At 38.1% G+C, this 56,324-nt stretch carries 59 protein-coding genes (1 of these 59 only partly in view); 23 read left to right on the top strand and 36 right to left on the bottom strand.

Annotated elements, in window-relative coordinates:
- Positions 1-799 precede the first annotated feature (799 nt).
- Positions 800-1,420, top strand: a complete 621-nt coding sequence (locus G7B18_RS11415; protein ID WP_164110107.1) for a trimeric intracellular cation channel family protein — start codon at positions 800-802, stop codon at positions 1,418-1,420.
- On the opposite strand, the gene G7B18_RS11410 is transcribed toward G7B18_RS11415, so the two are convergent.
- The 5 genes from G7B18_RS11410 to G7B18_RS11390 all read right to left on the bottom strand — a co-directional run bounded on the left by G7B18_RS11410 (position 1,417) and on the right by G7B18_RS11390 (position 8,256).
- Positions 1,417-2,712 (bottom strand): UDP-N-acetylmuramoyl-tripeptide--D-alanyl-D-alanine ligase, encoded by a 1,296-nt coding sequence (locus G7B18_RS11410; protein WP_164122612.1) that lies wholly within the window; start codon positions 2,710-2,712, stop codon positions 1,417-1,419. The genes G7B18_RS11415 and G7B18_RS11410 overlap by 4 nt on opposite strands.
- A gap of 37 nt (positions 2,713-2,749) precedes the next feature.
- Entirely contained in the window at positions 2,750-3,574 is an 825-nt protein-coding gene (locus G7B18_RS11405; protein ID WP_164110103.1) for an ATP-binding protein, read from the bottom strand.
- A gap of 251 nt (positions 3,575-3,825) precedes the next feature.
- Entirely contained in the window at positions 3,826-6,237 is a 2,412-nt protein-coding gene (locus G7B18_RS11400) for an outer membrane beta-barrel protein (RefSeq protein ID WP_164122610.1), read from the bottom strand.
- 62 nt (positions 6,238-6,299) lie between these two features.
- Positions 6,300-7,889 carry a PspC domain-containing protein gene (locus G7B18_RS11395; RefSeq protein ID WP_164110098.1) on the bottom strand — a complete coding sequence of 530 codons (1,590 nt, stop codon included), beginning with the start codon at positions 7,887-7,889 and terminating at the stop codon, positions 6,300-6,302.
- A gap of 34 nt (positions 7,890-7,923) precedes the next feature.
- Positions 7,924-8,256, bottom strand: a complete 333-nt coding sequence (locus G7B18_RS11390; protein ID WP_164110095.1) for a PadR family transcriptional regulator — start codon at positions 8,254-8,256, stop codon at positions 7,924-7,926.
- A gap of 177 nt (positions 8,257-8,433) precedes the next feature.
- Here G7B18_RS11390 and G7B18_RS11385 point away from each other — a divergent pair, with 177 nt between their 5' ends.
- Complete coding sequence (locus G7B18_RS11385; protein ID WP_164110094.1) at positions 8,434-8,817, top strand: VanZ family protein; 384 nt, start codon at positions 8,434-8,436, stop codon at positions 8,815-8,817.
- 125 nt (positions 8,818-8,942) lie between these two features.
- Here G7B18_RS11385 and G7B18_RS11380 read toward each other — a convergent pair whose 3' ends face one another.
- Both G7B18_RS11380 and rlmN read right to left on the bottom strand, forming a co-directional pair.
- Entirely contained in the window at positions 8,943-9,635 is a 693-nt protein-coding gene (locus tag G7B18_RS11380; protein ID WP_164110092.1) for a ComF family protein, read from the bottom strand.
- A 54-nt stretch (positions 9,636-9,689) separates the two neighbouring features.
- Complete coding sequence (rlmN, locus tag G7B18_RS11375; protein WP_164110090.1) at positions 9,690-10,742, bottom strand: 23S rRNA (adenine(2503)-C(2))-methyltransferase RlmN; 1,053 nt, start codon at positions 10,740-10,742, stop codon at positions 9,690-9,692.
- A 117-nt stretch (positions 10,743-10,859) separates the two neighbouring features.
- Here rlmN and G7B18_RS11370 point away from each other — a divergent pair, with 117 nt between their 5' ends.
- Positions 10,860-11,684 (top strand): N-acetylmuramoyl-L-alanine amidase, encoded by an 825-nt coding sequence (locus tag G7B18_RS11370; RefSeq protein ID WP_164110088.1) that lies wholly within the window; start codon positions 10,860-10,862, stop codon positions 11,682-11,684.
- A 34-nt stretch (positions 11,685-11,718) separates the two neighbouring features.
- Here G7B18_RS11370 and rimO read toward each other — a convergent pair whose 3' ends face one another.
- From rimO to rpmB, 5 genes are all read right to left on the bottom strand, one after another.
- Positions 11,719-13,053 carry a 30S ribosomal protein S12 methylthiotransferase RimO gene (gene rimO / locus G7B18_RS11365; protein WP_164110086.1) on the bottom strand — a complete coding sequence of 445 codons (1,335 nt, stop codon included), beginning with the start codon at positions 13,051-13,053 and terminating at the stop codon, positions 11,719-11,721.
- Positions 13,054-13,221: 168 nt separating this feature from the next.
- Complete coding sequence (gene ftsY, locus G7B18_RS11360) at positions 13,222-14,190, bottom strand: signal recognition particle-docking protein FtsY (RefSeq protein ID WP_164110083.1); 969 nt, start codon at positions 14,188-14,190, stop codon at positions 13,222-13,224.
- Positions 14,191-14,401: 211 nt separating this feature from the next.
- The gene (locus G7B18_RS11355) at positions 14,402-14,563 is read right to left on the bottom strand and encodes a DUF4295 domain-containing protein (protein WP_164110082.1); all 162 of its coding nucleotides are present in this window, start codon (positions 14,561-14,563) and stop codon (positions 14,402-14,404) included.
- Positions 14,564-14,612: 49 nt separating this feature from the next.
- Complete coding sequence (gene rpmG, locus G7B18_RS11350; RefSeq protein ID WP_002998409.1) at positions 14,613-14,795, bottom strand: 50S ribosomal protein L33; 183 nt, start codon at positions 14,793-14,795, stop codon at positions 14,613-14,615.
- Positions 14,796-14,868: 73 nt separating this feature from the next.
- Positions 14,869-15,102 carry a 50S ribosomal protein L28 gene (rpmB, locus tag G7B18_RS11345; RefSeq protein WP_021069554.1) on the bottom strand — a complete coding sequence of 78 codons (234 nt, stop codon included), beginning with the start codon at positions 15,100-15,102 and terminating at the stop codon, positions 14,869-14,871.
- A gap of 308 nt (positions 15,103-15,410) precedes the next feature.
- Between rpmB and recO the strand changes: the two genes are divergently transcribed.
- Both recO and G7B18_RS11335 read left to right on the top strand, forming a co-directional pair.
- Positions 15,411-16,133 carry a DNA repair protein RecO gene (gene recO / locus G7B18_RS11340; protein WP_164110080.1) on the top strand — a complete coding sequence of 241 codons (723 nt, stop codon included), beginning with the start codon at positions 15,411-15,413 and terminating at the stop codon, positions 16,131-16,133.
- Positions 16,134-16,216: 83 nt separating this feature from the next.
- Positions 16,217-16,711 carry a DUF805 domain-containing protein gene (locus tag G7B18_RS11335; protein ID WP_164110078.1) on the top strand — a complete coding sequence of 165 codons (495 nt, stop codon included), beginning with the start codon at positions 16,217-16,219 and terminating at the stop codon, positions 16,709-16,711.
- Positions 16,712-16,789: 78 nt separating this feature from the next.
- Here the strand turns inward: G7B18_RS11335 and G7B18_RS11330 are convergent, their stop codons facing one another.
- Positions 16,790-16,981: a cold-shock protein gene (locus G7B18_RS11330; RefSeq protein ID WP_079642953.1), complete on the bottom strand. Its 192-nt coding sequence runs from the start codon at positions 16,979-16,981 to the stop codon at positions 16,790-16,792.
- 132 nt (positions 16,982-17,113) lie between these two features.
- Here G7B18_RS11330 and G7B18_RS11325 point away from each other — a divergent pair, with 132 nt between their 5' ends.
- From G7B18_RS11325 to gcvT, 6 genes are all read left to right on the top strand, one after another.
- Positions 17,114-17,833, top strand: a complete 720-nt coding sequence (locus G7B18_RS11325) for an SIMPL domain-containing protein (RefSeq protein ID WP_164110075.1) — start codon at positions 17,114-17,116, stop codon at positions 17,831-17,833.
- 1 nt (position 17,834) lies between these two features.
- Positions 17,835-18,326 (top strand): DUF4112 domain-containing protein, encoded by a 492-nt coding sequence (locus tag G7B18_RS11320; RefSeq protein WP_164110073.1) that lies wholly within the window; start codon positions 17,835-17,837, stop codon positions 18,324-18,326.
- An 83-nt stretch (positions 18,327-18,409) separates the two neighbouring features.
- Positions 18,410-18,778: a DUF4359 domain-containing protein gene (locus G7B18_RS11315; protein WP_164110071.1), complete on the top strand. Its 369-nt coding sequence runs from the start codon at positions 18,410-18,412 to the stop codon at positions 18,776-18,778.
- Positions 18,778-19,461, top strand: coding sequence for a pseudouridine synthase (locus G7B18_RS11310; RefSeq protein ID WP_164110069.1), 684 nt, complete (start codon positions 18,778-18,780; stop codon positions 19,459-19,461). The genes G7B18_RS11315 and G7B18_RS11310 overlap by 1 nt, the downstream gene beginning before the upstream one ends.
- Before the next feature lies 1 nt (position 19,462).
- Positions 19,463-20,293 carry a DUF6929 family protein gene (locus G7B18_RS11305; RefSeq protein WP_164110067.1) on the top strand — a complete coding sequence of 277 codons (831 nt, stop codon included), beginning with the start codon at positions 19,463-19,465 and terminating at the stop codon, positions 20,291-20,293.
- Positions 20,294-20,476: 183 nt separating this feature from the next.
- A complete protein-coding gene (gene gcvT / locus G7B18_RS11300; protein ID WP_164110065.1) occupies positions 20,477-21,556 on the top strand; it encodes a glycine cleavage system aminomethyltransferase GcvT in 1,080 nt (359 codons plus the stop codon).
- A gap of 51 nt (positions 21,557-21,607) precedes the next feature.
- On the opposite strand, the gene G7B18_RS11295 is transcribed toward gcvT, so the two are convergent.
- The 4 genes from G7B18_RS11295 to G7B18_RS11280 all read right to left on the bottom strand — a co-directional run bounded on the left by G7B18_RS11295 (position 21,608) and on the right by G7B18_RS11280 (position 24,161).
- Positions 21,608-21,838 carry a DUF6358 family protein gene (locus G7B18_RS11295; RefSeq protein ID WP_164110063.1) on the bottom strand — a complete coding sequence of 77 codons (231 nt, stop codon included), beginning with the start codon at positions 21,836-21,838 and terminating at the stop codon, positions 21,608-21,610.
- Positions 21,835-22,137, bottom strand: coding sequence for a hypothetical protein (locus G7B18_RS11290; protein WP_164122608.1), 303 nt, complete (start codon positions 22,135-22,137; stop codon positions 21,835-21,837). Before G7B18_RS11290 ends, G7B18_RS11295 begins: the two co-directional genes overlap by 4 nt.
- 34 nt (positions 22,138-22,171) lie before the next feature.
- Entirely contained in the window at positions 22,172-23,590 is a 1,419-nt protein-coding gene (locus tag G7B18_RS11285) for a Glu/Leu/Phe/Val family dehydrogenase (RefSeq protein ID WP_164110059.1), read from the bottom strand.
- A gap of 256 nt (positions 23,591-23,846) precedes the next feature.
- Positions 23,847-24,161 (bottom strand): rhodanese-like domain-containing protein, encoded by a 315-nt coding sequence (locus G7B18_RS11280; RefSeq protein ID WP_164110056.1) that lies wholly within the window; start codon positions 24,159-24,161, stop codon positions 23,847-23,849.
- A gap of 207 nt (positions 24,162-24,368) precedes the next feature.
- On the opposite strand from G7B18_RS11280, the gene G7B18_RS11275 reads away from it, so the two are divergent.
- Entirely contained in the window at positions 24,369-25,670 is a 1,302-nt protein-coding gene (locus G7B18_RS11275) for a M20/M25/M40 family metallo-hydrolase (protein ID WP_164122606.1), read from the top strand.
- On the opposite strand, the gene G7B18_RS11270 is transcribed toward G7B18_RS11275, so the two are convergent.
- The 7 genes from G7B18_RS11270 to surE all read right to left on the bottom strand — a co-directional run bounded on the left by G7B18_RS11270 (position 25,667) and on the right by surE (position 33,316).
- On the bottom strand, positions 25,667-26,230 hold the full coding sequence (locus G7B18_RS11270) for a thiamine diphosphokinase (RefSeq protein WP_164110053.1): 564 nt from the start codon (positions 26,228-26,230) through the stop codon (positions 25,667-25,669). The genes G7B18_RS11275 and G7B18_RS11270 overlap by 4 nt on opposite strands.
- A gap of 41 nt (positions 26,231-26,271) precedes the next feature.
- Complete coding sequence (locus tag G7B18_RS11265; protein WP_164110051.1) at positions 26,272-27,462, bottom strand: M20 family metallopeptidase; 1,191 nt, start codon at positions 27,460-27,462, stop codon at positions 26,272-26,274.
- A 12-nt stretch (positions 27,463-27,474) separates the two neighbouring features.
- The gene (locus G7B18_RS11260) at positions 27,475-27,930 is read right to left on the bottom strand and encodes an SPOR domain-containing protein (protein WP_164110049.1); all 456 of its coding nucleotides are present in this window, start codon (positions 27,928-27,930) and stop codon (positions 27,475-27,477) included.
- Positions 27,931-27,943: 13 nt separating this feature from the next.
- On the bottom strand, positions 27,944-31,237 hold the full coding sequence (gene secA, locus G7B18_RS11255) for a preprotein translocase subunit SecA (RefSeq protein WP_164110047.1): 3,294 nt from the start codon (positions 31,235-31,237) through the stop codon (positions 27,944-27,946).
- A gap of 144 nt (positions 31,238-31,381) precedes the next feature.
- Positions 31,382-32,257, bottom strand: a complete 876-nt coding sequence (locus G7B18_RS11250) for a 1,4-dihydroxy-6-naphthoate synthase (protein ID WP_164110045.1) — start codon at positions 32,255-32,257, stop codon at positions 31,382-31,384.
- Between the two features lie 14 nt (positions 32,258-32,271).
- Positions 32,272-32,532: a hypothetical protein gene (locus G7B18_RS11245; RefSeq protein WP_164110043.1), complete on the bottom strand. Its 261-nt coding sequence runs from the start codon at positions 32,530-32,532 to the stop codon at positions 32,272-32,274.
- Position 32,533: 1 nt separating this feature from the next.
- A complete protein-coding gene (gene surE, locus G7B18_RS11240; protein WP_164110041.1) occupies positions 32,534-33,316 on the bottom strand; it encodes a 5'/3'-nucleotidase SurE in 783 nt (260 codons plus the stop codon).
- A 191-nt stretch (positions 33,317-33,507) separates the two neighbouring features.
- On the opposite strand from surE, the gene kduI reads away from it, so the two are divergent.
- From kduI to G7B18_RS11225, 3 genes are read left to right on the top strand one after another with little or no spacing between them, the layout of a single operon-like run.
- Complete coding sequence (kduI, locus tag G7B18_RS11235) at positions 33,508-34,353, top strand: 5-dehydro-4-deoxy-D-glucuronate isomerase (protein ID WP_164110038.1); 846 nt, start codon at positions 33,508-33,510, stop codon at positions 34,351-34,353.
- Positions 34,354-34,372: 19 nt separating this feature from the next.
- The gene (locus G7B18_RS11230; protein WP_164110036.1) at positions 34,373-35,494 is read left to right on the top strand and encodes a DUF4861 family protein; all 1,122 of its coding nucleotides are present in this window, start codon (positions 34,373-34,375) and stop codon (positions 35,492-35,494) included.
- 15 nt (positions 35,495-35,509) lie between these two features.
- A complete protein-coding gene (locus G7B18_RS11225; RefSeq protein ID WP_205600194.1) occupies positions 35,510-36,274 on the top strand; it encodes an SDR family NAD(P)-dependent oxidoreductase in 765 nt (254 codons plus the stop codon).
- A 3-nt stretch (positions 36,275-36,277) separates the two neighbouring features.
- On the opposite strand, the gene nadD is transcribed toward G7B18_RS11225, so the two are convergent.
- From nadD to dnaN, 6 genes are all read right to left on the bottom strand, one after another.
- Positions 36,278-36,859, bottom strand: coding sequence for a nicotinate (nicotinamide) nucleotide adenylyltransferase (gene nadD / locus G7B18_RS11220; RefSeq protein WP_164110033.1), 582 nt, complete (start codon positions 36,857-36,859; stop codon positions 36,278-36,280).
- Positions 36,859-37,428 carry a guanylate kinase gene (gene gmk, locus G7B18_RS11215; RefSeq protein WP_164110031.1) on the bottom strand — a complete coding sequence of 190 codons (570 nt, stop codon included), beginning with the start codon at positions 37,426-37,428 and terminating at the stop codon, positions 36,859-36,861. The genes nadD and gmk overlap by 1 nt, the downstream gene beginning before the upstream one ends.
- A 4-nt stretch (positions 37,429-37,432) precedes the next feature.
- A complete protein-coding gene (locus G7B18_RS11210) occupies positions 37,433-38,308 on the bottom strand; it encodes a YicC/YloC family endoribonuclease (protein WP_164110029.1) in 876 nt (291 codons plus the stop codon).
- A 41-nt stretch (positions 38,309-38,349) separates the two neighbouring features.
- Positions 38,350-38,922, bottom strand: a complete 573-nt coding sequence (locus tag G7B18_RS11205) for a CAP domain-containing protein (protein ID WP_164110027.1) — start codon at positions 38,920-38,922, stop codon at positions 38,350-38,352.
- Positions 38,923-39,223: 301 nt separating this feature from the next.
- Complete coding sequence (locus G7B18_RS11200; protein WP_164110025.1) at positions 39,224-39,883, bottom strand: DedA family protein; 660 nt, start codon at positions 39,881-39,883, stop codon at positions 39,224-39,226.
- An 11-nt stretch (positions 39,884-39,894) separates the two neighbouring features.
- A complete protein-coding gene (dnaN, locus tag G7B18_RS11195) occupies positions 39,895-41,019 on the bottom strand; it encodes a DNA polymerase III subunit beta (RefSeq protein ID WP_164110023.1) in 1,125 nt (374 codons plus the stop codon).
- A 165-nt stretch (positions 41,020-41,184) separates the two neighbouring features.
- Between dnaN and G7B18_RS11190 the strand changes: the two genes are divergently transcribed.
- The 6 genes from G7B18_RS11190 (at position 41,185) to G7B18_RS11165 (ending at position 46,281) form a co-directional block, all read left to right on the top strand.
- On the top strand, positions 41,185-42,330 hold the full coding sequence (locus G7B18_RS11190) for an ATP-binding protein (RefSeq protein WP_164110021.1): 1,146 nt from the start codon (positions 41,185-41,187) through the stop codon (positions 42,328-42,330).
- A gap of 8 nt (positions 42,331-42,338) precedes the next feature.
- Entirely contained in the window at positions 42,339-43,760 is a 1,422-nt protein-coding gene (locus tag G7B18_RS11185) for a stage 0 sporulation family protein (RefSeq protein ID WP_205601705.1), read from the top strand.
- 26 nt (positions 43,761-43,786) lie between these two features.
- Entirely contained in the window at positions 43,787-44,248 is a 462-nt protein-coding gene (locus tag G7B18_RS11180; RefSeq protein WP_164122604.1) for a gliding motility lipoprotein GldH, read from the top strand.
- Entirely contained in the window at positions 44,245-45,288 is a 1,044-nt protein-coding gene (gene lpxK, locus G7B18_RS11175; RefSeq protein WP_164110018.1) for a tetraacyldisaccharide 4'-kinase, read from the top strand. Before G7B18_RS11180 ends, lpxK begins: the two co-directional genes overlap by 4 nt.
- Positions 45,289-45,387: 99 nt before the next feature.
- Positions 45,388-45,735, top strand: coding sequence for a hypothetical protein (locus tag G7B18_RS11170; RefSeq protein WP_164122602.1), 348 nt, complete (start codon positions 45,388-45,390; stop codon positions 45,733-45,735).
- Between the two features lie 183 nt (positions 45,736-45,918).
- Positions 45,919-46,281: a hypothetical protein gene (locus tag G7B18_RS11165; protein WP_164110013.1), complete on the top strand. Its 363-nt coding sequence runs from the start codon at positions 45,919-45,921 to the stop codon at positions 46,279-46,281.
- Positions 46,282-46,425: 144 nt separating this feature from the next.
- Here the strand turns inward: G7B18_RS11165 and dnaA are convergent, their stop codons facing one another.
- Positions 46,426-47,853 carry a chromosomal replication initiator protein DnaA gene (gene dnaA / locus G7B18_RS11160; RefSeq protein WP_079642983.1) on the bottom strand — a complete coding sequence of 476 codons (1,428 nt, stop codon included), beginning with the start codon at positions 47,851-47,853 and terminating at the stop codon, positions 46,426-46,428.
- Positions 47,854-48,234: 381 nt separating this feature from the next.
- Positions 48,235-50,163: a 1-deoxy-D-xylulose-5-phosphate synthase gene (dxs, locus tag G7B18_RS11155; RefSeq protein WP_164110012.1), complete on the bottom strand. Its 1,929-nt coding sequence runs from the start codon at positions 50,161-50,163 to the stop codon at positions 48,235-48,237.
- Between the two features lie 202 nt (positions 50,164-50,365).
- Between dxs and G7B18_RS11150 the strand changes: the two genes are divergently transcribed.
- A complete protein-coding gene (locus tag G7B18_RS11150) occupies positions 50,366-51,151 on the top strand; it encodes a segregation and condensation protein A (RefSeq protein ID WP_317164373.1) in 786 nt (261 codons plus the stop codon).
- 2 nt (positions 51,152-51,153) lie between these two features.
- Here G7B18_RS11150 and G7B18_RS11145 read toward each other — a convergent pair whose 3' ends face one another.
- From G7B18_RS11145 to G7B18_RS11135, 3 genes are read right to left on the bottom strand one after another with little or no spacing between them, the layout of a single operon-like run.
- Complete coding sequence (locus tag G7B18_RS11145) at positions 51,154-51,858, bottom strand: enoyl-CoA hydratase/isomerase family protein (RefSeq protein WP_164122600.1); 705 nt, start codon at positions 51,856-51,858, stop codon at positions 51,154-51,156.
- Complete coding sequence (locus G7B18_RS11140; RefSeq protein ID WP_164122598.1) at positions 51,851-52,705, bottom strand: hydroxymethylglutaryl-CoA lyase; 855 nt, start codon at positions 52,703-52,705, stop codon at positions 51,851-51,853. Before G7B18_RS11140 ends, G7B18_RS11145 begins: the two co-directional genes overlap by 8 nt.
- A complete protein-coding gene (locus G7B18_RS11135) occupies positions 52,695-53,846 on the bottom strand; it encodes an acyl-CoA dehydrogenase family protein (RefSeq protein WP_164110003.1) in 1,152 nt (383 codons plus the stop codon). Before G7B18_RS11135 ends, G7B18_RS11140 begins: the two co-directional genes overlap by 11 nt.
- A 137-nt stretch (positions 53,847-53,983) precedes the next feature.
- On the opposite strand from G7B18_RS11135, the gene G7B18_RS11130 reads away from it, so the two are divergent.
- Positions 53,984-55,591 (top strand): acyl-CoA carboxylase subunit beta, encoded by a 1,608-nt coding sequence (locus G7B18_RS11130; protein WP_164122597.1) that lies wholly within the window; start codon positions 53,984-53,986, stop codon positions 55,589-55,591.
- Between the two features lie 34 nt (positions 55,592-55,625).
- On the opposite strand, the gene G7B18_RS11125 is transcribed toward G7B18_RS11130, so the two are convergent.
- A protein-coding gene (locus tag G7B18_RS11125) for an acetoacetate--CoA ligase (protein ID WP_164109999.1) crosses the window boundary here: on the bottom strand, positions 55,626-56,324 show its end. 1,212 nt of this gene lie beyond the right edge of the window; 699 of the gene's 1,911 nt are visible here — the last part of the coding sequence; the start codon falls outside the window, past its right edge; the stop codon is at positions 55,626-55,628.

Genomic DNA, 56,324 nt, shown 5'->3' with positions numbered 1-56,324 from the left:
CTAGCGTTCATCCTGAGCCAGGATCAAACTCTCCATTGTAAAATGAAGTGTAAGACCAAGACTATTTATGAAAATAGAATTGTCTTTATTATAATTTCTGATTCTAGAACCAAATGGCTGATTTTTTTTAACTTTCGTCGTTTCTCAACACTACTCGTTACGTTACATGATCATTTTTTAAAGAACTTTTTTCGCATCCGCTTCGCGCTTCTGCTTTTATGATGCCGGAACAAAATCCGTTATCCTGCTTTTTCTGTTGCCCTTCGTTTCCGTTGGGACTGCAAAGGTAGGAATCTTTTTCAAACCTCCAAAATAAATGTGAAAATTTATTTCAGCGTCTTTTCTTGTATTCCCGCGTTTAAATAACTTTAAACCCCTCTTTTTTCATGGTCCCGTCTTAAGATCCGACCGTTCCTCCCTTGCGGAGTGGTGCAAAGATAGGACAATTAAACCCATAGTTCCAAAGGATATCCCCATCTATTTTTGCAATAAAACCCTAAAACGCTGGAAATGCGGAGAATAAAATTGAAATGGGATAACCGTAGCTAGGAAAATGGGGCAAACGCAACTTGCCGTCTATAATATAATAGCTATAAGAAACCGTGAGCTAAGAAGGTGACGGACTATCTGCCAGCGGTTACCCCCCCTATTAAACCACTTAAAACTATGATAGGTACACGCTCTTTCTTTAGCAAAAAAGATCATAGTAGTGTTAAAACCTATAGGTGTAATTAAGTATCAAATCAAGAATGTCTAATTCTAAATATTTTCTGTATCATTGTTTATCAGTATTTAGATTATGAACATCATATATGGTATAGATCTGCTCGGCACCATGGTTTTTGCCATATCGGGCGCAATGGCGGCCAATAGACGAGGTATCGATGTCTTCGGAGCGACCTTTATGGGGTTCGTAACAGCCATCGGAGGTGGATCTCTACGGGATGTGTTTTTAAACATAAGACCTGTCTGGGTCGAAGACGGAAACTACCTTATCGCGATTTTTATCGGGGTTTTTATCTCTATCGTAGCCAATAGACACCTTTACAACTGGGCAAAAACACTGACATTGTTCGATGCTATCGGAATTGGTTTTTTTACGGTAGTAGGCACACAGAAATCATTGGATTATGGCAGCAGCAATATTGCAGCAATGATGTTTGGTATGTTTTCTGCAGCGATGGGAGGCGTAATACGTGATACTTTAATGAATGAGACTCCACTAATTCTCCGAAAGGAAATATATGCATCGGCATGTCTATCCGGTGCACTCTTATTTGTAATCTTAGAGTATTTTGGATTAGATAGGGGCTGGAATGCATTTATCTCCGCTTCATTCGTAGTAGCTATCCGATTGATATCTGTAAAGTATAATTTATCGCTACCTGCGGTGTCTGACGTAGACGACAAAAAAGACTAAAGAACCTCCAACAATCGCTCGAATGACATTCCACGAGACGCCTTAAGTAAAACAAAGCTGTCGGAAAGATCTTGAATAGCCTTCCGAGCATCTGTAGTACTTTCATAAAACTCGGCCTCGGCGCTGCGATGTTTAAAAAACTCTTCGCCAACAAAAATCAAGCGGTCCAACTTCAATTCCTTAGCCTTTTGGATAACAATGGCATGCTCTGGATAGGAATCGTCGCCTAATTCAAACATATCGCCTAGAATCACAACTTTATGCACTGCTGTCAATACCTTCATATTTTCTAACGCTGCTGCCATACTGCTGGCATTAGCGTTATAAAAGTCTGCAACAACGGTATTACGATCGGTTTTGGTAATCTGAGACCTATTATTGGTCGGTACATACCCCGCTATACCTTGATTGATTAACGTCGCAGGAACTTCAAAATGTAGTCCCACCGCAATAGCAGCTAAAAAATTCTCCGTATTATAGGATCCTGTGAGATTAGTTGATACTTCGTAAATAGCAGACTTGTTCCGTTCTTTCCAACTGATAGCAAGATAAGGATTTGCGATCAGCAATTTGCCAATCACATCATTGTCTGCACCAAAGCCATAACGGATGATTTTATTGATATTTCTAAACGAAACCATATCAATCAGGTGGGTATTATCTCCTTGCAGAAATAATGTCCCATTATGATCCTGCAAATAATCATACAACTCACCTTTGGTTTTCTTTACGCCTTCAAAAGAACCAAATCCTTCTAAGTGCGCTTTGCCAACATTGGTAATCAGCCCATGCGTAGGGCGGGCAATATCGGAGAGAAAGGCAATCTCACCTAAATGATTGGCCCCCATTTCGATGATAGCGATCTCTATAGCGGCATCGATGGAAAGGATGGATAAAGGCACACCAATGTGATTGTTTAGATTACCACGGGTAGCAAATGCATTGTATCGCTGCGATAGCACGGCATGCAATAGTTCTTTGGACGTTGTCTTGCCGTTCGTGCCTGTAATCCCAATAATAGGAATCTGCAACTGGGCACGGTGGTACCTGGCCAAATCCTGAAGACTGGTCAGTACATCTTCAACCAATATATATCTTTCGTCCTTTTGATATGCCGCATCATCAATCACAGCGTAGCGAGCCCCGCTCTCCAAAGCTTGGTCCGCAAAGGCATTGCCGTTAAAATTCGCTCCCTTAAGGGCAAAAAATATACTATCAGCTATGATATTACGGGTATCCGTAGATATCTTCGGATACTGCTTATAGATGCTGTACAACGCTTCAATCTGCATGGTCTGTCTCTTTAATAAGACAAAAGTAATTAAAAATCTATTTCAACTGATAGGCGATCACGCTATTATTGTTAAAAGTGGGAATATATAATATTCGCTCTTTAGCATTGAAACCCAAGTCTGCCGTATTCATTTTACCCTGTACATCCTGTAGTTTTTCGATGCTGCCATCGGCTTTGACATAATAAATCAAACCTGGCCAACAGGTCACGAGAAAATCACCATTTCCGACGGGCTCTAGTCCGTCTCCTCCTTTTTCAAAACCTTTGGCGATGACCTGTACTTTTTTATTCGTATCGATTTTCCAAAGCTCTGCTCCGGCTAATGCATACAGCGAACCATTCAGGTATTTCAACCCATTGACACTCGGTACATTTTCCATATATAAAGAAGCGTTGCCATTGCGAATCTGGTAAATCTTATTATCCCTGGTGTCGGACACATACACCACTCCATTATCATCTACAGTAACATCATTCAGAAAAGTGGAACCTTTAATCTCAACTTCGTCAATGATATTATTTGTAACAACGTCGGCCACTATAACCGAATTAATATCGGCAATATGTAAGAGACCTCTGTACAAAGCCAACCCCTTGGGTGCATTAAGACCTGTAATCCAGTTGGCATTTTTTAGGGAGCCATCAGGATTTAAAAGTGCCACCCCTCCCTTTCCATCTTTTTCGGTGCCAGAGCCATCGATTAGAGACACGTATAATAGTCCCTTTGCGGCATCGTACAATACGGATTCTGGAACAGGCAAGCCTTGATCTGCTTCCCATAGTTTCTCCAATTTATGGGTTTGGGCCTGTGCTGTAAAAATGAAGCCTGCTAACCCCAAGGCTAAAAATATCTTCTTCATAACTTTCCTTTCTATCAGGCTGCCACATCTCTTACAAGTGGCGCCATAGCAACAAAATGTATATTTTATCCTTTCAATATACGAAACATAATTTTATTAATCATAGTCAGGTTTCAATACCGAAACTAGGAGTTAGACTAAACTCTCCCACAAAGTTTAAATCGAAGAGCATTAAAGCATAAAAAAACCGCAGGCACTTTAGGCCTACGGTACAACTAAAACTAAACACAGTCTTTTAAATCATAATATATTTATTGAGCTCTATCTTTTTCGTCACTCGCATTATCACGACGACGAATAGACTGCTTAAGATTCCCGAACTTAAAATTAAATGTGACCCGGACAGATTGTGTATCATTATACTGCCGAATCTCCGAATCATACTCCTGAAACTTGGTGGATAAATTATTGTGATTACTATGAAATACATCGGTAACCGCTAGCTTGAGTGAGCTACGCTGATCCTTAAAATTATAAGTCATCCCAATATCGGTATTGAACCGTCCTTCGATTTTATAGACATTGTACAAGAAAGGTGAATTGTAACGCATAGCGAGCTCGGCAGAAATGGACTTGTTGATTTTGAAATTACTGGTTGAATTCCCTTGAAAAAATACAGATCCTTGATTGACATAATAACCCGCTATCGGCCCGCGGAAATGCATATATATACCAGTTAGATTATTGTACATCGTCCAGAACTTGCCGATACGGACTGGAATAGTAAGATTGAGATATGTAGTACTCTGCTTTCCCAGATTTTCGCGTATTACCCATGTTGTCTTAGCAACAGTATCCTGTCCCATGCTCTCTACCATAGCATCGTTGGTAAAGTCGTGTCCTACTGCTATATTAAACATTTTGAAGAGGCTGTAGTTAAGTGAAAAACCATCGGTATACTGTGCATTGAGATAAGGATTACCCCGCAAGAAAGTACGCTTATCGATATAGTATTCAAAAGGATTGAGATGCCGGTAACTGGGTCTCGATATTTTCCGCGCATAATTCAAAGCGAACACATGGTTTTCGCTGTAATTATAGCTTAACGATGCCGAGGGAAATAGATCAAAATAATCTCGCTTTACTTGCTTGTTTTCAGTCTCTGAAATCCCGTCGGATAAGGTATATTCCCCACGAAGCCCCGCTTTGATGCCCCATTTTTTGATCTGGGTGCTGTAATCAAAATACCCGGCAACGATCTGCTCTACATAGTTGAACGTATTGGAACGTCCCGTATTATTTTGCCATTGATCAGCGATCTTTTGATCGAACACAATTCTATTGTCTGATTCCACATTACTGTACTTCAAACCGGTTTCTATATTCCCTTTCCAGAGCTTCTGGGTGTAATCCAACTTTGCAGCAAAAATCTTAATGTCGGTCAGTGCGTCACTCCGTTCATACTCGGGGGGATAGATATAACTCATATCCGGAAAATAAGTTCTATACTCATAATTCAAGACGTTATTGGTCTTGAATAAACTATAATCAAGATCAGCTGTCAGTTTTTTGCCCGATGTATCTATCTTAAACTCGTTGTTCGCATTGAATGAATACTTATTAAACGTCTCCTTGCCCAGCGTGAAAGCCTCCATGATAGAGTCTATCACACCAACTTGACTTCCTATATTTGTTATTCCAGGATTATCTCGGTTTTCTAAATTATTATTTCCACTAAACTGAAACATAAACGTATTCCTACTAGAAGTTTTTTGTTCTATACCCAGTTTATAACTATGAGTTCGGTCTCTTTCCTTCAGATCCGTAGCTTGGTCAAAATAGGTCTTTCCAATACTATCCGGAATGACACGCATAATATCCAACGTTTCTTTAGTTCGATTGTCGGTATAGGAATAATTGCTAAAAAACGTGGTATTGTTCTTTTTATAATTCAAGTTTATGGAAGAGTTTCCACGAAACTTTAGTCCCAAACCTGCGCTTGCGACAAGGGATCCGTTGAATCCCTCTAATTTATTCTTTTTTAATGTAATATTGATCACACCTGCGGCGCCCTCAGCATCATCTTTGGCCGATCGTGTAGTGGACAATTCGATGCTTTTTATCTGACTACCATCTGTGCTTTTTAGAAATGTAGCCAGCTGCTCTCCTGTCATATAGGTGGGCCTACCGTCAATAGTCACATTGACCCCCTGTTGCCCCATTAGACTGATATTATCATCTTTATCTACACTTACTCCCGGAGCTCTTTGCAATACCTCAAAAGCATTATTGCCTGCACTAACGGAAGAATTCTCCACATTCATAACCAGTTTACCATTTGTACTCTGTATCAAAGGTAACTCTCTACGAACTGTAACAGTCTCAATTTCTTTTGTCTGAGGTCCGAGTTTAATTGCAGGTAGACTTAGCCCTGAATCATCAACGCTAAATGTCAGGGTCTCTCCCTTACCAAATCCTATCGCTGTAGCTTCTACGATAAATGTTCCACGGGGATAGTCCAATATCGTATAGACACCATCTACACTCGTTACGGCGGTCTTTAAAATCGCCCGCGCTGTAGTCGTAATCAGGTAAACGGAAGCACCATTGATAGGCTCGTTATCCTGATTGACGACTTTACCTCGTATTGCTGGTTGCTGAGTAGCTATAGCCGATACCGAAAACAAAAACAGACCTAGTATTAAAAATAAAACGCTTTTCATATAGGGTTATAAATCAACTCCATCATTTAATTAGACGGCTCTTCTTCCGATTTAGTTGCATCCTATTCTTTCTTTTTAGGCTTTTCTACATGCGAGGGCGCACACTGTAATCCCGAACGCTTCATAACCCACTCTGTATGTTTTTCCTTTTCTTCGTCGGCATATTCATTCATACAGTCTGAATAAGGGAGATACCACATTTTGTTGTGAATAGACTCATCAATAGTAACTTTGGAGCCAACAGGTAGAAATACGATTACAGATACCGATTGATCACGATAAGGCTCATCTGTCGCTAACGCAAAGTGGCTATCAAATATGATCTTACCTTTATCTTCATGCCCTAGATAGTTAATCCGTGAAGCTCGTTCAGAGGCACTTTGATAGGTACGACCCTTGGCAAAATAGTTGTATTGGATATACGGTGTCTCTAGAGAGTCTAGGTATTCGAAACGGATATTGATATCTCGTCTCAAATATTTAGACAACTCTTCCCGCTTCATTTTAAGTGTATATTTTTTATCTCCATTCTCTAGTGTAGCCCCATCAATTACTCGAATGTCCTTTTCAACAAAATGATACACACTCCTTTTTTCCAAAGATTTTTCTACTTTGATCGTACTGGACTCTTTGTATTCCTGAATTCCTACGAAGACATAAAACAACACCAAAATAATAGATACGATCCAACCTGCCCACAGACTTAAGGAGAGGTAGTTATTCATCGGACTCGTATTCAATAGCATACGAAGGAATATATGTAATAATGCAATAAAAGGAATGGTGATAGCCATCACACCAGCTAATAATGCAATTAATGCTTGTCCCGTAGACAATAACTCCAGTCCTGGAAAAACCATTTCATTTTGATATCCCAGAATACCTGTCGCGAAGCCAACAAGGGTCACCAACATCCCTATAATCACCATACCACAGAAAAACAGCATTAAAAAAGCGAGCCCTTTTCCCAAAAACCGAAAGAAACTCGAAACGCCACTCCCAACAGCTTGAGCGCCTTTACTAAATTGTCCTTTGACTGTTGAAAATTCATCTCTATATCCTCCTAGCTCTTCCTCAAAATTCTTCTTAAAGTTCTGAAGGTTGGGTTCCTCTCCTCGCATAGACATTCGGTCTGCCCTAGTAACAGCCGTAGGCATCACAATCCAAAGGACGACATACAACAGCACTCCCGACCCTCCGAATAAAAAAAGTAATATAAAAAGAATACGAATCCATTTGGCTTGCAACCCAAAATAATAGCCCAAACCACTACACACACCACCGATTACAGTATCATCGGGATTACGCATTAATTTTTTCTCAGAAACAACGCGTCTGTATTCCTCTTTAAAATTCGATTCATAGGATTCTTCCGTCTCTTCATCCGCTTGTTCGAAGTCGCTGACACGCCCCATCTGCGCAATCACTTCATTCACGTCCACCATCGAAATTACTTCTTTACGACCCGCCTGAATCCGTTCGGTAAACATCTCCGCGATTCTATTTTCAATATCCTGTAATATCTCTCCGCTATCATTCGATTGGCTAAAATGCCTTTTTATCTCGATCATATAGCTTCTAAGAACTTCGTAAGCATCTTCTTCGATATGAAAAACAATGCTGTTTATGTTGATGATTATTGTCTTGTTCATGATAATATATTCTAATGGTTAGTTCTTGGTTTCTTTACTTACGTCCGGTCAAAGAGGTTTCGACAGCATACACAAGCTCTTTCCAGGTTACATCCAATCTATAGAGCACCTCTGATCCCTCTGCTGTAATCTGATAATATTTCCGAGGGGGGCCTGAAGTAGACTCTTGCCAACTATAACTCAGCAAACCATTGTTTTTGAGTCTCGTTAATAGTGGATACAAGGTACCTTCTACGATCAGGAGCTCAGCTTTCTTTAGTTCTGCAATTATATCTGATGCGTATATCTCTCCTTTGGAGATAATCGAAAGGATACAGTATTCTAATATCCCTTTTCGCATCTGGGTTTGTGTATTCTCTGCTATCATAACAATACAAAGTTATATCCTTTAGATGGTACTTTGCAATACATAGTACTATATTTTTTTAAAAAATTATCACAACCTACTGAAATACAGTCAAATAATTTTTGATAAACATTTTTTAAGAAAACTTAATTCAACAAAATTCTACTTATTTCATTCCTAAATACGAGATTTGGAGCGATGAAATATCTAAGAAATTATATTTGGGCAATTGTATGGGCTATGTTAATGTTAACAATCCTTCTTCTTCCATCAAGAAGCTTCGAAGTTGATAACGTAACATTCTATGAGGGATTTGATAAAATGGTACATTGCGGAATATTCTTCATTTTATGTATCCTTTTGTACTGGGAATCGATTCTCAAATCAAAAAGGTCTGTAAGTAAATGGTTAAGCATTACCAAAGTTGTTGTTAGTACTGTTATATTTGCCTTTGGAACAGAAGCTGCTCAACAATATTTATCCCCTACCCGAACAGCTGATATTTGGGATATATTTGCAGATATTACAGGCATAGGAATGGCAACGTTTGCCTTTATATTTTTTTATAAAAGAGAGAAATGAAAAAAAAGAGATATTTAACCTGGTTCTTAAGCCTATTGACCATAGGCCTAACTCTACAGTCTTGCGGTATTTTTAATAAAGACTGTGGATGCCCAAAGCCACTCTCTGGAAAAAGGAGGTAAAAACTAGGCTCTGGCAATTGTCAGTATACTGACCTTTGCTCCGGCTGTACAGAGCACCGATCCTGCTTCACAAATTGTCGCTCCAGTAGTCAAAATATCATCAACCAACAGGATGTGCTTATCCTTTAATGAAGGGCTGTTTTTACTAACAACAAATACCCCTTTTACATTATCATACCTTTCCGAACGACTCTTTTTAGTCTGACTTACAGAATGGACTTTTCTTTCTAAAATGTTCTCGTATGCTGGTATGTGGAGTGACTCAGACAAGCCTTTTACAAATTGGTATGCTTGATTATAACCTCTCTGACGAAGCTTCTTCCTGTGAATAGGGACTGGAATAATCATATCAAACGACTGTTGAAAGGCTATATCCTTCAATGTTAAGCCATACATTCGTCCTAAAAAAATCCCTATCTGTGGTTTATTGCCATATTTTAACTGGTGGAGCAAACGCTCCGCCCTAGAGCTTTTAGAAAAATAAAGCATGGACATAGCGATCTGGAAATCTAATTTTCCCAATAGCTGTCTAGCGGTTTCGTTCTCTGCGTCTAAGTGAAAATCGGTCAAAGGCAAATGGTACCTACACATGGTACAGAGAATATCTTCCTGAGCCAGCAAAACGTCGTCACAGGCCATACACAGTTCGGGCAACAGGGTATGTAATAGATCCTTTAAAAAAGCTTTTAAGTTCAAAACTGTTTACTATTGATATACAGTAAACTTAGCTAAATATGATGAAAAACCGAATTAGTCTGCCTTTTCCTTTATTGCCAATTGCCCACAAGCAGCGTCAATATCCTTGCCCCGGCTTCTTCGGACATTAGTTATCACTCCTTGACTACGCAAATAACTGGCAAAAGTCTCAATTTTATCCGCTTCGGCATTTACAAAATCGGCTAGGGATATCGGGTTATACTCAATGATATTGACTTTGCAAGGTACATGCTTACAAAATCTCGCTAACTCTTTCGCATCCTGCAATTCATCGTTAAAATTATGAAATACAATATATTCAAAAGTAACGGGATTCTTCGTCTTCGAATAGTAATACCTTAATGCTTCGGCAAGCGCTGCCAACGAGTTTTGTTCGTTGATGGGCATAATCTCATTTCGCTTGTTATCATTAGCAGCATGTAATGAGAGTGCTAGATTAAACCGAACCTCATCATCACCTAGTTTTTTGATCATTTTGGCAATACCTGCGGTAGATACGGTAATACGCTTAGCAGCCATGTTTAAACCATCTGGCGCAGTAATACGTTCGACAGACTTCATCATGTTAGCATAGTTCAACAGTGGCTCCCCCATACCCATATAGACAATATTACTGAGTGGTATTCCGTAATTATCCTCCGCCTGCTTACTGATCAGTACCACTTGATCGTATATTTCATCGGCATTGAGATTCCGTTTACGGTCCATATAACCGGTAGCACAAAATTTACAGGTCAAACTACAACCGACTTGAGAACTGACACAGGCAGTCATTCGATCGGGTGTAGGAATAAGAACCCCCTCAATAATATTACCGTCGTAAAGGCTAAAACTACTCTTGATCGTCTTGTCACTACTAACCTGAGATTCCTTGACTTTTACGAAATTTATTGTAAAACCAGCTTTAAGCTTCTCCCGCAGTTCCTTGCTCAAATTACTCATCTGATCAAAATCAACAGCAGACTTCTGCCATATCCATTCGTAAATTTGCTTCGCTCGGAACCCTTGCTCGCCCATCTCCACCAGCTTGTCTTTCAATTGTTCTAACGAAAGACTTCGTATATCTATCAATTTTGTAGTACTCAACACGATACAAAGATACGTCAATTTTCCTTTTTTCCACTAGTATTTGTTTCGGCATCAAAGCTATTACGCCAAATTTTGGCTAGTATTGCTATATTGCAGTGAAATCAACTAATAATAATGAAACAGTCTTTATTTATACCCCTCATTGTCGGCGTAGCACTGATTGCCTCGTGTAGCTCCAATAAATATGCTGCAACAGAAAAAGTATACAAAAAAAAAGCCAAAGAATTTGCTATTCAATATAAAGAAGCTCCCTTACGAAGTCAGCTCGAAAAAATCGAAAGCATAGACAAAGAGTGGATTGGGTCCATCAATTTTGGTGTCCGCAAACCAAATTACGTAATGATCCATCATACGGCTCAGGATTCGCTGGCACAAACCGTAAAAACATTCCACAGTGCCAAAGCAGGAGTAAGTTCGCACTATGTCATCGGTAGAAATGGAAAAATAGTACAAATGGTAAATGATTTGTACCGCGGACATCACGCTGGGGCAGGTCGCTGGGGAAATGATACGGACCTAAACTCTTCTTCGATTGGCATTGAGCTTGACAACAATGGCACTACAGACCCTTGGACAGACAAACAGATTCAAGCTCTTATACAACTCTTGACTTACCTTAAGAAAACATATAACATTCCCCAAGCAAATTTCATCGGACATATGGACTACGCTCCTACACGCAAGAACGATCCCTCTAGATTTCCCTGGAAAATCCTTGCAGATAATGGTTTTGGATACTGGTATGATGAATATTTGGAAAACGTTCCAGCGAACTTCGACCCTCGACTCGCTTTACGCGTGATCGGATATGATGTGAAAAATCTTGATGCCTCCATTAAAGCATTTAAACAGCATTACATACAACGCGATACAAACACTGCCCAACTGACGGAAAATGACCTAAAGGTACTCTACTCCATCTTTAAAAAGTTCTTATAAGCAACAAGGGGCATGTTACATGCCCCTTGCTATTTTATTTAACGACTGATCCATAAAGATCGAAATCTTCGGCCCGATCGACAGTGACATTTACAAAATCACCTATCCTAAGATAGTTATCTTTTGCACTTAATATCACTTCGTTATCCACTTCTGGTGAATCGTACTCGGTACGCCCAATATAGTAATCTCCATCTACCCGGTCGATCAATACCTTATAGGTATTTCCTACTTTGGTCTGATTGATATCATAAGATATTCCCTGCTGTACCTCCATAATGGCATCTACGCGCTCTTGTTTGACGTCTTCCGACACATTATCTTCTAGGTTATAAGCATGGGTTTTCTCTTCGTGTGAATAGGTAAAACAGCCCAGACGATCAAAACGAGTCTCTTCTACCCAAGAAAGCATTTCTTCAAAATCTTGCTCCGTCTCCCCAGGATACCCGCAGATTAATGTCGTCCTTAATGCAATATCAGGTACCTTATCCCTTATTTTATTTACTAAGTCTATCTGCTTCTGCTTGGTCGTACCACGACGCATCGAAGTCAACATATTGTCGGTAATATGCTGCAATGGCATATCAAGATAATTACAGATATTACTGCGCTCATTCATCGCATCTAAGATATCCATTGGGAATCCGGATGGATAAGCGTACTGCAATCGTATCCAATCTATACCTTCCACATCAGAAAGATGTCGCAACAGGTCAGAAAGATTTCTTTTGCCATATATATCCAGTCCATAATAAGTCAGGTCCTGAGCAATAAGAATAAGTTCCTTCGTGCCATTTGAAGCAAGAAATTTGGCTTCTTTCACCAGATCTTCTATGGATTTGGACACATGCTTGCCCCGCATTAGTGGAATAGCGCAGAAAGAACAGGGCCTATTGCAACCTTCTGCTATCTTAAAATAAGAAAAATGAGAAGGTGTCGTCAACAAACGCTCGCCCAGTAGTTCATGTCTATAATCTGCACCTATAGAGGACAACAAATCCGGCAAATCATTCGTCCCGAAATAAGCGTCTACGTTCGGTATCTCTGTCTGAAGTTCGGGTTTATAGCGCTCGGAAAGACAGCCTGTAACGATTACTTTATTCACCTTCCCTTGATCCTTCAGCTCGGAAAACTGTAATATTGTATCTATAGACTCTTGCTTCGCATTGTCAATAAATCCACACGTGTTAATAACGACAATGTCATTGGCTTGAATATTATTGGACTCGTGAACGACATCAATCTGATTACCTTTCAATTGTCCCATCAAAACCTCACTATCGTGAATATTTTTTGAACAGCCCAAAGTAACCACGTTAACTCGTGGTCTCGCTGTCGAAATTGCAGCTTTTGTTTGCTTTGTTTTCATTTAATTATTATCTCTTATGGCTGGTCAGAGCCCGCTCGAAATCCAAAGTGTCCTCACTTTATAGTATTGAGCATTGATCACAGACCGATTAAGCCCCCTACAGGCTGCCATCGTATATATATTTCTTGGAGAAATCGATGCCAAGCTTACAACCGGCATCCCGGAAGCTTACTTAAAGAGTGACTCTACAAATTCCTTCTTATTAAACAACTGTAAATCATCAATCTTTTCACCCACACCAATATACTTGACAGGAATTTTGAACTGATCTGATATTCCGATCACAACTCCACCTTTTGCTGTTCCATCCAATTTGGTTAATGCCAAGGCATTAACATCCGTAGCTTGGGTAAATTGAGTACACTGCTCGATCGCATTTTGCCCGGTGGAAGCATCCAAAACCAATAGGATCTCATGAGGCGCACCAGGAATGACTTTTTGCATCACATTCTTAATCTTCCCTAACTCATTCATTAATCCGACTTTGTTATGGAGACGTCCAGCTGTATCTATAATAGCGACATCATCACCATTAGATACCGCAGACTTTATCGTATCAAAAGCAACTGAAGCAGGATCAGAGCCCATCGCTTGCGCTACCACACGCACACCGACACGCTCTCCCCATAATTTTATTTGATCCACTGCTGCAGCTCTAAATGTATCGGCCGCACCTAAAACCACACTGTTTCCAGCGGCCTTCAACTGATGAGCTAACTTCCCTATTGTAGTTGTCTTTCCAACACCATTCACGCCGACAACCATAATAACATAAGGCTTGTGATTGCCATACTCGAAATTCTGGAAATCATCGCTATTGTTTTCTGCTAATAATTCTTGGATCTCTTCTTTTAAAAGTCGGTTTAATTCTTCCGTTCCAACATATTTGTCCCTTGCAACGCGCTGCTGAATACGCTCTACAATCTTTAAAGTAGTAGTCACACCAACATCTGAAGTTACCAATACTTCCTCCAAATTGTCCAAGACATCATCGTCTATCGTAGCTTTACCAACGACAGCCTTCGTGATCTTCGAGAAAAAACCTTCCTTAGTCTTTTCTAACCCTTTGTCCAGGGCCTCTTGTGCCTCAGGTGTAGGTGTCTCTTGCTTCTTCTTAAAAAAATCGAATAACCCCATGTTTACAAATTATCTAAAGATGAGCTCAACTTAAGCTCGGTTAAAGAATTAAAAAGTCAGAAGTAACGTACTTTATAGCATTTTGAGCTTTCAACATTCCGTTTTCTTCATGCTTCGAAAGCAAATATACTAAAAAAGCCCTTTCGGCTTATGCACCAAAACGGCTCTTAAATTTTCTAAAGAAAAACTTTAAAAAAGGAATATCTTCTGCTTATTTATTTGCTGCAGCCACGACATCTTTTACGTTGTCATTGTGCACCATGCTTTCTTTGAAAGTATAAGCCCCTGTTTTAGCAGACTTAGTTGTGATGATTACTTTAGTATACTCTTTACCACCACCTTTTTGTAACGATGCTACCGCTTTCTTTGCCATAGTATGATATTTTTAATATGAGCAAGTATAACACTTGTTCAAATATGAATTATTTAATTTCTTTGTGAACAGTTACTTTTCTCAATACTGGATTGAATTTTTTCAATTCCAAACGCTCAGTAGTGTTCTTTTTGTTCTTCGTAGTGATGTAACGTGACATACCTGGAAGACCACTTTCTTTGTGCTCAGTACATTCTAAGATTACCTGTACTCTATTTCCTTTTTTAGCCATTGTTTTACTTTATTTTAATCCGTCAACGACGGATCGATTTCATGAATATCTTTAATTAACAGGCAGTTATCTACTAAACGTATCCTTTTTTGATAAATTTACTGATAACCGAAGTAATTCCGTTTTTGTTAATTGTCTTAATTGCAGACGTAGATACTTTTAACGTAATCCAACGATCTTCTTCAGGAATGTAGAAACGCTTGGTTTGTAAATTAGGATAAAACTTACGCTTGGTCTTAACGTTCGAGTGAGATACGTTATTTCCTTTTAATGCCGTTTTGCCTGTTAAATCACAAATTCTTGACATGATATTTATTTTTAATGTTGTCTATTTACACAAATCACCTTTGCACTCTCTGCAAAGAGTTTGCAAATATCTAAATTTCTTTTTGGATTTACAACAATTCAGACTAGAATTATTTTTCAAAATAATAGAAAACAGGCTTTACCCACAAAGGTATGTGTTTTGAAATACTATTTTCCTTTTGGATCTACAAAATAGTTTTCAACAATTCACATTTAAAGAAATGTGAAAATAGGAGGGGAGTCGCCAAAAGTTTGACAAGAAGACTAATTTAATTAAGTTTGTTGGCATAATATATCTCGACAAATTTAATGTTACAAAAGACCAAAGGTATCGCACTCAAAGTAACTAATTACTCAGAGAGCAGTATTGTCACCCAAATATTTACAGAAAACCTTGGTTTGCAATCCTATTTAATTAACGGCGCACGAAAGCCTAAGGCAAAAATACATGTCAATATGCTACAACCGCTCCACCTTCTGGATATGGTGGTGTATGTAAAAGAAGACAATTCCTTACAGCGCATCAAAGAAGCTCATCCAGCTCCCGCCTTAATACAGATTCCATTAAATATCAGAAAAAGTGCTGTAGCTTTGTTCTTAAACGAAATTTTGTATAAAGTACTTCGACACCAACAACCCGACCCCCAGTTGTTTCATTTCGTGTTTCAGTCTATCCTTTGGTTAGATCAAACCGACCTGCCCATTCATAATTTTCATTTATGCTTTTTGATGAAACTAAGTCGGTTCCTCGGCTATCTGCCCAGTACAACGGCACAATCAAAACCTTATTTTGATCTTATGGAAGGACGTTTTATCGATAATCTACCTGCACACAGCTTTGTACTACAAGAGCCACATACAAGCTTATTTCGTGCCATCCTCAATAGCAGCTACGAACAGAGTCATATGTTAATAATAAAACACGCAGATCGTATATATATACTCGAACAAATCATCAATTTCTACAGGCTACACTCGGACAACTTTGGAGCAGTAAACTCATTAGAGATTCTAGAAGAAATTTTCCATTAAATTTCCAGTTCTAAAAAATTACTCTATTTTTGAGTAACAATATTTTTGTTACAAAACTTTACTACTAATAAATTATAACAACTATGGAATGGTATTTAAAAGTCGTTAGAGACAATTATGCAAATTTTAATGGACGTGCCAGAAGAAAAGAATACTGGATGTTTACCTTACTCAATTTTATTATCGGTAGTGTCATATTGAGGTCCCTCGATATGATCTTTGGCTTGACATTCGGACCTACAGAAGGTGTGCCTTGGTATAGCCAAAACGGAACATTGAGTTCTATCTATTCACTTGCTGTTTTAATTCCAAGTATAGCCGTATCGATAAGAAGATTACACGACGTTGGCAAATCCGGATGGAATCTACTATGGATATTTACCTGTATAGGTATTTTTTATGTTTTGTATCTACACATCCAAGAAGGCGACCAAGGTCAAAATGAATATGGAGCAGATCCAAAAGGTGGTGAAAACGAAGATCCTTTTGCAGGACAACGCGATGTAAATAACCCATTCTCGGGGCAAAACAATCCGTTCTCTAATCAGAACAATCCGTTCAGAAACGACAATCCATAATCGTTAATTTAAGCGCAAAAAAAGGCCGAAACTTTAAGCGTTTCGGCCTTTTTCACAATAAATATATAATAGAATCTACTAGATAACTTTTACATTTACCGCGTTAAGACCTTTGCGGCCTTGCTCAACTTCGTAAGTGACATCATCACCTTCACGAACTTTGTCAACCAATCCTGAAACGTGAACAAAAATTTCGCTCTCGCCTGATGCAGGGACAATGAAACCGAAACCTTTGGTCTCATTAAAGAACTTTACTTTACCTTCTTGCATTACTTTAATTTATTAATTTCTCTAAAGATAATGGATAAAAAACAAAAACTTACCATTTATTTTAAAACTATATTAAACATTTTGTCATTTTCTTTGTCTATCGATGTATTAAACTTTTAGAAATATAGTCTCATGAAACAAATAATCGCTTTATTCTTTTTAATCAGTTCTGTCGTTATGGTAAACGCGCAAAGTACAAATATAGAAAGTAGCAGAAAAGTAGCTACTAAAGGATATGCCGAAAAAGAGGTCACTCCAGACATTATTTATCTTTCTGTTAGCCTCAAAGAGTTTTATATGGATGGTAATATGAAGAAAAAAGTAACGATAGAAACCATAGAAAAACAACTTTTTGATGCAGCTATGGCAGCAGGTGTAAAAAAAGAAGATTTTACTATTCAAAACATCTATAGCTACAATTACGAAAACAAGAAAAAAAACAATGAGTTAATGCAGTCCCGCCAATACCGTATCAAGGTTACAAATCTAAATGGCCTAAATAGTATGCTAGAAAAAATTGACCCTCAGGGATTGCAAAGCACATCAATTAATGGCTACGATCACTCTCAAAAAAGAGAAATTGAACGTGAGTTAAAAACTCTCGCAGTGAAAGATGCAAGACAAAACGCAGAAATACTTGCGGCGGCCGACGGGCAGTCCGTTGGCAAAGCTCTGGTTATCAACGATAATAGCAGCATCAATTTCAACGATTTGATACCTATGCCACGAGCAATGTATGCTAAATCAGCGAATATGGATATGGCTGGGGGAATGGAGTCCAGTGATTTAAACATTGATATCCGTCCTATTAAATTGACTTGTTATATTGACGGTGTTTTTGAATTAAAATAACGTGAGCACAACACGCAAACCAGATCGTATTCAAAAACTCAAAAAGGACTTTCTTTGGGTTGAGCGTGTATCTTTAATTTTAGATAACAAATTTAATATTGGGGGATTCAGATTTGGTCTGGATCCCTTATTAAACTTAATCCCTTATGCCGGTCAATTTATTGCCTTTGCGACTTCAATTTTACTAGTTCTCGTGATGCTCCGCAATGGAGTCGGTTCCAAAGCGGCAGTAAAGATGTTACTAAATGTCATTTATGACGCATTCTGGGGTTCCATTCCTTTATTTGGTCAGATTTTTGATTTTTTTAATAAAGCCAATCAGAAAAACATTGTTATACTACGTGAGCATTATTTTGAAAATAAACACCAAGGAAGCGCGAAAGGATTATTGATTAGTATCTTCATTGTATTACTACTCGTTTGTATAGTCCTATTCTACTTTATGTGGACAATCACCGCCTGGTTCATCAATTATATCCATAATCTATTCTAGATTATAGTAAAGATCTAGAGCTATTTACCGCCATTTTTCAAACAACAATTCGTGAAAGCAAAGCTTTTTATTTAGGTTTGTATATGTCTAAAACGAGAATTTTTGCACTGGTCATGCTTGCCCTGATTTTGGGTGCTATATTGACAAATCCTCCTAGAGAACAATTTGAAAAGGTTATAAAAACCAAAGCAACAGAGATTCTCAAAAAACAACTAAAATACAAAGACCAAGATGCAGTCCGTCTAGGCATGACATTATTTGGCGATAAAATCACGCAAGATTTTATGGATCGGACTATCTCTATAAAAAACTATTATTTATTCTCTATCGTAAGGCTCAAATGGCAAGACAAAGAGACTCCAATAGGGGTAGGAGCCTTCAAAACTGTATGGTTAAGCTCTAAAATCGATGAAAAGGCAGATGAGATAATTGGCATATTAAAAGATTTATAATGCTGGAGATTCTCTATAAAGATGATTTTTTGGTTGCTGTAAACAAGCCCCATGGTCTACTCGTGCATCGGTCTTCAATAGCCAACGACACCAGTGAATTTGCCCTTCAAAAACTACGAGATCAAATAGGTATGCCGGTTTATCCAGCACATCGTTTGGATAGAAAAACGGGGGGAGTTTTATTATTTTCACTGGACAAAGAAACTGATAGACTGACACAATCTCTCTTTGCAGAAAAAAAAATAGACAAACGTTATCTAGCTATATTACGAGGCTTCTGTCCGGATAGCGGAGTCATTGACTACCCTTTACTTAAAGAAAATGGTAGTTCGCAAAATGCTGTAACCCACTTCCGTCGACTAGTGCAGGCTGAGATAGAAGTTCCACATGGAAAGTTCTCTACATCTAGGTATTCATTGGTAGAAGCTAACCCCGAAACGGGAAGAATGCATCAGTTACGTCGGCATTTTGCACACATACTTTACCCAATAATAGGGGATAGGCCTCACGGCTGTAACAAGCAGAATAAACTGTGGAAAGATCGTTTTGAGATGGACACCATGTTACTCCATGCGACAAGTCTATCTTTTCAACATCCTCATTCTGGACAAATCATTGAAATAAAAGCAGATTTGCAACCTGAATTCCTACGCGTACTTGACATCCTAAATATAAATCTGTAACATGAAAGATCTTATCCTCGAAGTATTATGCTCCATCATGGGCCTGAGTGCAGCTTCAGGGATTTATTACCAAGAAAACACGCTATACATCGTCTGTGATGATAGTAACTATCTTTACACCTACAGTATCCCACAAAACCTAATAGACAAACATCTTTTAATTGATAGGTCAAATCAAAATGAAAGGGTACACAAAAAAAATAAGCTAGATTTTGAATCAATTTTCATGTACAATGATTCGTTACATCTGCTTGGCTCTATGTCCACATCCAGCAGAACAACAAATTTTCAAGTCCCGCTCGCATCACTCAACTTAGCCAAACCTTTCTCGACCGATACATTGTCTGAAAATATACACGCGCAATTGGGTATCAGTAGTGAAAACCTCAATATTGAAGGCTCGTTTTTACATGGAGACACGCTCTATCTCTTTAACAGGGGTAATGGCCCTGAAAAAAAGAACGGTATCATATTAGCAAAGAAAGACTTCTCAACACCTATACGGTATATAGACATACCACTACCTGAACAAGAAGCCGGAAGTCCTGCATTTACAGATGCTATTTTGCTCGAAGAAAAAATATACTTTATTGCGGCCATTGAACAGACAAACTCAACATATGAAGACGGGCAAGTAGGAGGATCCTTCTTTGGAACTATAGACTTTAACACAATGACTTTAACCTCGTTTATCCCAATCTCTGGGATTCATAAATTTGAAGGACTTTCTTGCTATCAAGAAAACATAACAACGTTGACATTTCTACTTTGTGAAGATTCAGACCAGCAAGCCACGTCAACCACGATCTATAAACTCTCGGTTGCAAAATAAACCGACCTATTTTTATCAATATTGCAAAATATAAGGCCATAATCTCAACTTTATAAGTATTTTTGTAATAATACATTTTATATAGCTAAAGAATGAAACTTTCATGGTGTAAATTGTGCAAAATAAGAAAATGCACACCCCATTCATGATAGCTTCATGTCGTTAAAAAACAATTAATTTCTGATGAAAAACACAGCTTTGACAGATTTGCATGTATCATTAGGTGCAAAGATGGTCCCTTTTGCGGGTTTTAATATGCCTGTACAATATTCTGGCATAAATGATGAGCACGAAACAGTACGTAATGCTGTAGGCGTTTTTGACGTGAGTCATATGGGAGAGTTTATCTTGAAAGGAGAAAAAGCTCTGGATTTAATCCAAAAAGTATCTTCTAACGATGCATCTAAGCTATACGACGGTAAAGTACAGTATGCTTACTTGCCAAACGAAAACGGCGGAATCGTTGATGATTTCCTGACTTACAAATTGGATGATCAAACCTATCTTTTGGTTGTTAACGCCTCGAATATTGAGAAAGATTGGAACTGGATAAGCAAGTTCAATACTTTTGGGGTTGATATGAAAAATATCTCCGACAAAACATCTTTATTAGCGATCCAAGGTCCTAAAGCTGCGGAAGCACTACAATCGCTTACCGACATAGAGCTTGCTTCCATGGAATACTATACTTTCCAAAAAGGAACGTTTGCCGGTGTTGAAAATGTTATCGTATCTGCGACAGGCTATACCGGTGCTGGCGGATTCGAGATCTACGTCTCCAATGACGATGTGAGAACTGTATGGGATGCAATTTTCAAAGCAGGAGCGCCGTTCGGCATCAAACCCATCGGACTAGGAGCTCGCGACACCCTTCGTCTAGAAATGGGATTCTGTCTATACGGAAATGACATCGACGATACCACCTCGCCTCTAGAAGCCGGTCTTGGTTGGGTAACAAAATTTACAAAGGAGTTTGTAAATTCTGAAAATTTAAAAGCAGAGAAAGAGGCTGGTACCCCGAAAAAGCTAGTTGGTTTTGAAATGATAGAAAGAGGTATTCCTCGTCATGATTATGAAATCGTAGATATAGAAGGCAATGTAATCGGACGCGTAACCTCAGGAACACAATCTCCTACACTGAAAAAATCTGTAGGTTTGGGCTATGTCAATAATGCCTTTACAAAAGAAGGAACAGATATCTATATCAATATAAGAAATCAGAAAATCAAGGCTATAGTCAAAAAACCTCCCTTTGTAAAATAGGGAATTAAAATATTGTCATATAAAAAACGAAGAAGGGTTAATATTTAGATATTAACCCTTCTTCGTTTTACTACCTTTAGCGGTCTTTTCTTGCTGTCGCTTCACCAAATCTGTCTTCACATATTTAAGAAGAACTACCTTTAAATAGATTAAAACCACCGATATGGCTATAGCAGCTCCTAAGATCAACATATTACCGCTTTGGTAAGCTGCGACACCACTCATAATCAGAAAGATTATACCTAAATTCAGTAGTAAGTTTAAAATAAAATGTTTCTTCATTTTTTTATATTTTCTTTACCAATTACCCGCTCTCTGACGAATGCAAAATACACAACGCCTCCTAAAATATTTGTCAAAATAACAAAAAGTATCAACAGGATACGTTCTACATTGGTCACCCCAGTAGACAGCATTACCTCCCGCAGCACCAATATGACCCATATCATAGATATTAGCAACGACACACTAAGCAACACCAAAGAAAAGGGTGCCTTAAGCATCATCATCGCTACCGTCAATAAATAAAAAGCCAGACTAAAATAGAATGCCTGTTTAGTCTGGTGAAATAAATTTTTCATTCTTCGAAAATACGAAATTTTTTTTGATCAGGGTTTATGGAAAGATCCCCAGCTCTTCATAAGCAACTCCTATTTTATTAATAGCGCAGATAAATGCCGCCGTCCTCAAATCTTCAACGCCAGGCGTATTCATCCACACATCCCGAATCTCCTGGTAGGATCCCATCATCGTATCTTCCAATCCAGAATGAACCAAATCAATTTCATCTGGTCCCTTCAAAATCAGCTTACGTTCCTTCTCTGATATCTTCTTATTCGTGAGATCCTCTACAGAGTTCATAATTTCTGCATAACGATTTTCACTAAATCTCTTCTCTAGACGACCATAACGAACATGACTTAAGTTCTTCAACCATTCGAAATAAGATACTGTAACTCCTCCTGCATTAAGATACATATCGGGGATTACCAATACCCCCTTTTTGTTAAGAATTTCATCTGCCTCTGGTGTCAATGGTCCATTTGCAGCTTCACCAATTATCTTTGCTTGAATACGTTCTGCATTTCCGGCATGGACTACAGCCTCCAAAGCAGCGGGGATCAAAATGTCACAAACTTGCTCTAGCCCCTCTTCTGCGTTTTCGATATTTTTTGCTCCCGGAAAATTTAAAAGCGATCCATTTTTAGATCGATAAGCTTGCGCAGCATCAACATCTATACCTTCTTCATTATAGATTGCCCCATTATATTCTATCAATCCAACAATAATAGCCCCTGCATTTTGACAAAACTTGGCAGCATGATAGCCAACATTTCCCAAACCTTGTACTATAACCCTTTTACCTTTTATTCCCGGAGTCAGCCCAAACTTCTTCATGTCCTCCTCAATAGAACATGCCTCCCGTATACCGAAAAACACACCTAAACCTGTCGCTTCAACCCGACCTCTAACACCTCCTTGTGAGATCGGTTTGCCCGTAACACAAGCCATGGCATTAACGTCATTGGGATTTAGAGAGGAGTAGGTATCAACGATCCAACTCATTTCTCTTCCACTCGTCCCATAGTCTGGAGCGGGAACATCTATTCCCGGTCCAATAAAGTTCTTTTTACACAACTCCGAAGTATATCGCCGTGTTATCCGTTCTAAATCAGAGACACTATACTTAGATGAGTCAATCTTAATACCTCCTTTACCGCCACCAAACGGTACGTTCACTATCGCACACTTGTAGGTCATCAGGGCAGCAAGCGCCATCACTTCATCCTGATTCACCTCCATACTAAAACGGATACCTCCTTTACATGGCAATTTGTGGTGAGAATGTTGAACTCTATAAGCTTCAATAACCTCTATTTGATCGCCGATGCGAACTGGGAACTTTACGCGGAGGATAGAATTACAAGCTTTAATTTGTTCTAAGATCCCTTTGGAAAACCGAGTAAACCTAGCGGCTTTATCAAAGCTTCGCTCTACTCCTTCGAAAAAACTATATGTATTTGTTGCTGACATAAGCGTCTATAATTTGTTATATAAAATTAACAAAAACAGAAACGAATACACTGGCTTTCAGCTTTTTTAATAAAAAATCAACAAAAGACACTCAAAGCTATTAATTCATCATTCTGTGTTCCCAAAGCTTATAATTTTCATTATAAAAAACATATAACCTCAACTAATACTACGGCAAACTTCAATAATACAACAAAAGAGGTACTCATGAGAATACCCCTTACACACTTAACAAAATAATCTCTAATTGATTATTTTAGTATACATCCATCTCGGGATCAATCTCTTCCTTCCAAGCCAATATTCCGCCTTTGAGGTTAGACAGGTTATCAAAGCCCTGTTGCTCTAATAACATAACAGCTTGCGCGCTACGCTTTCCTGAACGACATTGAATAATAACTGGAATATCTTTAGATACCTTTTCCGACTCTATCAAGATTCCCGCTAAGGGTATATTCAAACCATTCAAATTAGAAACGTCATACTCAAATGATTCCCGAACATCAATCAACTGAAATTCTTCATTGTGATCCATCATTGATTTTAATTCTTGAACTGTAATTTCTTTCATATGTATAAAATTTGTCTTTAATAATTAATATTAACACACCTTTTTAATCAGTTACCATTACGCAACATATAAACCATTTATATAGTTCTTTGTTTTAATTTTGATCTGATCAAACTTAGATAAAATGCTTGGAATTCCCGAATACATAACTAAAAATATATCAAGCATATTTACTAAATTGTACCATTGCTACTAAAAATATAAAAGATGAAACACATCCTTTTCGTATCCTTGATGTCCACATTATTACTTGGCGGATCTGCTTTTTGCCAGTTGCCGGCCCAAGCCATTGTAGACAGACCCTATATCGACCGAATTTTAAATACGCTAGCCTCGGACGAAATGAAAGGTCGTCATGCCTTAACCGAGGATGCAGACCGAGCCGCAGATTTTATCGCAAAGGAATTCCAAGAGATTGGTCTTACCCCATATGCTGAAAATAATTATAGGCAAACATTTTACATGCAACAAGTGCGTAAAAAAAACAGCTCCATTATCTGGGAAGGTCATGTTTTAGAGGAAAATAGCTTTTTGATACTAGGAGACGAAGCACAGACTCACTGGAATTCTTCTTCAAATATTCCCGTACATACAATAACTAAAAAGGACGATTTTGCGAGCTCCTTTAGAATGTTTGCCCAATCGTCAGAGAATGCGATTATCCTGGTAGACCCTTCATTCAGTTCGTTTATAGCCCGCTTTAATAAAATCTATAACAGAGAAAATATTGTTTCTACGACGGGAACCTCTGCAACGAAAGTTTTTGTTGTCGCGGATAAAATCACCAAAGATTTCGAAATTATAAACAACAATAATATTAAACCTATTTCTCTTTCAAATGTAGCCGCAGTTATTCCGGGCAAGTCAAAGCCTAATGAATATGTTATATTCTCCGCTCATTATGATCATATTGGTATAATTAAATCCGAAGGAACAGACTCTATCGCTAATGGAGCCGATGACGATGCCTCCGGTACAACAGCAATGATCAGTTTGGCAAAATATTATAAAAACCTTAACAATAATGAACGAACATTAATTTTTGTCGCTTTTACCGCTGAAGAAATTGGGATGTTTGGTTCCAAATATTTTTCAAACAATATCAATGCGGACAGTGTCGTAGCCATGATAAACATCGAAATGATAGGAAAGGACGCTAAGTTTGGTCCAAATTCTCTTTATATAACCGGTTATGACAGGTCCAATCTAGGAAGTCTCATGCAGCAGAATTTAGCGGGATCTTCATTCAAATTTTATCCAGACCCTTACCCACAACAAAACCTCTTCTATCGCAGTGACAATGCTGTTTTAGCGGCTTTAGGTGTACCTGCACATACCTTCTCCACTTCCCAAATTGACAAAGATAAATTTTATCATACGGTCAAAGACGATGTCACTACATTAGATATTGATAATATAAAGGCAAGTATTGAAGCGATAGCTATAGGGGCTACAGGTATCATTAATGGCTCTCAAACCCCCAGTCGTGTAGAAAAACTTAAAGATTAGATATCTTCACCCAGGCAAATGAAGTCTGAGGAAATAAAATCCAATCGGAAGAAGCCGCTATGCGCCGTTTCAAAAATACCATGATCAACTCGGTTCAATCCTTGTGAAGATTTAACGGTCTTATCATTCACATAAACTTTTTCTCCTTGTGGCTTCCACTTTTCATAATGTCCTTTTACAAAAACATGCCTTCTATTGTCACAGAAAGCGACAATATTAATTGCGGTAGTACATTTATCCGCCAAACCATCCAGACTCGAACAAAGGATATTCGCTGCGGAATAAGAATTAGAAATTAAATAATCGAACGCACTATCCAAAAAGGAATTCCCAAGAGGAAACACCTTCGTCTGCTCCTGAATTAAGATAGAGGTATTTCTAGAAAAAATAACATCTATTTTTATTTCGTCTGCAAGTAGAAAATCTACGGCACATTCATCAACAATAATAGTGGGAGACCACTCTAAAAGTTGATCCAACATTTCCCTATCCAAAGCTTTAAAGTCTTGGATTAGAAGCGCAGGCTCCTGATTCTCCCGTACGATATGGTGTGAAGACATTTCTTAAGAAGTTAGCACATAAATTAGGAGGGCTCCAAAGACTAAGAATTCAGTTCCCCAATCGTGATATAAGCCATCAAACCGATGCTCAATTCCAAAGCATCTTCGTCAATGTCAAATGTAGATGTGTGGACCGCCGAATTAATTCCTTTGCCCACATTTCCTGTACCTAGTCGATAAAAACAAGCAGGAATCTCTTGTGAATAATATGCAAAATCCTCACCTGCGGGCCAAAGCTCCAAATCAACAACATTCTCTTTTCCTAAATACTCTTCGGCAAGGGTCCTTGATTTCTTTGTCAACGTCGGATCATTAGTCAAAAAAGGATAACCCTTGCGTACCTCAAAGTCGCAAGTAGCTCCCATAGCTTCCGCTATCCCAGTGGCGATGTTCGTCATTCGCTGATGTGCCCCTTCGCGCCATTTCTCATCATAGGTACGAAAAGTTCCCTCCAAATAAACCTCATTTGGAATAATATTCGTTGCTCCATTAGCCACGATCTTTCCCCAAGACAATACCGTTGGGATTCTCGGATCTGCATATCTACTTACCACCTGTTGTAAAGCGGTTATAATTTGAGCTGTAATAGCAATAGGATCTATATTTTGATGTGGGTGAGCTCCATGACCTCCTTTACCTTTGACTGTCATATAAAGTTCGTCCGTAGAAGCCATGTACTGCCCGGATTTAAATCCAACCTTACCAACTTCAATAAAAGGCATCACGTGTTGACCAATAATAGACGCAGCATCAGGATTCTGTAATACCCCTTCCTTAATCATCAAAGAAGCTCCGCCCGGAAGCTTTTCTTCTCCGGGTTGAAATATTAACTTCACCGTACCACCAAAATAAGGCCGCAACTCTTGTAAGATTCTCGCAACCCCTAATAGCGAAGAGGTGTGTACATCATGTCCACAAGCATGCATAATACCCGGTCGTTGTGAACCATAAGACCGGCCCTCTACTTCTGTGATAGGAAGAGCATCCAGATCTGCGCGCAAAGCGATAACTTTATCAGAAGGCAATTCTCCCTTAATAAGCCCCACAACCCCAGTATTGGCCATAGGTTGATAGCTAATGCCAAGATCTGATAAAGTCTTCTTTATAAATGAAGCGGTTTCAAATTCCTCAAACGAAAGCTCTGGATTACGATGAAGATGACGGCGTATATCAACAGTTTCTGGAAAAAAAGCTTTTGCCAACTGTTGAATATCATGCTTGAGATTACTCATAACTGGACAGATTTATTCCCAAACCCAAATGTCTTCTTGAAAAACAAAAACATTACTATATTGGTTCCTTAAGACACGCATAAAATTATTCGCTTCGGATCGACTTGTAAAATCACCTACTTTTACTCTATAGTTAGGTTCATCGTAGTTGATGTAACTGTCCATATCTGCATATTGGTTCTTAAACCGACCTTGGACAGCATAGGCTTCATTTCTATTTGAGCCGGAGTATATCTGTACACGAAATCCCCTTTTCTTGACACGAGTTGCTTTACTTTTATCGACAACCTTTGGTCCTAAACTAATACTGCGTGTTGTTGTTGGGTTGATTTCATGTTCTGCTCTGAAACTCTGCAAAATGGATATCAGCGTATCCTTAGACACTTCCACGACACCAGTTTGTTGTGCTTTAGCAGACAATACCATTGTCCCTAGAACGAAACCCAAAATCAACCCTTTATTCAACATTATTTTATTGTTTTTACCCGTTTTTACCGTGACAGTTTTTATACTTTAAGCCAGATCCACAAGGACACTCATCATTTCGCCCTATAACTTGATCTTTCTTAATAGGTTGGGTAACCTGCCCCGATTTATTATCAATATCTTCTTCAGAAACACCTGTAGGAGAACTTAAATCTTCTTTTGTCGCTATAACCTTTGGCTGAACAACCGGCTTTGCTTCCTGTACCTGCTGTGGAGCCTGTCCCGGAATCTCACCTTTGAAAAGAAAACTTACAATCTCCTTGTTCATACTAGACAACATTCCTTTAAATAGGTTAAAGGCTTCCATTTTATAGATAATGATTGGATCCTTCTGCTCATAAACCGCATTTTGAACGGACTGTTTCAAATCATCCATCTCACGCAAATGTTCCTTCCAAGCTTCGTCTATCAAAGCTAGAACGACGCCTTTTTCAAAAGAACGGAATACTTCTTTACCTTCCGTCTCAATCGCCTTTTTAAGATTCGTCGCAACTTGTATGCCACGAATACCATCTGTGAAAGGGACAACGATATTTTCAATCATATCTCCTCGTTCAGCCATTACATTTGTTAGCACCGGTAAGGTCTGCGCAGCTATATGTTTTGCCTTTTGCTCATAATGACTTATGATCTGATCAAAAAGTTTGTCTGTTAATACTGGAATACTACTAGAAGTAAATTCTTCACTAGTCACTGCCGGATCAACAGCAAATAAACGAATCACCTCAATTTGGAACTCTTCATATGAACCTCCTTCTTTGGATTCTGTAACAACATCTTCTACCACATCATAGATAGCATTGTTCAAGTCAACATCCAAGCGTTCTCCAAATAAAGCATTCTTACGCTTCGTGTAAATTACGGTACGCTGTGAATTCATCACATCATCATACTCCAACAGACGCTTACGAATACCAAAGTTATTTTCCTCCACTTTACGTTGAGCACGCTCAATGGATTTGGTCAACATACTGTGTTGCATAACCTCGCCTTCTTCGACGCCCATCTTCACCATAATATTTGAAATTCGCTCTGATGCAAATAAACGCATTAATGGATCCTCCAATGAAACGAAAAACTGTGAAGAGCCAGGATCACCTTGACGTCCTGCACGACCTCTCAACTGTCTATCGACACGACGGGATTCGTGGCGTTCTGTACCGACAATAGCCAACCCACCAGCATTGATAACCTCTTCTGTCAGTTTAATATCCGTACCCCGACCAGCCATATTCGTAGCGATTGTTACTTGTCCTGGATGTCCTGCTTCGGCCACAATTTCTGCCTCTCGCTGGTGCAACTTAGCATTTAATACATTATGCTTAATTCCTCTAAGTTTTAACATCCGGCTCAATAACTCTGAAATTTCGACAGAAGTCGTACCAACAAGCACAGGTCTACCTTGTTCTGTTAAATTTTGTATTTCTTGAGCTACTGCATTATACTTTTCTCGCGCTGTACGATAGATAAAATCCTCTCTATCATGACGTTGAATCCCTCTATTTGTTGGGATTTCAACAACATCTAATTTATATATTTCCCAAAGCTCGCCAGCCTCTGTGGATGCTGTACCCGTCATACCAGACAATTTATGGTACATACGGAAATAATTTTGTAATGTTACCGTAGCATAGGTTTGAGTCGCATCCTCTACTTTTACATTTTCTTTCGCTTCTATCGCTTGATGCAAACCATCGGAATAACGACGACCATCCATTATACGACCAGTCTGCTCATCTACGATCTTGACCTTACCTTCATCCACGATATACTGATCATCGCGCTCAAATAGGGTATATGCCTTCAATAATTGATTTATAGAATGGATACGCTCTGCTTTTATCGAGTAATCGCGTAACAACTCTTCTTTGCGCGCAGCTTTTTCTTCCAGTGAAGCTGTTGATTTCTCAATATCTGCAATTTCAGAACCGACATCCGGAAGAATAAAGAAACTAGGGTCCTCACCAGAAGCGGTGATAAGCTCAATACCTTTTTCAGTAAGCTCCACCTGGTTATTCTTCTCATCGATAACAAAGAAAAGCTCTTTGTCTGCCTTAGGCATATGACGATTTTGCTCTTGCATATAGTAATTTTCCACCTTTTGCAAAATCTGACGATGATTCCCTTCACTTAAGAACTTGATTAACGCCTTATTTTTAGGTAAGCCCCTGAAAGAGCGGAATAAAGCCAGTCCTCCAGCTTCAGGATCTGTATCACCTGCAGCAATTGCTTTCTTTGCTTCGTTAAATACGGTATTAATATATGCTTTTTGTGCGTTTACTAAGCGCTCGATTCTCGGCTTCAACTGATAGAATTCGTGTTGATCGCCCATAGGGATAGGTCCAGAGATAATCAATGGCGTACGTGCATCATCAATTAACACAGAGTCGACCTCATCGATCATCGCAAAATGCAATTTGCGTTGTACCATGGCGTCTGGTGTTTGCGTCATATTGTCACGCAAATAATCAAAACCAAATTCGTTGTTAGTACCGTATACGATATCACACTTGTATGCATCGCGACGTTGTGGAGAGTTTGGTTGGTGTTTGTCAATACAATCTACGCTCAAGCCATGGAATTCGAAAAGCGGACCATTCCACTCCGAGTCACGCTTAGCTAGGTAATCATTGACGGTTACGATATGCACACCCTGACCTGATAAGGCATTTAAATAAGTCGGTAGCGTACCTACTAACGTCTTACCTTCACCCGTAGACATCTCTGCAATCTTACCTTGATGCAAAACAATACCACCGATCAACTGTACATCATAATGTACCATGTTCCATTTCACTTCATTTCCGGCAGCAATCCAAGAATTGCTCCATAAGGCCTTATCGCCCTGAATAGTAACATTTGCCTTACGAGCAGCCAGTTCTCTATCAAAATCTGAAGCAGTCACCTCCAGCACCGAGTTTTCGGTAAGACGGCGTGCTGTGTCTTTGACCACTGCAAATGCCTCTGGCAATATCTCTAATAATATTTCCTCTAGTTTTTTATCTCGGTCTTTTGTTAGCTTGTCAATCTTCTCATAAACTTCCGTTTTGGCAGACATGTCTGTATTGGTATCGTCGGACTTGTTCTTTAATTCGGCAATCTCTGCATCGATTTCCTTTAAATATTCCTGAATACGTGCTTTAAATTCAATTGTTTTGGCACGAAGCTCGTCATGTGATAGATTGGTTAGCTTGCTATATTCATCTTTAATCTTATTTACATAAGGTTGAATAGCTTTGATATCACGCTCGGACTTGCTACCAAATAGTTTACTTAAGAATTTTAACATAATTTTTTTTTATCTCTTTCCACATGCACAAAATTGAATCCAAACAAATAATTAGGACATTTTGGCACTAACCGGGCAAATTTACTTATTCGAAATGAGAACTTTCACTCTTATAATGTTTTTTTTTATAGTCCTATTACTTTATTATCGTCTTTCTGTCAAAAAGATGTTTTTATCCGTTTCAGGAATCAATTTTAGCACCTTAGCTTGTTCAAACATTTTTTCTATTGCAGCTCTTCCGGTGCGGCCTAAATCGGACGAATACATATTCACATACAGTTCGATGTGCTTATACATTACTGCTTCATCCATCTCCTGAGCATGACTACGAATATAGTCAATTCCAGATTTTGGATGTGCAAATGCGTACTCTACGCTTTCATGTATCAGACGATTTACTTTTTCCTTAATTTCTTTTGGCAGGCCTCTACGCACCACAATACCTCCCAACGGTATAGGGCTACCCGTTGTCTTTTCCCAAAAATCACCTAAGTCGACCACCTTATGTAGTCCCTTGTCCTGATAAGTAAATCTATTTTCGTGAATAATCAAACCTAAATCAACTTCATGCTCAGCTACAGCTCGCTCCACATCAGAAAAAACAACCTCTTTCCTATGCTGCAAATCAGGGAAAGCTAAACCCAATAGAAAGTTTGCGGTGGTATACTTTCCAGGAATCGCTACAGTCAAGTTTTTTAATCGTTCTGGCAATTCCCCACCGGCGTATTCTCTTAACTCTTCTGCCAACTCTCTATTGTGAGTAATTAACAAAGGCCCTACACCAAATCCCAACGCACTTCCTGCATCCAATAGTTCATAATCTTCAATGGCATAAGCAAAAGCATGGTAACTCAGTTTGGTAATGGCCAATTCGCCCTGAAAAGCCTTGTGATTTAAGGTCTCTACATCATGGTACTCCACCTCAAACTCCAAGTCTCCACTATCGATCTTGTGGTGAATTAATGCATCAAAAATATAGGTATCGTTTGGACAGGGGGAAAAACCTAAACTTAATTTCATGTACTAATATTCTTTTATATTTTCAATTTTGCAGTGACGACCAAAATAAGCATCGCTATAAACGTTACAAAAATAATCCCTTTAGCAAAAGTTTCCTTTCCTCCTCTATAGGTAAAACGGACCGTTATTAGATTAATCAATGCTGCAATCACATATATTGCTATTGGCTTATCTACAAAAAAACTTGTCTGTAGGCTTGTGTAATTTGAGAGTATATAAGCCAGCGCCGGCGCTGCAACACCGACTAATCCCCCCAACCAAAAAGAATCCTTCATGTTAATTTTTAAAATTAAAGCTCCAAGAGTTCAGCTCTTGAATAGCATGATGCGCTGTCATATCAAACTGGGTGGGCACGACAGATACATAACCATTCTTCAATGCAAAAACATCTGTATCCTCACCTCGATCGCTCCATTCAAACTGCCCCGTCAGCCAAAAATACTCTCTGTTATAAGGATCCAATCGGTGTTCAAACTCTTCAATCCAATGACCATTAGCCTGTCTACAAATCTTTATTCCTTTAATTTCTTTGTCAATATGAGGAAAATTAACATTAAGTAAAGTTCCTTTGGGCAAACCATTAGTTAACACCTGCTCAGCGATAGCCCCTATATAAGGTCTACAATGTGAAAAATCAGCTGTATGCGAAAAGTCATCCAGAGAAAAACCGATAGAAGGAATCGCTTCTATGGCGCCTTCCACCGCTGCAGACATCGTACCTGAATATAGGACATTGATTGAATAATTTAACCCATGATTGATCCCAGAAACACATAGATCCGGCTTATTGCCCTTAAAAATACGGTTTACCGCAAGCTTTACACAGTCTACTGGAGTACCTGAACATTTATACATTTCTACTCCTTCGTAAAGATCTATCTTATCAAGCCTTAGTGGCTTACCAATTGTTATTGCATGCCCCATACCAGACTGAGGGCCATCAGGGGCTACCACGATAACCCGACCGAGCTTTTTCATCTCCTCAAGCAGCACCTTTATTCCCGGAGCCGTTATCCCATCGTCATTTATTACAAGTATTGTTGGTTGCTTCTTTGTCATAGAGCTAAGGTAATAAATAATATAATCCCACACTACTATATATTGACTCCCTTTCATTTGCTGACACAGGAGAAACTATTTTCAACCTCTTTACGCAAACGATCCCGTGAATTTACTAACCCCAGATTGCTGTTTACAAACTATCTTGGCTATATTTAAGCTTCGTACGATTTCAAACAATATAAATAATCATGTCAATAACATTTGAATCCAGGTATGCAATTGGACCCAACGAAACCAAATCATTGGATACAAACGGGCTCCGTCAAAACTTTTTAATCGATAAACTATTCTTTGAAGACAAGATTCATTTTGTCTATAGCCATTATGACCGATACATGGCCGGAGGAGCCTTTCCTATAAGTCATAAAATCAAACTTGACACCATAGAACCGTTATTGAAAGAGCCCTATTTTCTTGCACGTAGAGAGTTGGGCATTATCAATGTCGGGGGAGCTGGCGTTGTCGAAGTAGACGGACAGACCTACAATCTAGACACCAAAGAAGCCCTATACATTGGAAAGGGCGCTAAAGAGGTCTACTTCAGTAGTAATAACAGTAATAGTCCGGCTAAATTTTATTTAAATTCTACGCCTGCGCATCAAAGCTTTCCGACCAAGCGCATCACCAAAGCTGAAGCAAACAAAATTGAGTTGGGAAGTATGGAAACGGCTAATCACCGCACGATTAACCAGATGCTACTACACACTGTAATACAAACCTGTCAGTTACAGATGGGAATGACTGAATTAAAATCCGGATCGGTATGGAACACGATGCCCTCCCATACACATGACCGTCGTATGGAAGTCTATTTCTACTTCGAAGTACCAGAAGGACAAGCCGTATCCCACTTTATGGGACCTATAGACGAAACGAGACACATCTGGATGCAAAATGAACAGGCTGTCATATCGCCTCCTTGGTCTATACACTCTGGTGCAGGCACAAGCAATTATACATTTATATGGGGAATGGCTGGAGAAAACATGGATTATGACGATATGGATAAAAGTCCAATAACAGATTTAAGGTAAAACCTCCAAGTAGTTAAATATGAAGGCTATTCTTTTTACACTGGCGATAGGCTGCCTAAGCTATTCTTTGGCCCAAGCACAAAAAGTTATCGAGATTACAAACACTTCCGACAAAGGCAGATTGGAAATCATCTCTATACCCTATAAGCAATTTAGTCGCCATTTTACGGTAGACAGTATTTTCAATGTGGTGGAAAAAAATTCGGAAACCGTGTATCCCTATCAACTCGAAAAACTAGGGGGCACAGAAATCAAAAATGTACTGATCCAAGTAGATATAACAGCCAAAGGCACGCTCCAACTGGTCATAAAAAAAGAAAATCCCACTTTTATTCAACCTAAAACCTATGCCCGATACGTTCCAGAGCGCTTCGATGATTTCGCTTGGGAAAATGATGTCGTTGCGTTTAGATTGTATGGCAAAGCCCTGGAAGGTAGGGGAGATGACGCGCAAGGTATGGATTATTGGTCCAAAAGAACCAAAGACCTAATCATCGATAAATGGTACAAAAGTGAAGACTATCATAAGGATCATGGAGATGGTTTAGACTACTATTCTGTCGGACAAACACTTGGAGCAGGAGATATGGCTCTTTTTTTCGGAGATCAGGTCCATTACACGAAACATTATAGGAAGTTTCAGATATTGGACAATGGCCCCTTACGTACGACATTTAAACTTAGTTTTGAAACAGAGGATTTCGATGGTCAACATATTTCTCTTTCTAAAACGATAAGTCTAGATGCTGGCAAGAACTTCAACAAGATCACTATAGATCTTACGAACAATGCTGCTAAAAACACACCTATCGTACTGGGATTAGCAAAACGTAATGAAACTAATCCTAAATACGAATTCGATCAGGAAAATAATACGTTAGCCTACTGGGAACCTGAAATCAAAAACTTCGGACAAACAGGAACGGCTCTTATCATCCCAAAGAGAAAAGTCACATTTTTACCAAATGAAAACAAGCAATTTCTCTTGAAAACAATTGTAAAAAACCATACCCCGCTTACCTATTACAATGGGGCCGCCTGGAACAAGGCTGGAAAAATAAGCTCTTTTGCGGATTGGGAAGATTTTGTTGAAGATTACTCGGAATCACTTCAGATCCCTCTTAAAGTTAAATTGAAATAATATAATACTATGTCTATTCTAACATCTTTTGACCTATCTGGAAAAGTAGCTTTAGTCACCGGCTGTAAACGGGGAATTGGAAAAGCACTCGCAGAAGCATTAGCAGAAGCCGGTGCCGACATTATTGGCGTATCCGCCAGCTTAGAATTAAGCAATTCTGCCGTAGAAAAATCTATAAAATCCTTAGGTCGTAAATTCTATGCCTACCAATGCGATTTTTCCGACCGAAAAAGCTTATATAACTTTATTGAGCTTGTCAAAAAAGAACACCCTGTAATTGACATCCTGTTCAATAATGCTGGGAATATTTTACGCAAACCTGCGGCCGAGCATCCGGATGAATATTGGGATCAAATTATAGAAATCAATCAGAACGCACAATTTATATTAACGCGGGAAATAGGAAAAGAAATGATTGCTCGAGGTTCCGGAAAAATTGTATTTACAGCCTCGTTACTCACTTTTCAAGGTGGTATTAATGTTCCTGGATATGCAGCATCCAAGGGTGCTATCGGGTCTCTAACCAAAGCTTTTGCAAACGAATGGGCTTCTAAAGGAGTCAATGTAAACGCCATCGCTCCAGGATATATTGCCACAGACAATACTGAAGCTTTGCGAGAGGATGCCGACCGTTCGGCGTCGATCCTTAGTCGTATTCCTGCAGGAAGATGGGGTGAGGTAGATGATTTTAAAGGACCTGCTGTATTCTTAGCTTCTGCTGCTTCCGACTATGTACACGGCACCATTTTAACCGTAGACGGGGGCTGGATGGGTAGATAGTGATTAAAGGTATAATCCTTTTTTATCAATAAATTCTAACACGCGATCAGGGACGAGAAATTTTATATCTTTTTTATCCTTGATCGCCCCTCTAATAAAAGTAGACGACAGCTCCATGTGTGGTGTATCTGTCAATGTGACAGAGGGGTGTTTACGCCATTCACCGGCGTCATATCCGGGTCTTGGATATACTAAAATGCGGTAGTCTCTTAATAATACATCCGCATTTTTCCACTTGTGCAACCCAATAAGGTTATCTTCCCCCATAATGAGCATGAACTCCTTATGGGGAAATCTTTCTGTCAAATAAGTTAAGGTATCAATCGTATAGGAAGGTTGCGGAAGACTGAATTCGATATCAGACGCACGCAGTTTGTCTGCGCCCTCTATAGCCAGATTGACCATTTCAAGGCGGTCATACATATTTCCTAGACTTTTTTTGTCCTTAAACGGGTTCTGGGGAGAAATAACAAACCATACCTCATCAAGGTCCGTATATTGAGTCATATAATTAGCAATAATTAAATGACCTACATGGATCGGATTAAAAGAACCAAAAAAAAGTCCAACCTTTCTTTTCTCCATTACTTATTTAGAAAATCCAACACAAGCTTTTCTGCCTCTTTGCACGCTGTATCCAGATCAAAGTTGTTTAAGATCACATCAAACTTATTTGCATAGCTCAATTCCAACTCGGCTTTAGCAAATCGCTCCTTCAACTTTTCCTCAGAATCAGTACCTCGCCCGGATAAACGGTCTTTAAGAACCTCAAGTGATGGCGGATTTACAAAAATTGCCAAAGCTTCTTCTGGAAATTTAGATTTCAACCGCAGACCACCCACTACATCGATGTCAAAAATAACACTTTTACCCGCAGACCATATGCGATCCAGCTCCGAACGCAATGTCCCATAGTAGGTACCCGAATACACTTCTTCGAATTCGATAAACTCTTGCTTTGCTACTTTATGCAAAAAATCATCTTTTGAAATAAAGTAGTAATCTTTTCCGTTCTCTTCCGTTCCACGAGGATCTCTTGTACTTGCAGATATGGAAAACTCAAGTTTATCACTGTATTTACTTAACAGATATCTTACTATGGTAGTTTTACCTGCACCCGATGGGGCAGAAAATATTATTAACTTTTTACGCATCGGATTAGAGGACATTTAATAATTGTTCTTTAATTTTTTCTAACTCTTCTTTCATTCGAACAACGATTTGCTGTATACCAGCATTATTAGCCTTACTACCCAACGTATTAATCTCCCGCCCCATCTCTTGAGAAATAAATCCTAACTTCTTACCATTAGAATCCACTGCATTCAGTGCTTCTAAGAAATAACCACAATGGCTTCTTAAACGAACTTTCTCTTCCGTGATATCCAGCTTATCGATATAAAAAATCAGCTCTTGCTCAAAGCGATTTTTATCTATATTCTCCTTCCCAACAACTTCATCCATATATTGACTAATCCGCTCCCTAATAAGGGGTATCCTATTTCCTTCTACCGATTCAACCTCTGCCAGATAGTCTAGTATCAACTGTACTCTTTTCTCCAAATCAGCCTTTAAAACCTTTCCTTCATCTACCCTGAATACATTGAATTTTTCTATCGCTTGATAAAATGCATCTAACAACACTTTTCCTTCTTCCTCATCTACTTCATCCTCATTATTCGTAACGACTTCGGGCATAGTCAATGCAAGACTAAATAAATTCGGTTGAGCTTCCCCTAACTGCAATGCAATATCCTTAAGTTGGTCATAATATTTCTTTAAAAGCTCTCCATTGATAGAAGAGGCCTTTGCAGTCTGATCTGTATATTCCGATGAAATCAAAATATTCACCTTACCTCTTTCAATAAGTTTACCACACTCTCCACGAAGCGTTAGTTCTTTATCCGAAACGGCTTTAGGCAAACGTATACCTAACTCTAAAAATTTGGAATTTAAGGACTTTATTTCTACGGTATATTTAACCTTCGCATTCTCACGCGAGCCAACACCGTATCCTGTCATTGATTTTATCATATGCAAAGGTAGGAAAACTAACGTTTATTTCTAATACCCATTTACCAATCGTGTTTTGCTATTATAACACATAAATAGGTTTTATACGTCGAGCCTGTCGGTGCATGAACAAAACCGATACCTATATCCATAAGCGAACCATTCCATTCATCCATTCCCAATACATGTTTACGATGCATAAATCCAGGAGATTCCTTACCTACAATAAATGCTCTGATGCCATCTGTTGCCGTAGCGTGATTGGCAGCTATAGACTCAAAGTTATTTGCAGACTTCTTTTTTATCCAATCGGGATTTAAGCTATAGCCGGCCTTAGCGATGTAATAATTAGGGCCTAAACCTTCGGGTGTCACATGATCAAAATAATTTCGCTGAGCCATATCATATGCTCTAAATTCAGCCGCCTTAGCCAAAGTTTCGTTCCACACCAATTTAGTTTTCTTGACTTTTCCAACCGGGGATATACCCAATTGCTTCGCATACTTCTCTGGATGCATCCGAATTTCGTTCAATAGGAGATAAGCTTCTTTAGCTTGTTGTTTATCTGTAGTAATAGTCCTATTCTGCGCTATTGATGAGGTAGAGATTAAAAGTAAAAATAATATAATACGCATCCTGTTATTGTTTTTATTATTGACTCTTTTTTCACTTCAATGTTTAATATAGGGTACATAAAACTATACTATTGTGCCAGTACAGATTGTAGACTGTACTTCATTCAAAGCTAATTAAGTCCATAAATCAATCGCTTATTATTCGGACTTCATTCGCTCCAGTCCGAATGAAGTCCGAATAAAGTCCCTGTTATCTCCGAATGAAATTCGTTTAACTTATAGATCAGATATAAACTTGTACTGAACAAAAAAAGAGGCTATCCATTATGGATGCCTCTTCCTATTTGTTAATTGCGGCTTCTTATGCTGCTTTATTTCTATTTAATTTTTCTTTCACCACTTCAAATACTATCGGAAGTACAGAAAGGAAAATAATAATCAAAACGACTTTTGAGAAATTGTCTCGAATAATTGGAATATTACCAAGGAAATAACCTGCTAATGTGATACCAACGACCCAAAGTATCGCTCCAACAACATTATAAGTGATAAATGTACTGTACTTCATTCTACCGATGCCTCCTACAAAAGGAGCTAAAGTCCTCACAATAGGTACAAAACGAGCTATTACAATAGTTTTGCTACCATACTTCTCGTAAAATGAATGTGTTTTTGTAATATGCTCATCTGTAACCATTTGCTTACCAAAAAGCTTAAACTTAGTGATACGCATTCCAAAATTCTTTCCAATAGAATAATTTAAAGAGTCCCCTGTAATAGCAGCTATAAGCAAGAGAACAATCATAATCCCAATATTAAGATCATTAGGTTGTGCAGCCAGCATACCTGCAGCAAAAAGCAATGAATCGCCTGGCAAGAACGGCATTACTACGACTCCCGTTTCGACAAATATGATTAGGAACAATATCAAATAAGTCCACGTTTGATAATTGTTTACAATTTCTACTAGATGGTCATCTATATGAAGAATGAAATCTATCAGTGAATATATTAATTCCAAAGGAGCTTAGATTAATTAAAACTATTCAACATTACTGGCATCACTAACATCAAGATATCTTCGTTATCTTGCTTAATAGCTGGCAGTAATAAGCCTGCGCGATTCGGTGTGCTCATTTCTAGTACAACCTCCTCACAATTCAAATTATTCAACATCTCTACTAAAAATTTAGCATTAAATCCGATCTCCATATCCTCTCCTTCAAACTGACAGTTCAAACGCTCATGAGCCTCATTCGAGAAGTCAAGATCTTCTGCCGAAATATGTAACTCACTCCCGTTAATCTTCAAGCGTACCTGATGTGTCGTTTTATTCGCAAAAATAACGACACGACGCAAGGTGTTCAAAAACAACGCACGATCTACTGTAAGTTTATTGGGATTAACCTGAGGAATTACAGCATCATAATCTGGATAACGTTCATCGACCAATCTACAAATCAAGTGGATACTTCCAAATTGAAAAAAAGCATTTGTCGTATTGTACTCAATGGATACCGATGTTTCATCGGATGGTACAGAAGACTTCAACAATGTTAATGCCTTTTTCGGTAAAATAATAGATGTTGGCTTTTCAGCACCGACATCCGTACGACGATATCTTACCAATCGATGTGCATCTGTCGCCACAAAAGTAATATTTTGCTCGCCCAATTGAACTAATACACCCGACATTGCTGGCCGCAACTCGTCGCTACTTACGGCAAATATCGTTTTGTTGATCGCTTCTGAGAGTATAGATGCTGAAAGTTTTACTGTCGAAACATTATCTACTACTGGGATTTTAGGAAAATCGTCCGCATTCTCTCCACTAAGTTTATACTTTCCGTCACCAGCACTGATTTCAATAGCCAAGGTCTTTGTATCCACGGAAAAAGCAACCGGTTGATCAGGAAGAGTCTTTAGTGTATCAATCAAAATTTTTGATGGCATTGCTACGCGTCCCTCTTCTTTAGCTTCAATCGATAAAGAAGTCACCATACTTGTCTGTAAATCCGTCGCAGAAATTGTTAACGTATTATCCTTTATTTCAAAAAGAAAATTCTCCAAAATAGGAAGAACAGTACTGCTACTGGATGCCCCGCTTATGGATTGCAATTGTTTCAATAATACGGATGTGGATACTATAAATCTCATGTCTAGCTTCGATATTTTTTTATATGCAATAATACTGAAAAGATTTAAATTTTTACAATCAAACTCATTCTTAATGTTCTCCTACAGCATGAATATAGCTGTACTTTTTCTACTTGGTATTCGTGAATACAGTGCATTTTATCTAAGTTTGTATAGACTAATAATATGCAGTTTAAGGAAATAGTAGGACATAAGAGTATTAAAAGCCATTTAATCAACTCGGTAAAAAACAACCGAGTCAGTCATGCGCAGCTTTTTTTAGGTCCTGAAGGATCTGGAAGTCTTGCATTGGCTTTAGCCTATGCACAGTATATCAATTGTGAAAATAAAAATGAAGATGACAGCTGTGGTCTTTGTTCGTCTTGCAGGAAATATGAAAAATTAATTCATCCTGATTTACACTTTTCGTACCCGTTCTTTGCAAAAGGCAAAGAAGAAACAGCGACAACTTATATGGATGAATGGCGCAAGGCTTTTCTTACCAATCCCTATTTAGGTTTAAGCTTTTGGAGAGAACAACTCGATTCAGGAAATAAGCAGGCAAATATCAACATCGCTGAGGCTCATGATATTATTAAAAAATTAAGTCTGAAGTCCTTTGAATCTGAATATAAAGTCTTAATCATGTGGCTACCCGAATATCTGGATACACAAGGCAACGCTTTATTAAAATTAATTGAAGAACCTCCAGCAAAGACGTTGTTTCTATTAGTTGCTGAAAATCAAGATAAAATAATTAATACCATTATTTCGCGAACCCAATTAATCAAAATAAACAAACTTCATCACGATGAAATGAAAAATTATTTGATTGAAGATCGGGGAATAGATACCAATAAGGCAAAAGAAATAGCTTTCATCGCTGATGGAAATGTTCAAGAAGCATTAAATTTGATTCATCAACATGGTGAAAACGAAACTTTTTCTATCCTGGTACAATGGCTTCGCTTTATTGTAACAGACAATGGAAAGGAAATAATTAGCCTGACCGAGGACAAACTTTCAAAATTAGGTAGAGAAAATCAAAAAAGTTTCTTACTTTATGCCATTAATATGATGAGGCAAATCATATTAATGCAACAGGGATTGAGAAATCTAGTCTTCTTACAAGAAGAAGAGTTTACTTTTGTAGAGAAATTTAGTGGATTATTCCAATTTGAACAACTAGAAGAGGCCATCAATATCCTAGAAAAATCACATTATGGAATTGAGCGTAACGGCAATGCGAAAATATTATTTTTAGACTTATCTTTGCAATTAGTTTTATTGTTCAAATATCAAACGTTCCCTAGAGGGACTCAATATATATAGAAAGAAATATGGGATGTGGCAGTTGCTCATCCGGGGGCTGTGGTACTGGAAGCAAATTAGGTACAGTACCGGCAGGATGCAATAACAATGGTTCTTGCATGACCAGCGGATGTAATAAATTAGATGTATATGACTGGCTATCCGACATGGATTTGCCTTCAAATTATAAACCTTTTGATATCGTTGAAGTTCGATTCAAGGGATCGCGTAAGGACTACTATGTAAACTCGGATAATATATACCTAGAAATGGGTGAAATGATTGCCGTGGAACCATCGACAGGCGGGTATGATATCGGTCATGTCTCTCTTACAGGAGAGCTTGTAAGACTTCAGTTGAAGAAAAACAATATTTCTCCAGATTCTGTTGTTAAAAAGATATACCGTAAAGCCAATGAGGCAGACGTTAACAAATTTAATGTAGCAAAAGAACTTGAATGGGAGACCATGCACCGGGCAAGGAAACTAGCCCTTGATCTTGGTTTATCCATGAAGATCTCTGATGTAGATTATCAAGGCGATAAAACTAAAGCTACTTTTTATTATACCGCAGAGGGACGTGTAGATTTTCGCGAGCTGATAAAACGTATGGCAGAATCTTTCCGGATCAGAATAGAAATGCGACAGATCGGCATGCGTCAGGAAGCAAGTCGTCTAGGAGGCATAGGGTCTTGTGGTAGAGAGCTTTGCTGTTCCACATGGCTTACCGATTTTAAGACAGTATCTACTTCCGCTGCCAGATACCAAAACCTATCGTTGAATACCTTAAAATTAGCTGGTCAATGTGGCAAACTAAAATGTTGTTTGAATTTTGAGCTTGACAGTTATATGGATGCTCTTAAAGATATTCCGAATGATGTCGATCGCATAGAAACAACTAGCGGAATGGCATATCTCCAAAAAACAGATATATTTAAGAAAACTATGTGGTTTTCTTATCCCGGTGCAGAAAATTGGATACCGCTATCAATAAGTAAGGTTAAAGAACTTGCAGATATGAATAAAGGTGGTATCAAGCCCGATGCGCTAGATTATACACCACAAACTGTTGAAACAAAAAAGCCAGTCATCCTAGACTACGAAAATGTTGTTGGGCAAGATAGTCTTACACGTCTAGATGATAAAAACAAAAGACGGAAAAAAAGAAAAAACAAGCCTAAACAGGCCACAAGTCAAAAGAGTGAAACAAATGGGCCTCCTAATGAATCGCCTGCGGCAAAGCATGATGGTACTCTAGCTCAAAAGAAAGAAAACAATGTCAATTCTGGTTCTAGACCAAATAGACAACCTTCTCAAAATAGAAATCCAGGTCAGGCAAAATCAAAGGAGATGACTGAAGGAGGAGACAAGCCTGAACAAAAAAAGAAGAAAAGATTTAATAATCGGAATAGAAATAAGAATAACGATAAACCCAATAATAGTGGCGAGTAATTTCTCGTCACTAATTTTTCAAAAATATGGTAAAGTATCTCCTATATCCTTGCGTTACGCTTATCCTTTTGGTTTCTTGTACCAATGATGCTGTTTATGAAAAAAATCAGCCTATATCAAATAGATCTTGGTCATACGAAGAAAAACCTCATTTTGAGGTACATATAGAAGATAATAAATCAAAATATAATCTATATATCAATCTTCGCCATTCCAATGACTACGACTTTTCCAATATTTTCGTTCTTCTTCATGAAAAAGGTAATAAACTAATAGATACCGCATACCGCAAAGAAATCCCCTTGGCTCAACTTGATGGACGTTGGCTTGGCAACTCTGCGGGATCCCTTTATGAAGTACAATACCTAGCAAAAGAAAACTTTGTTTTCCCAGATACAGGCGTATATACATTTGCTATCGAACAGAATATGCGTGAGACACCACTAAAAGATGTCGTAGATGTCGGTATTAAAGTCGTGAAGCAATGATTGCCGTACTACGGTGGTTACTACTCCCCATTACATTAATTTATTCCCTAATTGTTTGGATACGCAATCTTCTATACGATAGAGGAGTTTTGAAGAGCACTACTTTCTCCATACCAACAATTGTCATTGGAAACCTCGCAATAGGTGGCACCGGAAAAAGCCCGATGACAGAGTACATTGTTCGTCTATTAAAAGAAAATTATAAGATAGCGACCTTAAGCAGGGGATATGGGCGCAAAACTAAAGGATATCGACTTGTAAACAAAGATTCTTTTGCCACAGAAGTTGGAGACGAACCTCTACAATTCAAGAACAAATTTCCTGATATTACCGTTGCTGTATCCGAAGACCGCTGCTTTGGTATAGAACAACTACAATACAAAAATGATCTGATTATTTTAGATGATGCTTACCAACATCGTAAATTGAAAGCGGGTTTTTCAATCTTACTCTTCGATTTTAACTCGTTATTCGAGCCTATATTCCTTCTGCCAACAGGAAATTTCAGAGACAATTTTTCGGCAACCAAAAGGGCAGATCTTATACTGATAACAAAATGTCCTAAAACTCTTAATGAGACACATAAGAAACATATAGAACATTTGATAAGAAAACATTCGCTTTCTCCTATTTTTTATACTGGAATTGCTTATGATCATCCCAAAACCAGAGATGAAAAAACTTTTCATAATGAATTAAGAAATTTTGATATTATTCTATTTTGTGGGATAGCAAATCCAAACCCCTTAGTTTCATATCTAAGAGATCTGGGAAACACTATTCATCTATTACAGTTTCAGGATCACCATAATTATACAGAAAAAGACTTTCGTAAAATAGAAAAACTCTACCATTCGGTAGCTATCGATCAAAAAATTCTTTTAACAACGGAAAAAGATATCCAAAGAATCTGTCCTGAAATGTTTTCTAATATTCCTTTATATTACATCCCTATTCAATTAAAATCGATGGATCAACAAAAAGAAACCTTTGATCACTTCATTTTTAATTATTTAAACACTCATCTTAACGTTAATTAGCATTAACAAAGGTTAATATTCGCTAAATATGATAGTGTAACCAACTAATAATCAATTAATTTATTGAAATTTACACCATTCATAATTAATTGATATATCATGAAAACAGTAATCACACTCCTAATTGCGACAATACTTACAGTAAGTATGTGCGTTGCACAAGAAAAAGAATCTCGGCAGAACCGTCCACCTGAAGAACGAGCAAAAATGCAAGTTGAACGCCTTACAAAAGAACTAGAGTTAAATAAATCCCAGCAAGATTCAATTTACATCTATATCCTTCAGTCTATGAAGACCTCTACTTTACACAGAAAGGAAAATGATCAAGCACAAATTAAGAAATCATTAGAGGCTCGTAATTTAAAAATCAAATCTTTCCTTACACCCGAACAGATCACTCAATACGAAGAACTTCAAAACAGAAGGAAAAATAGAAGATCAAATTAAATAAAATACTGATAATAAGATATAAAAAAGGAGGTGATATATAATTACCTCCTTTTTATATTTTGTTAAATGATGTTAAAATGTAACAAACAAGATACAATAAAACAATAAAGAAGTACAATTTGGAGTTATTATATCAGAAACGAACAAATAATATATTTCAAAACTTCAAATTTAAATGCTATGAAAAAATTAATTTTAACAGGTTTAAGCTTCCTTTTCGCGATAACGATGCTTTTTGCACAAGAGATTAATCCAGAAACCAAAGCAAAAGAAACCGTTACGGAATTAACTGAGAAACTAACTCTAAATGATGACCAGCAAACTGCGATATACGAAATCGTTCTTGAAAAAGTAAAGGCAAAGGTTGCTATTAAATCGGATACAACGTTAACGACAGAAGCAATAAAACAACAAACAGATGCGTTAACAACGACAGCAAATACAAAAATAAATGAACTGTTAACAGAGGAACAAAAACCTCTATTTGTTAAATATCTAGAGGAACAAGCTGCAAAAAAGGAGGAAAGTACAGAATCTGTATAATCACAGAGTTTATAATTTCATAATTACCCAGCCGAATCGGGACAGTCAATCTAGACTGTTCCGATCTTTTTATAATCTTACCTGCATAAAAGAAGCAGCGTATCGAAAAGATGCGCTGCTTCCCACTTTCTCTTTTTTATTCGATTAAGAAGTCTTTAGCTTTTTTTGAATATCCTGTACGTAAGTTTTAAATTTTTTATCTGTCTCAATCAAATCCTCGACGGTCTGACAAGCATAGATTACAGTTGAGTGATCTCTTCCTCCAAAAAAACTACCAATAGATTTCAGAGAAGATTTAGTATGATTTTTGGCAAGATACATTGATATCTGACGAGCCTGTACGATCTCTCGCTTACGAACTTTAGATTTCACCATTTCTACGGGTACTTCAAAATACTCGCATACTAATTTCTGTATATATTCCATCGATATCTCTTTGTGTGTATTTTTCACAAAGTTTTTAAGCATCGATTTAGCTAAGTTCAGGTCGATTTCCTTTTTATTTAATGTAGATTGTGCTAACAAAGATACCATAGCTCCCTCTAGCTCACGCACGCTATTATCTATTTGAGTAGCGACATACTCCACTACATTCTCAGGTAACTCGATGCCATCCGAATACATTTTCTTTTTAAGGATAGCCATTCTTGTTTCTAGATCTGGAGCTTGAATATCAGCAGACAATCCCCATTTAAAACGGCTTAACAGACGTTCCTCCAACCCAGAAAGATCTTTAGGAGCCTTATCTGATGTCAAAATAATTTGCTTTCCTGACTGGTGTAAATGATTAAATACGTGGAAGAAAATATCTTGTGTTTTCTCCTTACCAGCGAAGTTATGTACATCATCCATAATGATGACATCCATTGCCTGATAAAAGTTTACGAAGTCATTGATTGTATTATTCTTTAACGAATCTACAAATTGTTGACAGAACTTTTCACACGACACATATATTACTAACTTATCTGATAAATTCTTTTTTATCTCGTTTCCAATAGCTTGTGCCAAATGTGTTTTACCCAATCCCACATCTCCATATAGCATCAATGGGTTGAATGATGTTCCTCCAGGCTTATTCGCTACGGCATATCCAGCAGATCTCGCCAACCGATTACACTCTCCCTCGACAAAATTCTCAAAAGTATAATTCTGGTTCAATTGTGGATCCACCTGCAATTTCTTCAAACCAGGGATTACAAACGGATTCTTTATATTTTTATTCAGTGCGACAGGGACAGGAATAGATTGTCTCTTTGCTTCTGCACCATTACCATTCGAAGGTATATTGGTTGTATAAGGTATATTAGCAGATGATTTCTCAACCACAATATTATACTCTAATCTTCCTTGCTCTCCTAAAAACTTTTTGACAGTCTTACGAAGAATTCCTACATAATGTTCTTCCAACCACTCGTAGAAAAATAAACTCGGTACTTGAATAGTCAAAACGTTTCCTTCCAACCTAATTGCCTTCACAGGCTCGAACCATGTCTTGAAACTTTGCGCTGGAATGTTATCTTTTATTACCTGAAGACAATTATTCCAAACACCCGTATACGTTTTTTCCATTCCTAAATTGTTAATAACTTGATAACCAATTAATGATAAAAAATTGTTTATAACTTTCTCTCTCAACGAAGATGACAAAAATTTCTGAGCTAAAAAAATCAAAATCTAAAAAAAACTCAACAAACTAAAATACAAGTATTTACATAGATTTTAAAGGTGTTTAAGCAATTATTTAAGTGTCAAATTTTACTTTTCCACACACCTGATAGATAGCAATAATATATTGTTGTTTTTAGTAAAATTTAGATTATAAATCGAAAACTGTGGAAAACTTTCATACCCATACATTAATCAATTTTCAGAAAATATAAAGCAAAAAATAAGCCACAATTCCTTGTGGCTTAATCATTTTATAAATTCAATTATTTTAAAATTGGTTTACTAACCAACCATCGTCTTAGTAGGTTGCGATTGCATCAATTTTCGACATTCCACCACAACTGCATTCGCATCATAATTACACAGTCTCCAAAGCTCAGGTTGCTCCCCATGCTCCACTATTTCATCTGGAATACCTAATCGCACCAAGTTTGCTGTATACTTATGATCGGCCATAAATTCAACCACAGCAGAACCAAATCCACCAGGTAGTACACCGTCTTCAATAGTAATTATTTTTTTAAACTTATTAAAGACATCATGTAACAATCCTTCATCCAACGGTTTGACAAATCGTATATCATAATGGGCAGGATAGATTCCCTCTGCATTCAACACATGGAATGCTTTTGACACCTCATTACCTACATGTCCAAAACTTAAAACAGCAACTTCTTCACCGTCTACAAGTTTACGCCCTTTCCCAACTTCCAAAGCTCTGAATGGACGCTTCCAATCCGCCATAACACCTGACCCTCGGGGGTAACGGATTACAAATGGTCCCATATTCTCCAACTGAGCTGTATACATCAGATTACGGAGCTCTTCTTCGTTCATTGGTGCTGCTATAGTCATATTTGGAACACATCGCATAAACGCAATATCATAAGCTCCATGGTGTGTTGGTCCATCGGCACCGACCAATCCCGCTCTATCCAAACAAAACACCACATTTAAGTTTTGTAATGCCACGTCATGAATCACCTGGTCATATGCCCGCTGCATAAAAGAAGAATATATATTACAGAACGGTACTAACCCTTGTGTAGCTAATCCCGCGCTAAAAGTGACAGCGTGTTGCTCCGCAATACCAACATCAAATGCTCTATTCGGCATAGCGTTCATCATAATATTCATAGATGATCCGCTCGGCATAGCAGGGGTAATTCCCATTATCCGACTATTACTTTCCGCCAATTCGACCAATGTATGTCCAAAAACATCCTGATACTTAGGTGGCTGTGGTTTGTCGTGATTAGATTTCTTAATTTCTCCGGTTATCTTATCAAAGAGACCCGGAGCATGCCATTTTGTTTGATCCTGCTCTGCCAAAGCATATCCTTTACCTTTTACTGTTACCACGTGCAACAATTTAGGGCCATTAATATGCTTCAAATCCTCCAACGTCTTTACCAACTTATTGACATCATGTCCATCCACAGGTCCAAAGTACCTAAAATTAAGCGACTCAAATAAATTAGAGTTTTTCAAAAGAGTCCCTTTGATACTCAGTTCCAGTTTTTTCGCCCAACCGTAGGCATCAGGGCCATTTTTAGAAATCTTCGCTAATACCGCTACAAGATCATCCCTGAATCTATTGTAGCTTTTAGAAGTCGTAATACTCGTAAGATATTCCTTCATAGCACCTACATTAGGATCTATTGACATACAATTATCATTCAATATCACCAGTAGGTTAGATTTCTCTATTCCGGCATGATTTAAAGCTTCAAAAGCCATTCCTCCGGTCAACGCCCCATCACCAATTATGGCCACGTGCTGTCTGTCTGTCTCTCCTTTATAAGCAGAAGCTACCGCCATACCCAGCGCAGCAGAGATAGACGTCGATGAATGCCCCACACCAAATGCATCATATTCGCTTTCATCCCGTTTAGGAAAACCAGAAATACCTCCTAAAATTCGATTTGTATGAAATAAATCCCGACGCCCGGTCAAAATTTTGTGGCCATAGGCCTGGTGGCCCACATCGAAAATAATCTGATCATAAGGTGTATTCAATACGTAATGTAATGCTACCGTGAGTTCAACAACTCCTAAACTGGCAGCAAAATGTCCCCCGTTAACAGAAACAACATCAATTATATACTGTCTAAGTTCTTTACAAACTTCCTCTAATTCAGCATCTTTCAAGTTACGTAAATCAGACGGAAATTGAATTCCTTTCAAAAGTGCTCCTGCTTCTACCTGCATACCTTAAAAAGTTTCAAAATAAGATACAAAGTAACAATTAATTCCATAAACAATAGAATATATAGACAAAAACTTTTAACTCAGCGATCACGTCAATTAAAACAAATAATCCCGTTATCTTTTTCTTATCCATATTACTTACGATAAAATATTCCTCATATGTTGTTCGAAAACATAAATATTACCTTACAATTACCTATTTTTGAATTTGGTTATGGATGCGACAAACTACGAAATAAAACTTGAACAATTTGAAGGTCCTTTTGATCTTTTATTGTTCTTTATCGAACGAGATGAATTAAACATCCATGATATACCTATTTCACGGATTACAGATGATTTTTTGGATTATATTCAGAAAATGCAATCACTAAACATTGAATTAGCATCCGAATTTATCTTTGTCGCCTCTACGCTAATGCGTATTAAAGCCAAAATGTTACTTCCTAGGCCCGATTTGGATGGCAATGAGAATGAAATAGATCTCAAAGAACAACTTGTTCAAAAACTTATTTTATATAAACAGTTCAAAGATATTTGCGAAGAACTAAGAGTCTTTGAAGCTGATCGCGAAAAACTACATCATAGGGCTAACATCAACTATGATTTGAAACACACAAAGCGACAAATTACGGAAGAAGAACTTGCTTCTTTTGATCTTTATAAACTGATGATGGTTTATGAAAAAATGATGTATCACTTTACGCACCGTGTGTTGCCAATAACACATACTGTAGTAAAGTTCCCATACTCCATAGAACAGCAAAAGAAAGCTATTTCTGAGCTTATAGAATTAAACAAAAGATTGGATTTCCAGCATATCCTAAAAAACTCTGAAAATCGAGTACAGTTTGTCTTCAACTTCTTAGCTATTTTGGAGATGCTACAGCAAAAATTGCTAGAAATTGAAATAGGAGCAGGATATAATAGCTTTTCTATCGAAAAAAGAGATCCTTCTGTGGTTGAGCAGACTGCAGAAGAAGAATAAAATTACCTACTCTGCTTCAATTCGTCCAAAACATTTTTTAGAAATGAAAACCGCTCATCTGGAACGATAGTATTCAATCTTCGCATAGCATAAATCCCTGTCTTAAGGGCTATTGTATCTTTCTCCGCAAAAGAATTTATTAGTTCCTCTACTTTTCTTTTTTCTAAGAAACCATCAATAATGCCCAGATACAATGCTCTTTCCGCATCGAAATACCGAGTATCCATACATAACTGTAAAACCTGCTTTTCAGACATTACTTTCAATAAACTAGCCATTACCTGAAACGGGAATATCCCTAATTCCAGTTCCGGTAATCTGAATTTAATTTCTCTACTTGCAAAAGTATAAGTACAGCCGAGAATAATCAAAAAACCGCCAGCAATCACATTTCCTTCTAAAATAGCCACCGAAGGCTTTAACAAGCTATCAAATACTTCACCGAGTGATACATTCCTATTAACTATATGTGGATTAGGTGTATCGAGTGTTGGGTCTTCAAAAGTCTTTAAATCCATTCCTGCACAAAAAACTGGTCCTTCAGCCCGAATTACTACAATTTTTATTGCATCATCATCATTTGCGTGCCGAAAGGCATGATCGATTTCATTAATCATCGTAGGTGTAAAAGCATTCCGCTTTTCTGATCGCGTTAGCGTTACAGTACACTTAAATCCTTCTTTTTCTACCTTGATATATCTATACATCGTTGTTTCCTATCATTTCTTGAAATGCGTCCATCAGTTGCATAATCTGTTGCGGGTTTCCTTTTCCAAATCTATCCAAAAGCAATTCCATAGGGATATTACCTACTAAATCATCCTTAGCAAATGGGCATCCGCCAAATCCTAAAAACGCTCCCTCAAAACGTCTGCATCCTACTTCATAAGCTGCATTAACTTTTAAAAGTGCTTCCTCAATACGCGCGTGTAAATGCAAGCTAAGTTCTATACTTGAAAATTGATTAGCCACAAGCCTATACAATGTAGAAATAGCCTCTACAGAAGCCTCTGACGTTGTATCCGCAATAGAGAATCTTTTTATTCCCAAATCTGAAAGCCGCTCGATCCACCCTAATACTAAATCTTCATGCCACAAATCACCGTAAGGATTTCCAAAAGCCATAGATATATATACAACGAGGTCTTGTTTTCCAAATTGTAAAAGATCGCAAATACGCTTTACACGCTCTAAAGATTCTTCTACCGTTGAATTAGCATTACGTTTCTGAAATGTTTCAGAGATAGAAAAGGGGTATCCCAGGTAATCTATTTGCCCGAGCTTTGAAGCAGCTTCTGCTCCTCTTTCATTAGCTACTATTGCCAACAACTTGGTCTTTCCTTTTTCTAAACCATCTAGCACCTCGACCGTATCGACCACCTGAGGCACTGCTTTTGGCGAAACAAAGCTCCCGAAATCAATATACTCAAATAATTCTGACGCCAATAATCCATTTATATAGGTGATTTTCTTCTGTGTAGGAATAAAATCACCTATACCTTGTATAGCGTCTCTGGGACATTCTACCAGTCTTATTTCTGAACTATTTAACATTTTTTTGTATTTCACGTGCGATTACCATCTTTTGAATAGCACTTGTTCCTTCACCTATAGTACATAATTTCGCATCACGAAAGAACTTTTCTGCCGGAAAATCCTTGGTAAAACCATAGCCACCATGAATCTGTACAGACTCATTCCCCACTTCAACAGCGACTTCCGAAGCGTACAATTTGGCCATTGCACCCTCTTTAGTTACTTTCTGATGGGTATCTTTTAAATAACCAGCCTTTCTGATTAATAATTCGGAAGCTTCTATTTTTGTGGCCATATCTGCCAACTTGAAAGAAACATCCTGAAAATCAAATATTTTTTGATTAAATTGTTCTCTTTCGTTAGCATATTGCAATGCACATTCATAAGCCCCCCGAGCGATTCCAAGCGATAAAGCCGCGATAGAAATTCGACCTCCATCTAAGAGCTTCAATGCTTGTACAAAACCATTGCCGACTTGTCCAATTACTTGATCTTTATGCACCCTACAATTATCAAAAAACAAACTTGCTGTTTCCGAGGCTCGCATGCCTAATTTATCAATTTTCTTACCTGCTGTAAATCCTGGAGTACCTTTTTCAATAATAAAAGCAGTCATACCGTGCTTATCTCCTTTTTCACCCGTACGTACTATTACTACAGCAACATCGGCACTAATGGCATGGGTAATAAATATCTTAGATCCATTAATCACCCAATAATCGCCGTCTTGAACAGCTACCGTTGTCATTCCACCTGCATCAGATCCTGATCCTGTTTCGGTCAATCCCCAAGCGCCTATCCACTCTGCTGTAGCTAATTTAGGTAAATATTTTTCCCTTTGTGCTTCATTTGCAAAAGAAAGAATATGATTTGTACACAGCGAATTATGAGCTGCTACAGATAGACCAATAGAACCACATACTTTAGATATTTCATCCAAAATGGTAATATACTCTTGATAACTAAGTCCTGCACCATGGTATTTCTCCGGTACTAATATGCCCATAAATCCATACTCGCCCATTTTTTTAAAAAGATCCACTGGAAAAAATTGCTTCTCATCCCACTCCATAACAAAGGGTTTGATGTGCGTTTTTGCAAATTCACGTGCGCTCTCACGTATCATTACCATTTGCTCGGTATCCTTCGCATTGTACATAATGAAATTTTACTTATGTTTATATTCAGTTTATAATTATTATTACAAATATCAAAAAAAACAAATTATATTTTACGATATTTATAAAAATAATTTAAACAACCTTTTGTAAATATTAAATTAATAATCCATAGAATATGGAACACCTTCTGGAAATATTAAAACAAAAAACTGAAAAACTCTACTTAGGAGGCGGTTTAGACAAAATTCAAAAACACAAAGAAAAAGGGAAGCTTACCGCTTGGGAGCGTATCAAATATTTGTTAGATCCGGACAGTTATTATACCGAGATAGGTGCATTTGCAGGAGACAATATGTATCTCAATGATGGTGGATGCCCTAATGGTGGTGTAGTCGTTGTCTTGGGCTATGTCAAGAAGAGATTATGCGTTATCGTGTCAAATGATGCCACTGTAAAGGCTGGAGCTTGGTTCCCTATCACCGGTAAAAAGAACCTGAGAGCGCAAGAGATAGCGATGGAAAATCATCTTCCCATTATCTACCTGGTAGATTCAGCTGGTGTATATCTACCCATGCAAGATGAAATATTCCCTGATAAAGAGCATTTTGGAAGAATTTTTCGAAACAATGCAAAAATTTCGGCAATGGGCATTCCACAAATTTCTGCTATTATGGGATCATGCGTTGCTGGCGGAGCTTATTTACCCATCATGTCGGATTATGCACTCATTGTAGAAGGTACAGGCTCTGTTTTCCTAGCAGGTTCCTATCTCGTAAAGTCTTCCATCGGGGAGCTCATTGATAACGAAAGTCTAGGTGGAGCTACGCCCCATTCTGAAATATCTGGCGTAACAGATAACAAGTATCCAAATGACGAAAGCTGCTTAGATGCAATTAGAAATATTATTGACAAGTTTGGTGATACACCAAAGGCCGGTTTTTCAAGAATCAGATCCAAATTACCTCTACTAGCTGAAGAAGAAATTTATAGAAATCTTCCAGAAGATAGACTTAAACCTTATAATATGCTACAATTATTGAATTCAATTGTAGACGAGGGTTCACTTGAAGAGTATAAAAAAGATTACGGTAAGACCATAGTCTGTGCCTTAGCTCGAATAGATGGCTGGGCAGTAGGTATAGTTGCCAATCAAAGAGAAGTCGTCAAAGCAAAGAAACCCGGAGGTACGCAAGAAATGCAAATGGGAGGTGTTATATATTCAGACTCTGCCGATAAGGCTGCAAGATTTATAATGAATTGCAATCAACAAAAGATACCATTGGTATTCTTCCAAGATGTAACTGGATTTATGGTCGGTTCGCGATCGGAGCACGGAGGTATTATTAAAGATGGTGCAAAGATGGTAAACGCTATGGCCAATTCTGTGGTCCCTAAGTTTACTTTCATTGTAGGAAATAGTTATGGAGCTGGAAACTATGCGATGTGTGGAAAAGCCTATGATCCACGCCTAATATATGCCTGGCCGACAGCTCAAATGGCTGTAATGAGTGGAGCATCAGCAGGCAAGACACTATTACAAATCCAAGAAGCAACCCTAAAAGGTAGGGGAGTAGAACTCTCAGAAAATGAAAAAAATAATTTACTTTCTGAAATAGAAAAGAAATATAATGAACAACTAAGTCCCTATTACGCTGCTGCTCGACTCTGGGTGGATGGTGTAATAAATCCTAAGGAAACCAGAAAAATCATCAGTATGGGAATTGAGGCTGCAAACCACAATCCTGACATTCCTAAATACAATGTAGGTGTTATACAAACCTAGTATTTACAAAAGTATTTAGGGCTGTGTTACAGCCCTAAATACTTTTGTAAATATCGACATAATTCTTTAACGATTCAGGATTGCGCATAATATCCTTCGAAACGACCTTACTAACGTCGGATCCCGAAAAAATTTTCTTGATAGGAAGCTCTAGCTTTTTCCCACTTAAGGTATAAGGAATATCAGAAACACTATAAATCGAATCAGGGACATGTCTTGGACTATATTGACTTCTTAAAGTTCGCTTTATATTATCTTTTAAATCTTCTGTAAAGCTAAAATCATCCTCCAACTGCACAAATAATAGCATAGATGATGCTCCGCTTTCATAATCGATACATATAACCAGACTATCCTTAATATCGGGTAAACTATTCACTGCATTATATATTTCTGCCGTTCCGATACGTACGCCACCACGGTTTAACGTCGCGTCCGACCTACCATAAATCACAATACCCTCCTCATTTATCTTTATCCAGTCTCCATGACTCCACACTGCTGGAAAACGGTCAAAATAGCTTTCATGATATTTTACATTATCCACATCGTTCCAAAAACATAGGGGCATAGATGGCATGGGTTTGCGGATTACTAACTCGCCGACCTCATCATATACTGAGGTCCCCTCATCGTTATAAGCTACTATATCAGATCCCAATGTCCTACACTGAAGCATCCCAGCGTAAACAGGTAGGATAGGACATCCTGATAAAAAAGCCGAACAAACATC

Origin of the sequence: Sphingobacterium sp. xlx-130, assembly GCF_011007405.1 — a bacterium.
GTDB classification, from domain to species: domain Bacteria; phylum Bacteroidota; class Bacteroidia; order Sphingobacteriales; family Sphingobacteriaceae; genus Sphingobacterium; species Sphingobacterium luzhongxinii.
The sequence above is the reverse complement of the archived record's forward strand: the minus strand, read 5'-3'. Positions and strand labels throughout refer to the sequence as shown.

What these genes read in the sequence shown, in the direction of transcription:
- recO (WP_164110080.1), top strand. Translation starts at nt 15,411, where the DNA reads ATGTTACAAAAGACCAAAGGTATCGCACTCAAAGTAACTAATTACTCA.
- lpxK (WP_164110018.1), top strand. Translation starts at nt 44,245, where the DNA reads ATGATTGCCGTACTACGGTGGTTACTACTCCCCATTACATTAATTTAT.
- G7B18_RS11165 (WP_164110013.1), top strand. Translation starts at nt 45,919, where the DNA reads ATGAAAAAATTAATTTTAACAGGTTTAAGCTTCCTTTTCGCGATAACG.
- G7B18_RS11260 (WP_164110049.1), bottom strand. Translation starts at nt 27,930, where the DNA reads ATGTTGAATAAAGGGTTGATTTTGGGTTTCGTTCTAGGGACAATGGTA.
- G7B18_RS11305 (WP_164110067.1), top strand. Translation starts at nt 19,463, where the DNA reads ATGAAAGATCTTATCCTCGAAGTATTATGCTCCATCATGGGCCTGAGT.
- rpmG (WP_002998409.1), bottom strand. Translation starts at nt 14,795, where the DNA reads ATGGCTAAAAAAGGAAATAGAGTACAGGTAATCTTAGAATGTACTGAG.
- dnaN (WP_164110023.1), bottom strand. Translation starts at nt 41,019, where the DNA reads ATGAGATTTATAGTATCCACATCCGTATTATTGAAACAATTGCAATCC.
- G7B18_RS11415 (WP_164110107.1), top strand. Translation starts at nt 800, where the DNA reads ATGAACATCATATATGGTATAGATCTGCTCGGCACCATGGTTTTTGCC.
- gcvT (WP_164110065.1), top strand. Translation starts at nt 20,477, where the DNA reads ATGAAAAACACAGCTTTGACAGATTTGCATGTATCATTAGGTGCAAAG.
- G7B18_RS11265 (WP_164110051.1), bottom strand. Translation starts at nt 27,462, where the DNA reads ATGAGTAATCTCAAGCATGATATTCAACAGTTGGCAAAAGCTTTTTTT.
- G7B18_RS11170 (WP_164122602.1), top strand. Translation starts at nt 45,388, where the DNA reads ATGAAAACAGTAATCACACTCCTAATTGCGACAATACTTACAGTAAGT.
- G7B18_RS11140 (WP_164122598.1), bottom strand. Translation starts at nt 52,705, where the DNA reads ATGTTAAATAGTTCAGAAATAAGACTGGTAGAATGTCCCAGAGACGCT.
- secA (WP_164110047.1), bottom strand. Translation starts at nt 31,237, where the DNA reads ATGTTAAAATTCTTAAGTAAACTATTTGGTAGCAAGTCCGAGCGTGAT.
- G7B18_RS11270 (WP_164110053.1), bottom strand. Translation starts at nt 26,230, where the DNA reads ATGTCTTCACACCATATCGTACGGGAGAATCAGGAGCCTGCGCTTCTA.
- G7B18_RS11330 (WP_079642953.1), bottom strand. Translation starts at nt 16,981, where the DNA reads ATGCAAGAAGGTAAAGTAAAGTTCTTTAATGAGACCAAAGGTTTCGGT.
- G7B18_RS11245 (WP_164110043.1), bottom strand. Translation starts at nt 32,532, where the DNA reads ATGAAGGATTCTTTTTGGTTGGGGGGATTAGTCGGTGTTGCAGCGCCG.
- G7B18_RS11285 (WP_164110059.1), bottom strand. Translation starts at nt 23,590, where the DNA reads ATGTCAGCAACAAATACATATAGTTTTTTCGAAGGAGTAGAGCGAAGC.
- rpmB (WP_021069554.1), bottom strand. Translation starts at nt 15,102, where the DNA reads ATGTCAAGAATTTGTGATTTAACAGGCAAAACGGCATTAAAAGGAAAT.
- dnaA (WP_079642983.1), bottom strand. Translation starts at nt 47,853, where the DNA reads ATGGAAAAAACGTATACGGGTGTTTGGAATAATTGTCTTCAGGTAATA.
- kduI (WP_164110038.1), top strand. Translation starts at nt 33,508, where the DNA reads ATGTCAATAACATTTGAATCCAGGTATGCAATTGGACCCAACGAAACC.
- G7B18_RS11280 (WP_164110056.1), bottom strand. Translation starts at nt 24,161, where the DNA reads ATGAAAGAAATTACAGTTCAAGAATTAAAATCAATGATGGATCACAAT.
- G7B18_RS11190 (WP_164110021.1), top strand. Translation starts at nt 41,185, where the DNA reads ATGCAGTTTAAGGAAATAGTAGGACATAAGAGTATTAAAAGCCATTTA.
- G7B18_RS11135 (WP_164110003.1), bottom strand. Translation starts at nt 53,846, where the DNA reads ATGTACAATGCGAAGGATACCGAGCAAATGGTAATGATACGTGAGAGC.
- G7B18_RS11370 (WP_164110088.1), top strand. Translation starts at nt 10,860, where the DNA reads ATGAAACAGTCTTTATTTATACCCCTCATTGTCGGCGTAGCACTGATT.
- G7B18_RS11390 (WP_164110095.1), bottom strand. Translation starts at nt 8,256, where the DNA reads ATGATAGCAGAGAATACACAAACCCAGATGCGAAAAGGGATATTAGAA.
- G7B18_RS11145 (WP_164122600.1), bottom strand. Translation starts at nt 51,858, where the DNA reads ATGTATAGATATATCAAGGTAGAAAAAGAAGGATTTAAGTGTACTGTA.
- G7B18_RS11410 (WP_164122612.1), bottom strand. Translation starts at nt 2,712, where the DNA reads ATGCAGATTGAAGCGTTGTACAGCATCTATAAGCAGTATCCGAAGATA.
- G7B18_RS11395 (WP_164110098.1), bottom strand. Translation starts at nt 7,889, where the DNA reads ATGAACAAGACAATAATCATCAACATAAACAGCATTGTTTTTCATATC.
- G7B18_RS11250 (WP_164110045.1), bottom strand. Translation starts at nt 32,257, where the DNA reads ATGAAATTAAGTTTAGGTTTTTCCCCCTGTCCAAACGATACCTATATT.
- surE (WP_164110041.1), bottom strand. Translation starts at nt 33,316, where the DNA reads ATGACAAAGAAGCAACCAACAATACTTGTAATAAATGACGATGGGATA.
- G7B18_RS11385 (WP_164110094.1), top strand. Translation starts at nt 8,434, where the DNA reads ATGAAATATCTAAGAAATTATATTTGGGCAATTGTATGGGCTATGTTA.
- G7B18_RS11310 (WP_164110069.1), top strand. Translation starts at nt 18,778, where the DNA reads ATGCTGGAGATTCTCTATAAAGATGATTTTTTGGTTGCTGTAAACAAG.
- G7B18_RS11180 (WP_164122604.1), top strand. Translation starts at nt 43,787, where the DNA reads ATGGTAAAGTATCTCCTATATCCTTGCGTTACGCTTATCCTTTTGGTT.
- G7B18_RS11210 (WP_164110029.1), bottom strand. Translation starts at nt 38,308, where the DNA reads ATGATAAAATCAATGACAGGATACGGTGTTGGCTCGCGTGAGAATGCG.
- G7B18_RS11335 (WP_164110078.1), top strand. Translation starts at nt 16,217, where the DNA reads ATGGAATGGTATTTAAAAGTCGTTAGAGACAATTATGCAAATTTTAAT.
- G7B18_RS11230 (WP_164110036.1), top strand. Translation starts at nt 34,373, where the DNA reads ATGAAGGCTATTCTTTTTACACTGGCGATAGGCTGCCTAAGCTATTCT.
- G7B18_RS11400 (WP_164122610.1), bottom strand. Translation starts at nt 6,237, where the DNA reads ATGAAAAGCGTTTTATTTTTAATACTAGGTCTGTTTTTGTTTTCGGTA.
- G7B18_RS11355 (WP_164110082.1), bottom strand. Translation starts at nt 14,563, where the DNA reads ATGGCAAAGAAAGCGGTAGCATCGTTACAAAAAGGTGGTGGTAAAGAG.
- G7B18_RS11185 (WP_205601705.1), top strand. Translation starts at nt 42,339, where the DNA reads ATGGGATGTGGCAGTTGCTCATCCGGGGGCTGTGGTACTGGAAGCAAA.
- dxs (WP_164110012.1), bottom strand. Translation starts at nt 50,163, where the DNA reads ATGCAGGTAGAAGCAGGAGCACTTTTGAAAGGAATTCAATTTCCGTCT.
- G7B18_RS11315 (WP_164110071.1), top strand. Translation starts at nt 18,410, where the DNA reads ATGTCTAAAACGAGAATTTTTGCACTGGTCATGCTTGCCCTGATTTTG.
- nadD (WP_164110033.1), bottom strand. Translation starts at nt 36,859, where the DNA reads ATGGAGAAAAGAAAGGTTGGACTTTTTTTTGGTTCTTTTAATCCGATC.
- gmk (WP_164110031.1), bottom strand. Translation starts at nt 37,428, where the DNA reads ATGCGTAAAAAGTTAATAATATTTTCTGCCCCATCGGGTGCAGGTAAA.
- G7B18_RS11275 (WP_164122606.1), top strand. Translation starts at nt 24,369, where the DNA reads ATGAAACACATCCTTTTCGTATCCTTGATGTCCACATTATTACTTGGC.
- rimO (WP_164110086.1), bottom strand. Translation starts at nt 13,053, where the DNA reads ATGAAAACAAAGCAAACAAAAGCTGCAATTTCGACAGCGAGACCACGA.
- G7B18_RS11290 (WP_164122608.1), bottom strand. Translation starts at nt 22,137, where the DNA reads ATGAAAAATTTATTTCACCAGACTAAACAGGCATTCTATTTTAGTCTG.
- G7B18_RS11295 (WP_164110063.1), bottom strand. Translation starts at nt 21,838, where the DNA reads ATGAAGAAACATTTTATTTTAAACTTACTACTGAATTTAGGTATAATC.
- G7B18_RS11405 (WP_164110103.1), bottom strand. Translation starts at nt 3,574, where the DNA reads ATGAAGAAGATATTTTTAGCCTTGGGGTTAGCAGGCTTCATTTTTACA.
- G7B18_RS11130 (WP_164122597.1), top strand. Translation starts at nt 53,984, where the DNA reads ATGGAACACCTTCTGGAAATATTAAAACAAAAAACTGAAAAACTCTAC.
- G7B18_RS11325 (WP_164110075.1), top strand. Translation starts at nt 17,114, where the DNA reads ATGAAACAAATAATCGCTTTATTCTTTTTAATCAGTTCTGTCGTTATG.
- G7B18_RS11205 (WP_164110027.1), bottom strand. Translation starts at nt 38,922, where the DNA reads ATGCGTATTATATTATTTTTACTTTTAATCTCTACCTCATCAATAGCG.
- ftsY (WP_164110083.1), bottom strand. Translation starts at nt 14,190, where the DNA reads ATGGGGTTATTCGATTTTTTTAAGAAGAAGCAAGAGACACCTACACCT.